This is a genomic window from Geminocystis sp. M7585_C2015_104, assembly GCA_015295805.1.
Taxonomy (GTDB): Bacteria; Cyanobacteriota; Cyanobacteriia; order Cyanobacteriales; family Cyanobacteriaceae; genus DVEF01.
Map to the genome: position 1 here is coordinate 1 of DVEF01000092.1, position 49,324 is coordinate 49,324.

The following is a 49,324-nucleotide window of genomic DNA, read 5'->3' on the forward strand; positions in this document are numbered from 1 at the left end:
CTGAGCCTACGTCTGTAATTACACATGGGCTGGACAGCAGGGCAATTATTTTTTCCAAGGTGGGGAGGATGGCCTGTATGGGGGTACAAATGACGATTAGGTCACATCCGTCATCTAAAATAGTCAGCTCAGTGCCAGCACGAGTCACAGCCCCTCGTTCCAGCGCCGTATTACAGGTGGAGGGTTTTCGGGAAACCCCTATCACCTCATGACCCCTTGCAACTAGGTCTAATCCCAAAGAGCCGCCAATCAGGCCTAATCCCACAATTCCAATCTTCATAAACCCTCTTATCCATGCCACAAAGAATTATTGTAGAGGTAAGGTAAAATGATAAGGGAGAAAGATACAGAAAACAGAAAAGACACCCGTGGTGGAAGCAGAGAGGAAACAAGAGACAGAAATTAAGTTTGACACCATTGAAGAGGCCCTAGCAGAGATAAAAGCAGGGCGTCCAGTAGTAGTGGTAGATGACGAAAATAGAGAAAATGAGGGGGATGTTATCTGTGCTGCCCAATTTGCCACCCCGGAGATGATCAACTTCATGGCGGTGGAGGCACGGGGCTTGATTTGTTTAGCTATGACAGGGGAAAGATTGGACGAGTTGCAATTACCCCTAATGGTATCCAAGAATACAGACAGCAACCAAACCGCCTTCACCATTAGTATTGACGGAGCCCCCCACACAGGTGTAACTACGGGTATTTCGGCAGAAGACAGGGCTAGGACAATACAAATAGCAATCAACCCGAAAACCAAACCAGAAGACTTGTCACGTCCAGGGCATATTTTCCCCCTTAGGGCCAAAGACGGAGGGGTACTAAAAAGGGCAGGGCATACAGAAGCCGCCGTGGATTTGGCTCGTCTAGCGGGGTTGTACCCTGCCGGGGTGATTTGTGAGATTCAAAACCCCGATGGTAGTATGGCAAGACTACCCCAGTTGTATGAATATGCTAAAAAACACAACCTCAAACTCATCAGCATCGCTGACCTAATCAGTTATCGTCTAAAACATGATCGTTTCGTCCACAGGGAAGCCTCCTGCTACTTTCCCAGTCTTTTTGGCAATTTTAGAATATATGCCTATAGGAATGTACTAGATAACACTGAACACCTAGCTATTGTCAAGGGAGAGATAGAAAAATTCCCCCACCAGCCCGTGTTGGTGCGAATGCATTCCGAGTGTTTGACAGGGGATGCCCTGGGCTCATTGCGTTGTGATTGTAGAATGCAATTACAAGCCGCCCTCAAAATGATTGAAAATGCCGGTTTGGGGGTAGTAGTGTATTTACGACAGGAAGGCAGGGGCATAGGCCTGATCAACAAACTAAAAGCCTATGCTTTGCAGGATCAGGGATTTGATACCGTGGAAGCCAATGAGAAACTAGGATTTCCTGCAGATTTAAGAGACTACGGGGTGGGGGCACAAATTCTAAACGACTTAGGCATTAAACAAATCCGCCTTATCACCAACAACCCCCGCAAGATTGCCGGTTTGAAGGGTTATGGCTTGGAAATAGTTGAGCGTGTCCCTCTTTTGGTAGAGACCAACGACTACAACTGTAACTATATGGCAACCAAGGCAGAAAAACTGGGGCACCTCTTGTTACAAACCTACCTCTGTACTGTGGCAGTAAACTGGAAAACTCCCATTGTGTCGGACCAGCAAAGGTATGAGAAACTGGAGAATATTAGGAGACTGGCCAGACAGCACAGCTTTTTAATACAAGAGGAAGTACGACCTGTGGCTCTAGCCCTGTTCAGCAAACCCGCCATGATTTTCCATCTAGGCTTTGACAAGGGCAATCTAGTCACCCCTCAGTGGTATAAAAACAATCATCATCCCTACTTGAGAGCCATTTTGGAAATTTTGGACGAAATCAGCAACTGGGAAAACTTAGACTGTTTACAATTTTTAATGGCAGATGGACAAGACCCCATGTTAGGATTACAGGTAAAACTGGCCAGAGAGACCCTCCCACCAGATGTCACCTTTCTAAACCTGAAAAAAACATTAGACAGTCAGAAAATATACGTCTACAAATGTCAGGAAGACACCATAAAATAAAAGAGTAGAAGCTCTTATCCAGAACTGCCATGTTTAGGGATGACCAGGAGAAAGAAGAAGTAATCGAGCCCTTGACCGACAATCAAGAGAGGATTTTAGCCGAACAAATACCGGCAAAAGACTCCCAAGAAATAATAAAAGTAGCAGAAAAACTCAGCAGTATAATTTCCCCCTACTTCATAGTAATTGTGGGTCTGTACCTGTTTGATGATAACTTTTTTCTGGGGGCAATTTTAATCCTAATTGGAATATTCTCCCTGTTGAATATTTCCTGGCAAGACATTTATAATTGGCTGGAGAAGGTCAGGGAGTTTTTAAAGAATGAATGAAAAGGGAAGATGAGGGCAAAAAAGCCCACATTAGAACAACACCTTAGGTGAGAGAGTTACTAAAACCCATCTCTTCCTGGTGGAGGGAGTAAACTCTGGTGCGAATTTCCTCTAAAACCCTGTTGTCCACAGCTTCCTTAGCAAGGCGGATGGCATTAAAAATAGAGGGAGACTGTGAGCTTCCGTGACTTATAACACAAACTCCATTGACGCCAAAAAGCAACGCCCCCCCGTGTTCCGCATGGTCAATTCTCTGTTTTAATCTTTTTAGGTTGGGTTTTAAGATACTGGTGCCTATTTTCCCCCTCCAGCCGTAAGGCAATTCTTCTTTGACAATCTGTAAAATGATTTCCCCTACAGCCTCTATCAATTTCAGCACAACGTTGCCCACAAACCCATCACAAACAATAACATCAAACTTGCCCGAGAGAAGATCTCTTCCCTCGGCATTGCCAACAAAGGGGATTTTGCGATTCCGACTTAGCAGTTTGTATGTTTCCTTAGCTAACTCATTTCCCTTGGTAGACTCCTCCCCAATATTCATTAAACCAACTTTTGGCTCTTCCACCCCCAATACATACTTACTATAAACAGTGCCCATGAGAGCAAATTGTTCCAGGTATTTAGGCTTACAGTCCACATTGGCACCCACATCCAGAATAATGACTGACTTACCAGGGCACATGGTGGGGAAAACCGCACCAATAGCCGGACGCTCAATACCCTTAATACGCCCCAAGGAGAGTAAGGCAGAAGCCATTGCCGCGCCAGAATGCCCTGCAGATACCACCGCCTCTGCCCTTTTTTCCTTTACCAGATTCATGGCCACATTGATAGATGCCTTTGGTTTACGACGCACTCCAGCTATGGCCTCTTCTTCCATGGTTACTACACCTTCTGAGGGCACTATCTGAATGTTTTTCAAATTCACATTATGACGTGCCAACTCCGCCCTAACTGCCTCCACATCCCCTACCAGCAATATTTCCACATCCAACTCAGCCGCGGCCCGGATGGCACCTGCTACAATCTCCCCAGGGGCATTATCCCCCCCCATAGCATCCACTGCAACTCTTGCGCGTTTCTCTACCATTGTTTTCTGTTTGGCACGAAAGTCTCTTAGATTATACCACAGTTGTCCTTCCGTAAAAGTTCTCCCCTGCCGTATGACAAGCTACTGAGGGTAGCCATAACCCCCATAAGAGTAACTTAGACGACCACCGTTAACAGTTTCCCCCGAGACACCACCCTTTTCTAAACTACCCCCATATTCTTTTGTTTTGGGGTTTCTTTAGCGTTTTGTTCTAAGTGAATGCATTTTTTTACCACCGGCGCCCAAATTTCTATTTTCATTTCCCCCCTCTCGCTCCTTTTAATCCCTAACACCATTGTATAGTATAGTATCACCGATGGAGAATATTTAGAAACAACAATAGTAATCAGGGAGTGAATTCTCTGCTTAAAAAAACTTAGGAATTAACAGGATGTATCTGTGAGATCATAAGTTTGTTGTAGGTTTACAGATGAAAAGAAAATAATAATAAAATGGCTACAGATAATAAACCCACAGTAATAATAACTGGGGCGTCTTCAGGTGTTGGATTACAGGCGGCAAAAGCCTTGGCAAAAAGAGGCTGGTTTGTGGTGATGGCTTGTCGCAACTTGGAAAAGGCAAAACAAGCGGCAGAAAGAGTGGGAATACCACCTACAGACTATCAAATTCTACACATAGACCTAGCGGATTTTGACAGTGTGCGGAAATTTGTGCAAGACTTTCGGGCAACCGGCAGAAAATTAGATGCACTAGTATGCAATGCTGCAGTTTATTATCCCCTATTAAAAGAGCCAATTCGCAACAAAGATGGCTATGAAGTCACCGTTGCCACCAATCACCTTGGACATTTCCTCCTGTGTAACCTCCTGTTAGAAGACTTACAAAAATCCGGGAATCCCCAACCCCGTTTAGTGATTTTGGGCACGGTTACCGCCAACCGCAAAGAATTTGGTGGCAAAATTCCTATCCCCGCGCCACCGGATTTGGGTAACCTAGACGGCTTTAAACAAGGATTCAAACCCCCTATTAGTATGATTGATGGCAAGAAATTTAAATCCGGGAAAGCCTACAAAGACAGCAAACTCTGTAACCTCCTCACTATGTTAGAGTTACATCGCCGTTATCATGACTCCACTGGCATTGTCTTTTCTGCCTTATACCCCGGTTGTGTAGCAGAAACCGCCCTATTCCGCAACCACCACCCCCTCTTCCAAAAACTCTTCCCCATCTTTCAAAAATACATCACTGGTGGCTATGTTTCCGAGGAGTTGGCCGGAGAGAGGGTAGCTATGATAGTAGCAGATCCAGAATACGACGAATCCGGGGTGTATTGGAGTTGGGGAAATCGGCAAAAACCGGGGCGCAAGGCTTTCAAACAGGACATTTCCGAAGAGGCTAAAGATACAGAAAAAGCCAAACTCTTGTGGGATTTGAGTAAACAACTAGTGGGACTTGCTTAAGAGTACAATAGTATAGCTTGTTAGAAAAGCCCACTCAATAACCACGGCGATAGAAAGGTTTTCTAACCACTGTCGCCGGATTTAATTTGCCCCTAATCTCCACCATCACCTTTTGTCCTACCTTACTATAACAAGAGTCTATGTAGGCCAGGGCTATCCCCCGTTGAAGAGTTGGGGAAAAAGTGCCACTGGTAACAAACCCCACAGCATTGTTGTCTACCACGAGAGAATAACCATGCCGAGGAATATGTCTGCCATCCATGGTTAATCCCACCAACTTGCGTTTCACCCCTTCTTGTTTCTGACGTAACAGTGCCTCTTTGCCGATAAAATCATGATTAAAATCAACTAGCCAGCCCAATCCTGCCTCCAAGGGGGTGGTATTCTCATTAATATCTTGCCCATAAAGACACATACCCGCCTCCAGACGAAGGGTATCCCTGGCGCCCAACCCACAAGGGGTAACCCCTTTTACTATACAATATTGCCACAGTTGCCTCCCTGTCTCCCCACTCGTCATGATTTCAAAACCATCCTCCCCTGTATACCCGGTGCGGGCGATAAATACATTCTCTCCACATAGGCTGCTATAGGTGTGAGAGAAGCCCTCCAAGGCTCCTAAATCAGCCTCTACCAGCTTAGAAAGTACATTTATGGCATTTCTCCCCTGCAGGGCGATTAGAACTAAATCTAGAGTCTTATCCTCCAGTGTTACACCCTGTGGAGCCAAGTGTGTTTGAAGCCAGGCGAAATCCTTCTCTCTAGTGGCAGCATTGACAATCAGAATGCCAGATTCCCTGCCATTTTCTTCCCCCAGGTAGTAAAAAATAACATCATCTACAATGCCTCCCTGGGGATTTAACAAAACTGTGTATTTAGCCTTGCCAGCTTTTAGATTAGTCAGGTTGGTGGGAGTAAGACGGCCAAATTTTTCCCGCAGCCTTTCGCCTTTAAAAAAAAACTTACCCATGTGGGAAATATCAAACATCCCCACCTCTTCTCTGACGGCAAGATGCTCATTTTTCACCCCAGTAAACTGTAGAGGCATCTCCCAGCCGGCAAAGGAGGTGAATTTCACCCCTTCTATTTTTGCCAGCAGGGGATAAAGGGGGGTGCGTGAAGGCTTGGAGTATGAGACTGTCACTTATCCCTGTTTGTTCACTAATACAACCCTTGCCTCTTATTATCTCATATCAGATTGTCCCACGCGGGGTAGTCTTCTCACCAGTGTTGCCATCTCAATGGCATTCATGGCATACTGCCATCCGGCATTGCTTTTTATCCCCGCCCTTTCCAAGGCTTGTTGCATGGTGTCGGTGGTGAGAATGCCAAAAATCACTGGTATGCCCGTCTCCAAAGCCACTGACGCTATCCCCTTGGCAGCTTCGTTACACACATAGTCAAAGTGGGGGGTGTCTCCCCTGATAACTGCTCCTAGACAGATAATAGCATCATAAAGCCCACTCAACGCCAACCTCCGCGCTACCATGGGGATTTCAAAACTCCCCGGCACCCACACATAGTCTACCTGATTTCCCTCGGGATTGGTGTCGATGCCGTGTCTTTTTAGACAGTCTTGACAACCACTCAACAGTCTACTAGTGATTAGATCATTAAAACGCCCTATTACTATTGCCAGACGTAGACTTGACGTCTCCTGAAAATTTCCCTCAAAAACCGCCATCTTTTCCTACATTTTGTTTTGGTTTGGTGAGCAAATATACTCATGCCCACCGCCGTTATTAATCTTAATATTTTGTTATCCTTAACATTTTTTAACAAAAAGACAAGGAGAATTAAACCACAAAGGAGTTAAGAATTGCAACAAGAATTACCAGGAGGACCCAAATGCCAGAACCAATGAACAATAAGGGTTTGGACTGATCCCAGTTTTGGGGGGTGGCAAAGGCCACTGGCACATATACAACCATCAGGCAGGAGAAAAGCACCAACAGAGTTAACACCAACTGGAATAAGATAGTCATTTTCTTAGTCTCCCAAAATATTATTTTTCCCACTAACTTTGTTTTAACAAGTTTAGGTCAAATTGGCACTTTGTTAAAGGGGATTTTCCCCAAAAGAGCTATTGGTTATAATATAATCATCGGCGTAACAAAGGCAATAACAAATCATGAACGACAACCCCCACCCCCAAGCCTCCTTTTCCCTAGAAGACTTTGCCAAAGCCCTCGAAGAGAGACAGTATGATTACCATTTCAAAGTAGGAGAGGTAGTCAGGGGCAAGGTGTTGGAATATGACGCCAATGGGGCTTTTGTGGATATAGGAGGCAAGTGCCCAGCATTTTTGCCCTTAAAGGAGGCCACATTAGGGAGCATAACCGATATAAAGGAGATATTACCACTGGGGCAGGAGTTTGACTTTGTTATCATTGGCGAGGGGAAAGAAGAGGGGCAATTAAAAATCTCCCGTCGTAGGCTTGTTATAAATCAAGCCTGGGACGAGCTAAAACAAATACAGGAAAAAGGCACCACCGTCAAGATGCTAGTGACAGGAGTTAACAGGGGGGGAGTGGTGGGATTGGTAAACGGCATTCAAGGATTTATCCCTAAGTCTCACCTATTGCAGAAGGAAAATCTAGAAACTCTCATAGGACAAACCCTAGAAGCTAACATATTGCAGATAGAACCAGAAGAGAATAAACTAACACTGAGTCAGAAAAATTTAGCCCTATCCTCCGCTATTGCCCTTTTACACGAGAGAGAAGTAATCAGTGGTAAAGTGACTAGCATTTCCCCCTACGGCGTGTTTGTCGACTTGGGAAACGGAGTGACGGGCCTACTCCATATTACCCAAATTAGTGGCGCTAAGATCACCTCCTTAGAAACCCTCTTCCAGCCAGGGGAAGAAATTAGGGTGGTGGTAATGGAGGTAGACACCTACAAAAACCGCGTTTCCCTTTCTACCAAGATACTAGAATCCTACCCCGGCGAATTCTTGGAAAACAAGGAAGCAGTGATGGCTAACGCCGAAGAAAGACTGGCAAGAAAAAAAGCAAAAAAAGATAACTGACTTTTGACAACAGTCTTCCCTACGAGCCATTGACATTAGTCTATCCAGAGAGTATGATGGATAAGCAAAGGTCAATGGAGAGGGGAGGTAAAGTTGATTCAGGCAACACTACATCAGTTAAAGGTATTTGAAACCACGGCAAGACTAGGAAGTTTTACTAAGGCAGCAGAGGAATTAGAGATAACTCAACCCACTGTCTCCAGTCAAGTAAAACAATTGACAAAGGCAGTGGGATTGCCTTTATTTGAACAAATTGGCAAGCAATTATATCTGACAGATGCTGGGAAGGAATTATTGCGCACTTGTCAGGAAGTATTCTCCCAGCTGGAAAACTTTGAAATGAAAATAGCCGACATGAAAGGCTTAAAGGAGGGAAGGCTACGCCTTTCTGTCATCACCACCGCAACTTATTTCATGCCCAGAATCCTAGGTGCTTTTTGTCAATTGTATCCCAACATTGATATTTCCCTCCAAGTGACCAATCATGAACAAATGCAACAGAGGATGATGAATAATCAAGACGATTTATACATCCTCAGCCAACCCCCTGAAGACATGGATTTGAAAAGCCAACCCTTTATCGAAAACCCCCTAGTAGTAGTGGCAAGAAAAGATCATCCTTTGGCTAACCGTCGACAAATACCCCTGGAAGAATTACAAGCCTATCCTTTTATTATGAGGGAATCCGGCTCTGGCACCCGCAAGGCAGTACAAAATTTATTCAAACAACACAATATTCAGGTTTCTGTGCGTCTGGAATTAGGCAGCAATGAAGCCATCAAACAAGCCATTCTAGGAGGCTTGGGTATTTCAGTACTATCAAAGCACACCCTCACCGGTGCCTCTCACGAAGATTTAACTATCCTGGATGTCCAACATTTCCCCATTATTAGACACTGGTATATCACCTATCTCAGCGGTAAACAACTGTCCGTAATAGCCCAAACTTTCCTCGATTTCCTCCTAGATAAAGCCCAATTAGTCCAGGTATAACTTTCAGCCAATTAAACATTCTGATTAAACCAATAAAAAAAACAATATCAACCGAACAACAAAAACCCCCTTGACAGGGGAGACGCTTAATCTTATAATAGCTGGCGACGAGGTTATTTTGTAACAATAAAAATGCTGGAATTTTTAAAGAATACAGTTTGGTTCGTCCCCTGTTACACCTTAATAGGTGGGATTTTAGCCATACTGTGGTCCCCCGGAATAATAAGGAGAACAGGCACAAGGCCAGCAGGGTATATTAACATATTAATGACATTTCTGGCCTTCTTACACAGCACAATAGCCCTATACCAAATTTGGGGAGAGCCAGCAAAAGAATACCGTTTTACCTGGTTAAATATAGCCAATTTAAACATATCTTTTGACGTGCAAATCTCCTCAATTAGTGTAGGGGCCCTGGCACTAATTACCGGCCTAAATTTCCTCTGTCAACTCTATGCCGTGGGCTACCTAGAAATGGATTGGGCCTGGGCAAGATTCTACGCCGTCTTGGGTTTTTTTGAGGCCGGAATGTGTGGTCTAGTACTGTGTAATTCCCTGTTTTTCAGCTATGTATACTTAGAGGTTCTAACCCTTGGCACCTATCTGGCAATAGGATTCTGGTTCGCCCAGCCGTTGGTAGTTTCAGGGGCTAGGGACGCTTTTTGGACAAAACGGGTGGGGGACCTTATGCTATTAATGGGGGTAATTGCCATATACCCCTTTGCCAAAACCTGGAATTACAACTATCTGGGATACTGGGCTCAAAACTCCCCTATAGACCCCACCTTTGCCACTATACTGTGTTTGGGCCTTATTGCAGGACCCATGGCTAAATGCGCCCAGATTCCCCTCCACCTCTGGTTAGACGAAGCCATGGAAGGACCTATACCTGCTACAATACTGCGTAACTCAATTGTAGTGGGGACAGGGGCCTACGTTTTGATACAGTTGCAGCCAGTGCTAGAAATATCACCTGTGGTATCACAAATAGTAGTACTGGTGGGTGCGACAACTGCTGTGTTAACCTCTCTGATATCCGTAGCCCAGATAGACGTAAAAAGGGTGCTTTCCTACCTGGTTAGCACCTATATGGGTTTAGTATTCATGGCAGTAGGCACTAATCACGAAAGGACAGCCCTACTATTGATTGCCGCCTACGCCCCCGCCATGGCTTTGTTGTGTATGAGCATTGGGGTGATTGTATGGACCAATATTACACAAGACTTGACCCTCATGGGGGGATTATGGAAACGTCGCCCCTTGCCAGCTATGGCCTTTCTAGTGGGCAGTTGGGGGATGGTAGCCTTCCCGCCGTTAGGTGGTTTTTGGGTATTGCCCCGTCTTGCCAATGAATTTCTCTCTTCCCAACCCTGGTTGTTGTGGGTGTTGCTGTTTGTCAATGCCGTTACCGCCTTTAGTCTCATGCGCGCCTTCTATCTCATATTTCTAGGCGATGTCAAACCGATGACAGTCCGCTCGCCAGAAGTATTGTGGGCCATGGTATTGCCCATGATGATTATGATGGGGATTACCCTGCATTTACCCTTTATTTTTAACCAGTTTCAATTGATTTATTTAGATTGGAAAATGGGGACAATTTTGAGTACTTCGGCAGCCTTAGGCGCCCTTTCAGCCCTGATAATTTATAGCAAGAAGCCAGCCAATGAAACCGTGGCCTTAGTTCCCCAAGATATAGGGGATTTATTCGCCTATGACTTATACACTCAAGATCTATATAAAAACACTGTGGCTGCCCTGGTAAACGCTATGGCTGCCCTTAGCAATTGGTTTGATAAATACATCGTAGACGGGGTAGTAAACTTGGTGGGATTGGGGACAGTATTTGGCGGCCAAGCATTGCGTTACACAACCTCTGGTCAATCCCAGTTGTATGTCTTCTCCATCATGTTAGGATTGATTCTCCTCAGTATAATATTAGAGTTAATACAAGCATAAATCGTAAAAGATATAGGTGAAATTTATGATGATTAATCTGCTGTTAGCTATCCCAATAATAGGGGCAATAATTGTAGGAATTATACCTAACGAAAAAGGTAGTAACAATGCCAGAAATGTGGCCCTGGCAACTGGTATTTTAACTCTTATAATCAGTGGAATAATTGCCGCCGATTTCAACCCTAAACAGCCGGGTTTACAGCAACAGTTATCAGTGGAATGGTTGCCCTTTTTGGGATTAAATTACACCGTTGGTATAGACGGTTTATCCCTGCCTTTAATCCTCCTCAACTGCCTACTGGTAACACTATCTTTTTTAAATGGGGAGTTGGAGGGGAAAAGGTTATCTAAACCAAAACTCTACTTTATACTCGTATTACTCTTAACCGCTTGTGTCAATGGCGCCCTGATTGCCCAAAATCTTCTCCTCTTCTTTATACTCTACGAAGTTAAACTGGTACCTACCTACTTGTTGATTTCTACCTGGGGTAGGGATAAAAGTGGTTATGCGGGAATAAAATATCTCCTGTATACCGCCTTCTCGGGGATTTTCGTGTTGACTGCCTTTTTGGCGTTATATTTCCTCAATGGTAGCAGCAGTTTCGATATAGACAAAATTAACACTGCTATCCTCCCGGAAAGCAAACAAATAATCCTACTGGCTAGTATTGTCATTGGTTTTGCCATCAAAATTCCTATATTTCCCCTACACACATGGCTACCTCCAGCTTATACGGAATCTGCCACCCCGGTGTCAATGTTGTTAGGGGGTATTGTATCTAAACTGGGTACATACGGTTTAATCCGTTTTGGTTTACAGTTATTCCCCCAAATTTGGCAAGAAATCTCCCCCTACCTGGCAATAATAGCAGTGGTAAGTGCTATTTACGGCTCTCTAGTAGCAGTATCCCAAACAGACATCAAGAAAATGGTGGCATATGCCTCCCTGGCACACATAAACTTTGTAGTTTTAGCTACAGCAGCCGCCACCCAGTTGGCCATTACTGGGGCCATTGTGCAGATGATAGCCCATGGTTTAATTGTGGCCCTATTGTTCCATCTTGTAGGGATCATAGAAGAAAAAACCGGTAGCCGGGAGATGTCAGATTTACAAGGCTTGATGAATCCCTATCGAGGCTTCCCCTTCGTGGGAGGTTTGATGATAACGGCAGTGATGGCTAGTGCGGGTATTCCTGGTATGATAGGTTTTGTGGGCGAATTTATCTGTTTTCAGGGCAGTTTCACAGTGTTTCCTATATATACCCTCCTTTGCCTGATTGCCACCGGTTTGACTGCCGTTTACTTTGTCATCCTTATTAACCGGGTTTTCTTTGGCAGGTTAGACAACTATAAGGGTTATTATCCCTCTGTTAAGGGGTTTGAAAGAATCCCCGCAATAATTCTAGCAGTGATGATCATCTTTTTCGGCATACAACCTTCTTTACTCACCAATTTCAGCCTCGTCACCAGTCAAATGATAGCTCAAAAGGCACAGTATAATTCAAGAGTACTATAAAGATTTGTAATGGGTGTAGGAAAAGAAACTATGAGAGAAACCACAGTGAAACAAAAACTGCCACCAAGCAAACACGAGTTTGCGGAGGTGATTCACCGTTTGGAAGCCGGTGGCAGCATGTTGCCGGATACACCGGAAAATCTAATGCAAATCATAGGCATATACAAAGCCTATGCCATCCCCATGGATTTTTATTGGCGGGATTTGTTATACATTGCCGAAAGGGTTTTCCTCAATCCCTTACCATTTTTTAAATATTTTCTACCAAAAGAGTATCTGGAAAGACCCAACAGTTATGCGGGGGAGAATGCAGAATTAAGAATATGGCGTGGGGAGGCAACTGCACACCCAGAATTGTTGGCCTTTATCGAAAAAGGGGAATTGGGAAGGCTACCAAGATTGCTTCATCACCTGTTACATGATCGAATTAACATGGAATTTGCCGAAGCCTGTATGCGCGCCATGTTGTGGCATGGCAGAGACATGGGATATGGACAATTTGACGCCTATTTAGACTCGGAGGAATATAAGGCTAACGCCGATGTTGCCATCAAAGCCTACTTTAAGAATAACCCCCTAATGCTAGGACTATATAAACTCTTCCCGGAAATGTTTTTAGAACAGGTGCGACAGTTGTCCTACTATGCTAATCTAGGACTATTCTGGGAGGTAATGTGTCCTGTATTCTTAGAAATGTCGGATATATATGACGAGGGGGGATTTAAAACTGTCACTGATGCCATGAATTTCCTGGTTAATGGCATCTTTGCTGTCGCCAATCGTCCTATATACCACCATGTTTATATTGATGGCAAGTGTTATGAAATTATCCCCAAATCAAAAGGCTTTACCTGGCTACATGATGCCGCCCTACCCTATGTAGAAGCAGTATTTTATCGCACTGCCCCCTTCCGTGGAACAAAATCTTACAATGCCCAAGCCCGTCAGATTCCCCGTGAACAAAAAGACTTTCATTATGGTATCCTATACGCCGATGTATTTCCAGTAGGCAGTGCCGGTATTCCCCCCACCTTCCTTATGTATGACATGCTGCATTTCCTTCCCCCCTACCTAGTGGAATATTATCGCCAACACTGTCGTGGGGAGGATGACATGCTTATCCAACTGGGAATCAGCTTTCAACGTTCCATGTATAATGTTACCTCGGCAGTAATCCAAGCCCTGAGACAAGCATTGCATCATCCCCTCGATGACGACAATCCCCAACACCTGCTGGAAAACCGACAATTCTTTGAAAAGCAATTAGACAGATTTAAACGCCAAGAAGCCAGACTTAGAGACATTCAAAATCCCAATTACCGATAGGTGAAAGGAATACTAGCCGCCAATGCCCCAGTTGTTTATAATGCCTCCCGTCATTGGTGGCTTTCTTTTTTATTTGAGGGTTGACAGTAATGGTGCCATTGTTGGTTATCTTGGGTTTGTTACTATTGTGTGGCATTGCCTTTTTCCTGGGTTTAGGCAATATCGGCTTGCTGGATAAAACCGAGGCGATGTTTGTAGAAGCCGCGAGACAGATGTTGGTGAGGGGGGATTGGATTACCCCTTATTGGAATGATGCCACCCGTTTTGATAAGCCGCCTCTTAGTTATTGGTTAATGGCAATATCCATGCAGATAGGGGGTGTCAATGAAGTAGCCGCCAGAATCCCCTCGGCCTTGTTGGCAACAGCAACAGTGTTTCTAGTATTCTACACCCTCCAGAAAGTGACTTTCTCATGGGCAGTGGGGGGGATTGCTGCCGCCATGATGACTCTTAATCCCGCCTGGATTGCCTGGGGGCGTGTCGGCGTTTCTGACATGTACTTATCTGCTACCATTACTATAGCCTTGCTTTCCTTTTTTCTAGCCTACAGTCAAAACCAGTGGCCATGGTATCTCAGTTTTTATATTTTCATCGGTTTGGCAGTACTAAGCAAGGGCCCTGTAGGTTTACTACTCCCCTTTTTGATTATTGCCTGTTTCTTGTTATACCTAGGAGGGGAAACGGCGAGAAAGACTCTTGACAAGATGCGTCTGGGATGGGGATTGCTGGTGATTGCAGCGGTTACACTCCCCTGGTATATCGCTATTACCCTAAGACATGGATGGGAGTATATTAATACCTTTTTCGGCTATCACAATTTTCAAAGATTTACTTCGGTAGTTAGTAACCACCCAGGGCCATGGTATTATTTTGTCCCAGTGTTGATAGTGGGCGTTATACCCTGGTCTGGCTATCTGCCCTTAGCTATTTTCCATCTTAAACCCTGGAAAAGACACTATTGGCTAAGACAACCTCTCCTATCCCACCTGGGGGTGTATGCTTTCTTCTGGCTGGCAATCATATTTACTTTCTTCTCTGTTTCTGCCACCAAACTCCCTAGTTACATCCTCCCTGCCATGCCAGCTGCTATAATTCTGGTTGCTTTGTTGTGGGGGGAGATTATAAACGACTATGTCCCCACCCGCCAATTTGTTGCCAGTAGTGTTTTATATCTACTCCTACTCCTCATAGTAGCCATTGCCAATGGTTTAACCCCCTCCCTTCTAGGTGGCAACCCCCTTACTCCCGGCATAACAGAGGCATTGGAATCCTCCGGCTTAGCAACAGTTGGTGTCTGTATCTGGGGTATGGGGGTAATTGGCGGTGTCATCCTACTACTAAAACCCCAATGGCGAAAATGGCTATGGATTGTAGGGGTTTCCTGTTTTGCCTGTTTTATTTTGTTTTTCGCCTTACCAGCCGCCTCTATTATTGACACCCATCTACAACTGCCCCTTAGAAGATTAGCACAGGAAATTATAACCCTGGGGCAACCCGAAGAGAAATTGATAATGATTGGGTTTATACGCCCCAGTTTAGTATTCTACACCCAAAAACCGGTTCTTTTCTTCGACGCTCCAGAGGATGCCATCCAATACATTCGTCAGACTTCCCTGCCCCAGTATCTAGTGGTTGCCGACAGTGACAACATGACAAAATTTCTCTCCCTCCTCCCCGAAGACTCCAGTCAACCCCTTGCTAGAGAGGGAGTCTACCAGCTTATTAGAGGTTTTTCTCTTAATAAAACTTAAAGTAAAAAGTGGTGTCAGAAGGACAAACAAGTAGTAATCTTTTACTTAAAAGTGTTTTTGCAATATTGGGAAAGGTATTCTATGGCAATTCAACGTGGTTCAAAAGTAAGAGTAAAAAGAAAAGAATCCTACTGGTATAATGAAATCGGCACCGTGGCCAGTATTGACAAAAGCGGCATCCGCTATCCAGTAATTGTCCGCTTCGACAAAGTGAACTATACTGGTTACAGTGGCTCTCCCAGTGGTGTGAACACTAACAATTTTGCTGAGGATGAGTTAGAAGAGGTTGCACCACCCTCCAAGAATGACAAATAACAGCCTCCATGCCAGAATTGCCTGAAGTAGAAACAGTCTGTCGAGGTCTAAACCAAAAGACCTCGGGACTTGCCATAATGGGGATAGAAGTGTTACTTCCCCGGATTCTGGCACATCCCAAACCCCCCCAGTTGTTTCAACAACAGATAATGGGGCAAAAAATTCTCCATTGGCAAAGGCGGGGAAAGTATCTCCTAGCAAGTCTGGAAAGAGGTTGTCTAGGCATTCACCTGAGGATGACGGGTAAACTCCTGTGGTTGTCCCAAACTACCCCTCTTAGCCATCATACTAGGGTGCGTCTTTTTTTCCCTGAGAACAATGAGTTGCGATTTGTAGACACTCGTACTTTTGGCAGATGGTGGTATTGCCCTGAAAATACCTCTCTGGAAAGCATTATCCCCGGTTTGGGAAAACTTGGAGTCGAACCATTATCCCCGGATTTTTCTTCCCAATACCTACAAGAAAGATTCTCTAAGACTAATCGCCCCATCAAAACTCTTTTGTTAGCACAGGAAATAATAGCAGGGATAGGCAACATATATGCTGACGAGGCTTTATTTCTTAGCGGAATACACCCCCTCACCCCTGCCTCTCAATTGTCTCCCCCAAGGCTGAAAAAACTACATGCCGCTATAATCCAGGTGTTGGAGAAGGCTATTATGGAAGGGGGCACCACCTTCAGTGATTTCCTGAATATCCATGGGGTTAATGGCAACTATGGAGGAAAGGCATGGGTATATCGCCGTCAAAACCAACCCTGTCGTATTTGTGGCAACCCCATCAAAAAGATGAAAGTAGGCGGAAGGGCAACTTATTTTTGTCCTCAATGTCAGAAATAATATAAGAAGACAGGAAGACAAGGAATAATAAAGAAAGTCAGCCTTGCAGTAAAATCCCTTTGCCTTCCTCTTCCTGCCATTAGGCCTTACGAGAGTAGTACTCAATTACTAGCAGTTCATTGACATTGAGTGCAACCCACTCTCTTTCAATTAAACCATTGACTTTACCTACTAGTTTTTCCTTGTCGAATTCTAGGTGGCTAGGGATATTAGCCAACCCTGGGTTTAATAGATTGGTTTTCACCAGGTTAATAGATTTTTCTCTCGGTCTCACACTAATCACATCCCCCGGCTTACACTGATAACTGGGGATATTCACCACCTTCCCGTTTACCATTATGTGCCCATGGTTTACCAACTGACGTGCTGCCGGTATTGTTGGAGCCATCCCTAGCCTAAATACCGTGTTGTCCAAACGCATTTCAAGTAGTCGGAGTAAGGCTAAACCCGTCGATCCCGTAACACGACGAGCTTGTCTTACATAACGAATTAACTGTCTTTCGCTGACTCCGTAGTTATAACGCAGTTTTTGTTTCTCTTCCAGACGGATAGCATATTCTGAGCGTTTGCGACGGGTTTGTCCATGTTGGCCTGGTGGATACTGACGACGGGGTGTTTTTCTTGTCAAGCCCGGTAAATCCCCCAGGCGACGCACTATCCTCAAACGAGGGCCGGTATATCGTGCCATACTTGTATTTCTCTCCTTATCTCACTTCTTGCTTTTGACTTTTAGACCCAAACAAACCATTTTACAGCAAACCCCCCCCTCTCCTCAATCCCTCCTTCTCCCCCACTTTTGGTCAATGAAATTGGCGCTCAATATCAGCCTTTAAGAAACAAAAAACCATTCATACCATTATAACAAATACAAGCTTAAATAACAAGGATAAATGAAACAAATTGGAGAGTCTGAAAACTTTGAGAAAAGAAATGAATTACTTAAGAGATATTTAAGAGCAAATCGAGGAAAAAAGGAGTTAAAAACAACAGTTTGCCAATGACATTTCCCTTAAAGGCGGGGGAGAGGAAGCCTGAAAGAGACTTCGTTTTTCTATGATTTCCATAGTTTCGTTAATGCCTATTAGATTGATCTTTTCGACCTTCTCATCTACAATATGCACCACAGAAAATTTGTGGACTCCCTCTTGGATACGGGGGGTGGCAGCGGCGTTGAGATAAACAGTGCCCTCCTGGTCTATATTAACAATAGTGCGTAGTCTTTCCTTGGTATGTCGGAGGGTATGATGCATATGCCCGAAGGCTACCAGAGGCACTACCTTCCCCATTTCCCTAGTGAGTATAATAGCCCGTTGGAAGTCCGGGTCGCCAAAATCCCCCCCCAGTGGCTGCCAGTCTCTGCCACAACTATCTTCTGGTTTGTCTCCCAATCCAAAAGGGCCGTTATGCCCTATGAAGATGACATTATTATATCTAGCCCTAGAAACCGACTCTAATATTTTCGCCACCGACTCGTTAAAATTATTTACCCCATAGCGTTGGCGGTAAAATTCTTCACACTTCCATTCCCCCCCACCCCAACTAAAAGGACGACTCCCCACCACTGTTAGATTAAACTGGGGGAAGTCTAGGTAACTGTAACCCACATGACACTCCCCCAACAAGTCTAACTGTATTTGTACCCTGTCTTCCACATTACGATTATAGGGGCACTTCCTTCTACCCCATTCCGTTGCCGTATACCAGGCGTCATGATTACCACAAATAGCCGCCTTTGGCAGAGGCAATTCGGCTATTTTTCTCACCACCTCTACATCTTCATTGCCAAAATCCCCCACAAATAACACCAAATCTACCCCCAAAAATTCCAACGCCTCCGCATCATAGTCATTCCAGAGTTGATGCACATCCCCTACTACTGCTATTTTTATCCTCTTCTCCTTCATAACTGTTACACCCCTGCCTCCTGTTATTCTACCATCTCTCCCAAATCCCCGGGATATGTTAAGATAACAAAGCTGTTAGAACCAAATTATATTCAGTTGTAAATCCCACCAGCATTATGGAAGATTATCTGCCTATAATATATCTTTCCCTCTTGCTTATATTCCTCTCTACCGTGGCAATTATCCTCTTCAGACAGATAATTAAAGCCAGAAGGATTGAGTCTCGTGTTTTCCAACTTGAAAATAAACTTAAAAAAGAGGATGGAGCTGCCAAAGAATACTACGAATTGGCTAGTTTATACCTGGACAAAAAACTATTCTTCCAGGCAATACAACTATTGCAAAAAGCGATAAAAAAAGCCGAAAACGAAAAAGTTGAACCGGAAAACATGGCCTTGATATACAATGCCCTGGGTTTTGCCTATTTCGCCCAAGAGCAATACGACATGGCCATTCGCAACTACAAAGAGGCCCTAAAACTTTTCCCGGCTTATACCATTGCCATAAACAACTTAGCTAACGCCTATGAGAAGAAACAAATGACTAAATTGGCTCTAGAAACCTATAAAAAATGTTTGGAATACGACCCGAAAAATCCAGTGGCTTTGAAAAAAATTGAATCCCTAGAAAAAAGACTAGTTGCCAGCTAATATGCAAATAAAAGATATAGGAGAACAAGGGTTGCTAAAAAGACTTTTTGCCTATTGTGACAGAGACAAAAATGGAGATGATGGGGCTATACTTTCAGTAAGTAAGGGAAAACAACTAGTAGTTTCCACGGATTTGTTGGTAGAGGGAGTTCATTTTTCCAGTAAAACCCTGACACCAGAAGCAATTGGGCACCGCGCGGCAACGGCAAACCTCTCAGATATAGCTGCCATGGGAGGAAAACCTCTCCACGCCACGGTAGGATTGTCTCTGAGAAAGGAGACAGAAGTAGCTTGGGTAGAAAAACTATACGAAGGGATGAGCAGCCTATTTGCCAGGTACTCCTGTACAATTGTAGGAGGTGATGTCACCAGGTCTCAAACCAATACCATCGCCATAACTATCCTGGGAGAAGTTAACCCCAAACAGATAATCTATCGCAACCGGGCTAGGGTGGGAGACGTAATAGTAGTAACCGGTAACCACGGCCTGTCAAGGGGGGGATTGGCACTGCTAACCGGGAACTATGATAACATACCGGAGGCAACTAGGGAAAAACTCATAGCCGCCCATGCCACCCCCAATCCCCGTCTAGATGTGATTGAATACATCAACAGCCAATTTCCCCATCATCGCATTGCTGGCATGGATACCAGCGATGGATTAGCAGACGCCATAACCCAAATTTGCCGCAACAGTGGTGTGGGTGCTAGAATAGACCGAAGAAAAATTAATATAGACGATACTCTCCTCCAGTTGACTGACATTGACACTGCCTTTGAATGGGTACTCTACGGCGGCGAGGATTTCGAGTTAGTATTGTGTCTAGAGCCAGAAAAGGCCAGCCTACTTCAACTCCGATTCGGAAAAGACTGTCAGATTATCGGTGAAATTACTCCCCAGCAGGAGATTGTAGTTTATGACTCCCTCGGTATTTATCCCCAAGAAAACCTGGAACCAGAGAAAACTTTTCAACATTTTGGGGTATACTAGTTATTAGTTATAGCCCGATATGTGTGCCATTTGTCTTCGACTCTTACTCCCCCAGTTGCAGCACTAGTCTTAATCCCGTCATGATTAAAATTCTTGTAGTCGACGATAATCACACCCCAAGAGAAGTAATTAGCGAGGCCCTCAAACAGTACAATATACAGGTGGTAGAGGCTTCCAATGGTGTAGAAGCAACCCAGCTAATCGAAAAAGAGAAATTTAATCTTATAATCACCGATGTAGTAATGCCAGAAATGAACGGCTATGAACTATGTCGGTGGATCAAAAGTAATCCAAAAACTGAGAATATACCCGTGATAATATGTTCTACGAAAGGGGAGGAGTTTGACATCCACTGGGCAACAAAACAAGGCGCCGACGCATATATAGTCAAGCCCTTCAAAACTATGGATCTGTTGAAGACAATCAAGTACCTACTAAAACAAACTAACCAGGTGTAGTATCATAACTACAAAAAATAAAGCATGAGTGGCGACTCAATCACTGTGATTGGCGGCGGGTTGGCAGGCACAGAAGCCGCCTGGCAAATCGCAAAAGCCGGTATACCCGTGACTCTCTACGAGATGCGCCCTGTAGTACAGACCCCCGCTCATCATAGTGGCGAATTGGCTGAATTGGTGTGTAGCAACTCCTTTGGGGCAGAATCTATAGATCGTGCTTCCGGACTGCTACATGAAGAACTACGAAGATTAGGGTCGTTGGTAATACAAGTAGCGGACAGGAATAGAGTGCCGGCGGGAGGGGCTTTGGCAGTAGACAGGGTAAGGTTTAGCAGGGAGTTGACTGACACCATTGCAAGCCATCCCCTAATTACCCTAAAACGAGAGGAAGTGAAGACTATACCAGGTAAAGGAATTGTAGTACTGGCAACAGGCCCCCTCACGGCAGAAACCCTGGCCAGGGAGTTACAAAATCTCACCGGCATGGAGTATTTAAACTTTTTTGATGCCGCCAGCCCTATTATTTTAGGAGAATCCATCAATAGGGACATCGCCTTTTTAGCCTCCAGGTATGGAAAAGGAGAGGCAGCCTACTTGAATTGTCCCATGGATAGGGAACAATATCTCCTGTTTTGGCGGGAATTATGCAATGCCCAACAGACAGAATTAAAAGACTTTGAGCGAGAGAATGCCACCTTTTTCGAGGCTTGTTTGCCCATTGAAGAATTGGCCAGAAGAGGCGAAAATACTATGCGTTTTGGCCCACTTAAACCCGTGGGCATAGTTGACCCACGTTTTCCGGACAGGAAGTATTATGCGGTAGTACAGCTGAGGCCAGAAGATAAAGAGGGGCAATTGTGGAATATGGTGGGATTTCAAACCAATCTACGTTGGGGGGAACAAAAGCGGGTATTCCGGTTAATCCCAGGCTTAGAAAACGCGGAATTTGTACGTTTTGGGGTGATGCACAAAAATATCTTCCTCAATGCCCCCAAATTGCTTCTTCCTACCTTACAATTTAAGAACAGGCCTACTCTATTCGCCTGTGGGCAACTGGTAGGCACTGAGGGTTATACTGCGGCAGTGGCTGGAGGCTGGTTGGCAGGCACAAATGCCGCCAGGATGGTGCGCAGTCTACCCCTTCTTGTATTTCCCAGGACTACCATGCTAGGAGCCCTTATTGAATATATCACCAGCGCCGACAGTAGACATTTTCAGCCAATGCCCCCCAATTTTGGGATTCTACCACCTCTTGACGTTAAAGTGCGCTCCAAACCCCAACGTTATCGTGCCTATGCCTCCCGCGCCTTGAGTCATCTGGATGATTTTATTTCCACCCACAAACTCCCCCTTCAATCCTCCCGTGAGAGTGTCGCCATGAATCTCTAGGCAGGTGGCAACATGCAATATTGCCTCGTTTCCGGGAATTTATCTCAGGCCCCTAAATGTCCTATAATCTATAGGGTTGTTGTTTCCACCTGTTACTTGATAAGCTGAGACACCCTGTAGTAAGTAAAATGGATATTCATGCCTTCCTAGACAAATTCTTGGGTGATTGGTTTTCCCAACGCACCATCTATCATATTCCAGAAAACAAGGTAGACAACAGTAAGGCAAATATTAGTCTTACTCCCGTTTCCATAGAAGACAGTCGTGTCTCTTCCCTTTCTCAGTCTCATAATCTGAATCTGGATTTGTTTCTAACTGGTATCCTCTCCCAATGGGACAATTCCCCTGACTGGGGTAAGCCTAAACAAAAAGGCGAAACCCTAATATTATTTTTCCGTGACAAAAATGAACTCAATCAGGGTACAGTGGTGAGGGTTATTAACCCACAACAGATTGTCAGGGGCACTTACACTTTAGCAGAAGATGAGTCTTTAACTTTAAGAGTCAACAATAATGGTCAATCTTTGGAGGAAAGAGTTACCTTTGCCAGTGACAATCTTCGCCTAAGGAATACTATCCTGAAACAGGGGAATGCGGTTAGACAAACTTGTTTTTATTCCGAAATCAGAAGGGTAGTCAAAAATTAATCATTGCCTCCTCAAATGTTGAAGGTAATACCCAAGATACTGGTCATAATTGTGCTGATTTTGGGACTGGAAAATCTTTTAGACTGTCCTCCTTTTGCCCTGGCAGACAGTGGGTCAATTCTACCATATCTAGAAAGGGCAAAGGAGAATATAACTGAGTTTACCCTTGAAAATGAAATCAAATTTATAGTACTAAAAAATTCCCGAGCCCCTGTTATTTCTTTCGTTACCTATGTGGATGTGGGGGCGGTAAATGAGCCAGAAGGTCAAACAGGAATTGCCCATTTCCTCGAACACTTGGCTTTTAAAGGCACAAGGGAGATAGGCACTTTGGATTATGAGAAGGAAGAGAGATTGTTAAAAGAATTAGACAGCTTATTTGAAAAGATAAAACAGGCAAAAACAGAGAATGACCAGGAAAAAGTTAAAAAATTGGAAGCCAAATTCGAACAAATAAATAAACAGGCACATGAACTGGTAAAACAAAACGAATTCGGACAGATAGTAGAATTAGAAGGGGGGGTGGGGCTAAATGCGACTACTTCAGCAGACGCCACTGTTTATTACTACAGTTTCCCCGCCAACAAACTAGAGTTATGGATGTATCTGGAATCAGAGCGTTTTCTGCATCCAGTATTCCGGGAATTTTATGAGGAAAAACAGGTAATTTTAGAAGAGAGAAGACTAAGGGTTGATAATTCCCCCATAGGCAAACTAATAGAGGCATTTTTAGATGTTGCCTTTACTTCCCACCCCTATAAACGTCCTGTAATTGGCTACCAAGAAGACATTAGTAACCTGACAAGACAAAATGTCCAAGACTTCTTTGAAAAATACTATGGAGGCAAGAATATAACAATAGCCATAGTGGGAGATGTAGAGGCAGAAGAGGTAAAAAGACTGGCAAGGAAATATTTTGGACGTTTCCCCCCCGGTAACAAATCAACCCCACCCATTGTAAATGAGCCACCACAAACTAGCACTAGGGAGATAACTATCCACTATCCCTCCCAACCACTGTATCTAGAGGGTTACCATATCCCCGACATCAACAACCCCGATTATGTAATATGCGAACTCATGGGCTCAATTCTAGCAGATGGACGCACCTCTCGGTTGTACCAATCCATGGTAGAAAAACAAAAGATTGCCCTTTCTGTCTCCGCCTTTGCAGGCTTTCCCGGAGAAAAATACCCCAATCTAATGGTGTTTTACGCCACCCCTACCCCCAATACTCCCCTTGCCACCCTGGAGACATCCCTACATGAGGAAATTAAAAAGCTAACTGAGCAATTGGTGTCAGTGGAAGAATTGACAAAAGTCAAAACCCAAGCCAAAGCAAGTCTATTACGCACACTTGATTCCAACATGGGGATGGCTAGACTGCTAGCTAAATACGAAGCCATCACTGGCGACTGGCGTAACCTGTTTCTCGACCTAGATAAAATCTCTGCCGTTACCCCCCAGGACATTCAAAGGGTTGCCCGCCTCATCTTCACCCCCGAAAACCGAATCGTCGCCCGTCTCCTTCCCCCAAATCCTAACCCTTAAACCCTTTACCCCACCCACATCCTACCCCCTACATCTTACCCCTAGGCCATTTTTGGTCAGATACCCCCACTCTCCCTTCTAAAGTTTGAGATAGTACAGTTTTTTGCCCCTTTTGTCAAGTCTTTTTCCAAAATTTTTTGCCCTATTTTCTAACAAAAAATATTTTTTGGAGGTTGAGGGAGTATATAGACAAAAAACTATCGAAAGATATGTTATGATTGATTAGGTTGTATAGGAGCCAGAAGAGGGAAGAATGAGGATTTTAGAGGCGTTGATACTGCTGACGGTAATTGTGGGTTTCCTGGGGATGGTGTTAAAACGGAACCTGTTGATGAAAATAATGAGTATGGATGTGATGAGTACGGGGGTAGTGGCGTATTATGTCCTCATAGCCGCTAGAAAAGGAATACTAACACCAATTCTGACAGGAAACCAACAGGGCCTGGCATATGCAGACCCAGTACCCCAGGCCGTGATTTTAACTGCTATTGTCATAGGCTTTTCTATCCAGGCTCTGATGTTGGTGGGGGCGATGAAATTAGCAGTGGACAACCCCACCCTAGATGTAGAAGAAATAGAGGGACAGTTTCGGAAATGATTAAAAGTGTGAGTCTAATCCATTTGGCTTTGCCTTTCGTAGGGGGTTTTCTTGTCTACCTCCTGCCAAGATGGCATCGTATCATCTGTTTGGGAGTATTGTCTGTTTCTCTGTTGTTTCCCCTGTATTTGATTGTGAACGGTGGTAGTGTATTTTTAAACCTCAAAAACAATTTTGGCGTAACCCTCTACTTGGATTCCACTACCGGTTACTTTTTGCTGACCAACAGTCTAGTAACACTGGCGACTCTGATTTACTGTTGGCAGGAGGGGAGGAATGTTTTTTTTTATAGCCAGCTAATGATTCTGTTTGCCAGTGTGAATGGTGCCTTTCTCAGTTATGACTTCATCACCTTTTATGTGGCAATAGAAGTTTTAAGTATTGCTGCCTTTCTCCTTATTAGCTACAACCGCAACAGTCAAAGCATTTGGATTGGCTTGCGGTATCTTTTTGTTAGCAATGTCTCCATGTTGTTTTACCTCATCGGGGCGGTGTTAGTATATAAGGCAAACCATGGTTTCAGTTTTCAGGGATTGGTTAATTCCCCCCCAGAAGCCATTGCCTTAATCCTGTTGGGATTGACAGTAAAGGGTGGCGTGTTTATCTCAGGCTTGTGGTTACCCCTAACTCACGCCTCTGTAGAAACACCTCTATCTGCATTACTCTCCGGGGTTGTTGTCAAGGCTGGATTATTCCCACTCATTCGTCTCGCTACCCTCAGTGAAGACTTGGAGATAATCGTTAGGATTATGGCTTTGGCAGCCGTATATCTAGGGGGAATTCAAATAATATGGGCAAAAGATATAAAACGACTCCTTGCCCTCAGCACCCTTTCCCAGTTAGGTTATATTATAGCAGCACCCCCTGTAGCGGGATTTTATGCCCTAAGTCATGGTTTAGCCAAGGCTACCCTGTTTTTAACTACAGGCAAACTCCCCAGTCGTAGTCTGGAAGATTTGTGGCAAACAGGTATTAAGACAAGTCTGTGGTGGGTAATGACTGTGTCTAGTCTCTCCCTCATGGGAATTCCTCCCCTTGCCGGTTTTGTTGCTAAGACAGTCACCCTTCAACAATTGTTACCCTGGCAAACTATCCCCCTTACCGTTGCCACCCTTTTTACCTCTATTGCCTTCACCAAGATACTCATCATCCCCAAAAACGGGGAAACAACAGAAATTCACCAAAACCACTGGCTAGCCTTCTCTCTTCTTACGGGGATTATAATCACCACCGGCTTTATCATTCCATCTGCCTATACCCCTGACAAGCTAGCCAAAAGCCTCATCCTGGCAGCCACTGGCTTTCTCATTTCCATCCCCCTGTTGAGAGGGAAAGAAATACAATTGCCCCCTTTTTGGGAAAATCTTGAAAACCTTCTGGGAATGATGAGTATCACCCTCATTGGACTTTTCTGGATGGCCCTCTTTTAGTTCCCATCTTACCAACTAAAAAGACCCGGAACTGACGCCTACCATGAGCATCTCGTATTGCTGCTACCTTCCGGTCCTGACAAGGTTTGAGAGTCATGGCAGCGTTAGTCCGAGTCACTCACCATTATAACCCATTTTCTCTTTTTTGACATGGTTGCCCCCCGCAACATTTGACGTTATGTAAAAATTAATGGTAGGATGGAAGACAGGAAGACAGAATGTAAAAGTAATGGGGGAAAAGTATGAGAAAATTGGGTGTATTGTTAATCTCCCTAGTTGTTTTCTTGTTTGGCAGTATGGGAGTGGTAGCTACCCCAGCCTTAGGAGACACTGTAGTGGTGAAAATGGGGACTGACAGTGGGATGTTGGCATTTGAACCTGCAGAGGTTAAAATAAAGGCGGGGGATACTGTGAAATGGGTGAATAATAAACTAGCACCTCACAACGTGGTTTTTGATTCCAGTGTGAAAAATGCTGATAAGTTGAGTCATAAGGCCTTAGCATTTGCCCCCGGTGAGTCCTTTGAGATAAAATTTACTGAACCTGGAGTATATCCCTACTATTGTGAGCCTCATAGAGGCGCTGGTATGATAGGGAAAGTCATTGTGGAATAGATAGAAAGAGAAAGTCTTTTACTGGGGTAGGGAATTTATTTCAAAGTATCTATGAAACTTGTCTGTGACTTCCAACCAATAGGATTTACCCTCCCGTTGACGGCTTTTTCGCACAAACCCTAATTCCACCAACTCTTTGACGTGTTGATAGGCGATACTGCCACGAAGGGATATTAACTCACTCTGAAGAATAGGGCCTTTTAAAGCAATTGCTGCTAAGGTTTTTAGTGTGGCTTTACTCAACTCCGCAGGCATTAGGTTTTCCAACAGGGATTGGTAAACGGGTTGGAGTTGCAGACAGTAGCCTCCCCCCTTTTCCACAATTTCCAAGGCGGTTTCCCGATAGGCATAGTCTGTGAGTAGTTGGATTAATGCCTCTTCCACCTCTTCGGGGGAATAACCGGTAAGGGAGGCAATTTCTCTAACAGTGGTGGGTTTGGCTTTCAGATATAAAATTGCCTCTATCTGTTTGCTTAAAGTCGTCTTCTCTAATTCCCCTTCTTGTTGTCGTTGTCTTCTCCCCCCCCTCCCTCTATTGCCTTCACCCCCTGCCACCGTCATGGATTTACTCCTAGCCACGCCACTACCTCAATTCGGCCACTACTACATTATCCAATAAAATTCTTTCAGTAAGTAGGTCTTCTACCGTTATCCGCAAACGCTTATTCTCATCCACCCTAAATAATACCCTAATCCTGTCTTGTCCTGGATTGCCCGGTGGCTCCAACCTAGCAATAGTTTTCCCCCCATCCCTGTCATTCAACGGTTGTACCACCCTTGTCCCTCGCTCTATACTACGAGTAACCAACCTTTCGCCATCAAAGTAAACCTCTGTGGCTGTTTCCTCTCCGGCTAACTCCCCTATTACCAACTCTATACTAGGCTGATTTGGCGTCGAGGCCCCCAGAATCAACTCCCTTGCCTCTGGCATCGGGATGGGTTGTCCTTTGGGTATAATTACGTGCCAGTCATGGGCATTTTTCCTCTTATTCCAGTATCTTATGCCGTAACTGTGATACAGAAAGTCCCTTACCTCTAATTGCTGTTCTAATTTTAATGCTCCCCTGGCAATGGCATCAAGGGGATGTTCACATTTTATTTTTTCTTTTGGGAAATATTTTTGTAACCATTCTCTTAGGGCTGGAATTTGTACACTGCCTCCCACTAACAAGACAGTATCAATGGCCTCCTTGTCAATGCCATTAGCCTTGGCTTGTTGCAATACGTTTTCCATCAGGGCGGATAAACGCTCAAAAAACCTATTATTTTGCAAAATCTCGACAAAAGTCGAGCGACTTAGCCGTAAATCATAAGTTTCCAGAGTCTCATCGTTGAAATAAACTTCTTGTGCCTCAGTTTCACTGGAGAGTTTAATCTTCAATCTTTCTGCCAGACGCGTTGTCAGAGAAGACTTAACGATTCCCTGTTGTTGATGGAAATAATCCACAATCCAATTGTCTATATCACAACCCCCCAAATTGGTGCCAGCTTTTGCTATTACCCTAGCTAATTTTGTTTTTTGACTTGAGTTTTTTCCCAACAATTTATCCCCCCATTTTATTATAAAACCCTGAGTTTTTTTGCTGAAGCTCCGAGCTAATTCTACCAGAGAAAAATCTAGTGTTCCTCCCCCAAAATCCATTACCAAGATTCTACTGTCTCCCTCCTCTTCTCTGCCATACCCCAGTGCCGCCGCCGTGGGCTCATCTATGATTTTAACCCTTTCTACTCGCCATTTTCTACAAATTTCCGTCAGCCACTGACGATATTTTTCAAAACTATCTACCGGCACTGTTAAAATAAGGGAGTCTACGTCTTTTAATTCTCCGATTATTTTATTTAAAAACCACTCTCCAACCTTTTCAAAGGTCACCTTTACTCCATCCAAAACCGGCAGAAAACCCTGGAGTTCGCTGCCTATTCCCCTTTTAAAATTGTAGAAAAATCTCTCATTCCCTCTATAGTCTAATCCTCTGTCTCTAACTCTCTGCCCAACAATAACATCATCTTCTTGGGCATTGTTTACATATACCAGACTGGGGATAACTGGGGGGATATTTGGATTATTCTGAGCCAAGTTAACCAGTTTTACAATCTCCGTTTCTTTTGTTTCCGGATTAATGCGCGCTACCACAGTGTTACTGGTACCAAAATCGATTGCAATTGTCATAGGCCTCCACCAAACAATCGAAGGTATATTGTACCATTTCCTTCCCCAATATATCTTCGTTTATTCGTTTACAAAAAATCTCTAAAAGGCTATGATAGTTACCACCATTGGCTTCAACAAGTATGAGTGTTTTTGGGCGACGACAAATCCTGTTGTCTTTTTGTCTCACCACGGCTTTGTTGGTGGCTATAGTAGAGTATAACATTTTTAAAACTCATGATGGTTATACCCATTTTGTCTGGGGGTACTATCACAGCAAACAAATACTAGAAGGACAATTATACCCCAAGTGGTTTGAAGAAGCTTTTGGAGGATTAGGGGCATCTAGTTTTACTTTTTACCCTCCTCTTTTTCGTTTTTTATCCCTTCCCTTCGCCTTGCTAAATCTTTCACCCTCCCAACAGATAAAAGGAGCAATTATTGTTGTGGTAATAATCAATTCCTTGGGAGTTTTTCTTCTCTCCTACTCCCTGTTTAAAACTAGGGGCTATTCCCGGAATGTTGCCGTTATTTTTGGCACTCTTAACCCCTATTTTCTGGTGGACATTTTCGTCAGAGGCGCCTACGCTGAAGCCACTTCTATTGCCATTTTACCCTGGCTGATGTTGTCTATTTTGAAATCCCTACAACTCCCAGAAAGAATATCCCTTGGCAATGCCATTTTTCTTAGCCTGATTTTCCTGTCTCATATTCCCGGTAGTCTGATTTTATTGTCATCTCTCTTTGTGGGGGTATCCTATCTGTTTGTCGCCAGGAAAATCTCTCTAAAAACGGCTATCAATTGTTTTCTACTCCCCCTAACACTAGCCTTAGGAATAACCAGTTTCTTTCTGCTTCCTGTCGTGATGGATAATAAATTATTCCAAAAACCATTTCGCTACGACTATGAGAATCACTTCCTTGACTTCAGCCACGAGCTTTCCTATCTCCTAGTAGGGGAAAATTTTCTAATTGCCATTCTAGGAATTTCTCTGTATCTTTCAAGCTTTCAATATGGGGAATTAAAAGATAATCCGAGAAAAAAATTTTTATCTTTTGCAGCGGCAATTTGTCTATTCTCCCTAGGCATGGTTACCCCAATTGCCAAGCCAATTTATGAAGGAATAAAAGTCTTTCAAGAGGTTCAGTTTCCCTGGCGATTTTTTGTTACAACTCAGGCCATAATACCCTACTTATTCGCCGAGAGTGTGGGAAGAATTATTGATGAAAATAAATGCAAAAAATATACCATACTTTCCAAAATTATTCCCTTAGTAGCTATCACTCCATTGATTATGTTTTGCTGTCGTTTGTGGAAGGAAATTTCTCAACCATATCACAATCGTTTTGACAAGAGTTTTGTAGCAGAAATAAACCAGATAACCGTAACAGGAAAACCCACCACCTACCAGGAGAAGAATTATCTAACCTATGGGGAAAAATATAAGGTGTTGCCGATAGGAGGAAGATTATTTTTGTTTGACAACAATTTTAAATTGATCCAATTGGAGGTGCCTGACTATTTACCAAAGGGGATAGATGCGTTAAAATGGCCGAGGGTGTCATATCCTGCACCTCATCCCACTTTTAGGGCCCCCAGACTATATCCGCCAGTGGAGATAATGTATAAGGGGAAATATCATGTGGAAGCCTGGAAACCGGGTAAAAGAGTCTTGCGACTGTCTCTGCCACAAGCCACAGCGATAATAATAAAGACTTTTTTCTATCCCGGCTGGCATGGTGAGTATACTCCCCTTTCTCCCCAACAAAATAACCATGGATTTATAATGACAAATGTCTACCACCCCCTCACCCTAACCCCTTGGTGGGATGGGAGAATAGCATTTCAACTACCCCCCGGAGAATACCAAGTTATTATCTCCTATAAGGGCACTTTGGCCGAGAGAATTGGTGGTATTGTCACCTGGATTACTATGTCTGTTATTGTCTTTTGGCAGTGGCGACGACAATACAAAAAGAAGGCAATAAGAATAAGAAGTTGAGTGGTTTTTCCTCTCCCACTACCACCCCCCATATCCCATACCCTAACCCCTATCAGGAATGACAGTGGAAACAGTTTCCTGACTGCCATAAAACAGTATTACTGCTTCGTTATCACTCCAACCCGTGACAAAATGAGGTTGTAGGCCAAATAAGACAATCAAAGAAGCTAAAATAATGGCAGGTAGCTCGTCTGCCCAAGAAACTGGCGGTAAATTGGCTAATTCTGGCGTTAAACGCCCAAAAAAGACTTTATTTATCATAAGGAGAAAATAAACGGCAGTTAAACCAGTGCCAACCATACAAAGTATAGTGGGAATGGGAAAAATAGGAAAACTCCCCCTGAAAACCAAAAACTCCGAAATAAAACCAATCATACCAGGAATACCGGCACTAGCCATCACTCCCAAAATCATCAGACTGCCTGTTATAGGTAATCCCTTCTGGGGATTGAGTAATCCTCTCAAATAATCTACATCCCTACTACCCGTGGTTTCATACACCAACCCCACCAGGGTAAACAACAAAGCCGAAATCAAACCATGACTCACCATCTGCAAAATAGAAGCCTGAAGACTAAGTCTAGTAGCGGCTGAGGCGGCTAACAATACATATGCCATATGGGCAATAGAAGAATACGCTACCACCTTTTTCATATCCTTTTGGGAAATGGCACACATGGCACCATACAATGCACTATTAGCGGCAATATAGGCTAAGTATGGTGAAATAGCCACCCAACCCTGTAAAAACAATCCCACCCCAAAACGCAACAAGGCATAAGTGCCTAGTTTTAACAATACCCCAGCCAATAATACCGAAATAGGTGTGCTAGCCTCCACATGGGCGTCTGGTAACCAAGTGTGGAAGGGGAAAATAGGGATTTTGATAAACAAACCAATCAAGAGGGGTATTAGCAGGAGAATTTGTGTTTTTACGGGTAACAGATGAGATTTTAACCCCTCAAAAGCAAAAGTGGACTCCCCACTAAACCATACTAGTCCCAAAAAACTAATTAGTATTAAAATCCCCGACAAGGCAGTGTAGAGAAGAAATTTTGTTGCCGCATATCCCCTCCTTGCACCCCCCCACACCGCTATCAAAAAATACAATGGCACTATTTCTATCTCATAAAAAAGGAAGAATAGTAACAGATTTTGTGCCAAAAATGCCCCATTCACACTCCCCATTAACAGCAGTATTAGGGCATAATAAAAACGAGGACGCTCAGTTTCCTTCTTAGATATATATATAGCAATTGATGTCAAGAAACAATTGAGGAGCACTAGAGGCAGGGATAAACCATCAATTCCCAAGTCGTAACTTAAACCTAACCACTCCAACCAGACAAAACTCTCCCTCAGTTGAATTGCTGGTAGGCTAGCATCAAATTTCGCCGCTACAGCGACACTGTAAATAAAAGTAATTAAGGAGACGAAAAGGGCGAAAAAGCAGTAAAAATATCCCCCTCTTTTCCCTGGTACAATGGATATAATTATTGCGGCAAAAACGGGGAACCAAATCAAGAAACTTAACATATATTTTAACGTTAAAACTTCCTGAAAAAGTTAAAAAGTAAAAGGTAAAAATTAAAAGGCTTCTAAAATAATGACCAATAATTAATAATATTCTGCCACTGGCCACCTAAAACCCACCACATGAGTAGAGAAACACCAATTAGGATGGTAAGAAGATAAAATTGAGACTGGCCAGAAGTATTATATCTGAGAGTATTACTGCCAAAAATGGTGAAGAGAGTAACTAAATTGACTACACCGTCCACTATGTATCTGTCACACCAACTGATAAACCTGGAAATATTGCCGACCAGGGAAACCACTGTAATCTGATAAATCCTGTCTAGATAAAAATCATAGGCCAACAAGTCTTGCAACAAACGCAACCCCTTCTGTACAGGACGAGAAAAACCACGGTATAAGGGAATAAAACAGCCTACTACCGCCCCCACCAAGCCGGAAAGAATAATCAGGGGAATAGCATAAAAAACGACAGGACTGTGATTGTCTAGAATTGGGGGATTAGGACTAAGCCAAAGATTATACTGTAGTGGCACAAGAGGAGCAATTAGTGTAATAATAGTCAAAGATACCATGGGGAGTGCCATGGGCCAGGGCACCTCTGGCGCACGACGGGTTTTGGGTTGACAATCCCCTAAAAATACTGCCCGGAAGACGCGAGTCAAATTTAAAGCATTTAGGAAATTAACCAATATCAGAATGGATAACAACCACCAGGATACCTCTAGTTTTCCGTCAAACCAACGAGAATATGTAATTAAAATGCCCAACGGCAATAACCCTACAACACCACCACTGCCAGTCATGTAAGCCAGAGTTGTAGCCGGCATTTTTGACCACAATCCCCCCATCTCTGTAATATTCTGGCTATTAGTGGTATAAACAACTGCACCCGCACTCAAAAACAACAACGCCTTGGCCACCCCATGACTGAATAGTATCAAAAAGGCAATGTCTGTATGCCCCAATCCAACCGCAATGAACACCAAACCCAAATAGGCACTGGTAGAATGAGATAGTGCTCTTTTTATGTCTATCTGTGCTAGGGCAATCAGAGAAGCCCCAATGGCAGTAATTGTTCCTATAATTATCAACGTGTCTGATGCTATGGTGGATATTGTGAATACCGGTTGTAGTTTTATCAGTATATAAGCTCCAGCACATACTACAATAGAGTTACGCATAACACTGGCAGGATTAGGCGCCTCCATAGCCTCATCCAACCAGAGATTGAGGGGGAATTGGGCACATTTGCCGGTAGGACCCGCAATGAGAGCTAAACCAACTAAAGCAGCGGTAAAATCGGATAGGGGGTGGGATTGTGCCCATTCTCGCAACTGAGAGAAATTCAAGCCAGCGCCATAGCTGGATAGTGCCACAATACCCATCAACAATAGAATGTCTCCCACCCTTTTAGTTAAGAAGGCATCCCTGGCAGCTGTTACCACCAATGGTTGTGCATACCAAAATCCCACTAGCAAATAGGTAGATAAGGTTAGCATTTCCAACAGGCCATAGCTTAGCAGCAGAGAGTCACTTATGGCAATTCCCCCTAAAGCCGCCTCAAAAAAGCCCATTAGCCCGTAAAATCTAGCCAATGACCAATCCTTTTCCATGTATCCCAAGGCAAACAATTGGGATACAAGGCTAATAGTAGTTACTAATTCTATTGCGCCACTGCTAATGGGTGATATTTCAATGGTGAAGGATAAGTGTAAATCTGCTATGGTAAACCAGGGGAAGTCTAATGTTTCAGAGGGTGTTTGATTTATATTCAGAAAAATAATGCTACCATGTACAAAGGACAAAAATGTCATTAAAAGATTTATGTAGGCTGCTGGACGTTGTCCTGTCTCGCGAATTAAACCTAGTGCCCAGGGTAGAGTTAAAACTGCCCCCGTTAGGCCATATAGGGGTATCCACCAGATGTGTTTTGTCAAAAAATCAATCATTGTTTGCCTTCATATTGCCACTACTTCTGATTGATTTTACAGTAATTTCTTCCCAAAAAAAGGGCCACCAGTTTCACAAAAACACCCCCCACAGTTTTACTTTTCCTAGTTATTATACATAAGAGCTAATAAGTTTCTCCTACGGGTAGTATTAAATTTAATCCATTAGGAATCCATAATCATAAAGCATTTGCGCAAAGCATAAGCTGAATTGTAAGGCTAACCCAGGGGATAGTCCTCATCGAATAGAATTCTACCTAAACGAATCATAGTGGCACCAGCTTTTATGGCTAACTCATAGTCATCAGACATCCCCATAGAGAGTTGATCAAATCTATCATCAAAATAGCCCTTCTGTCTAATTTCCTCTTTCAACTCCCGCAGACGACAAAAGGCGGCAAACATCTCCTCTGAAGACAACCCCAACGGCAAAATCGTCATTAAGCCACGAAAATGTAGATGAGAAAGGGATTGTAAAAAGTCTAAATCCTGCCATAACTGCCGGGGATGCCACCCATATTTATTCTCATCCGGTAGCAGTTTCACCTGTAAACACACCTGAGGATAATCGGCTATCTTCCCTGTCTCTTTTGCCTGTTTACTACACTCATCCAGCTTTTGTGCCAATTTAAGACTATCCACCGAATGAATCCAGGGGAAACATTCTACTACCTTCTTTGCCTTATTTGTTTGTAGGTGTCCGATAAAATGCCAACATATGTCATTATAGTCCCTAAGTTGTTCCTGTTTAGGGGTAGCATCTTGTAGTCGATTCTCCCCAAAATCCTTTATTCCTTCCTGGTAAGCCAATTTTATCGTCTCCACTCCCACAGTCTTTGTAACCGCAATTAATCTCACTGTGGCTGGTATTCCTCGTCTAATCCTCTGCCATCTCACCCTTAAACCATTCTCTCTATCTTCTCTCATTTCTCTCATGTTTTCTCCTTTCTCACTTTTCCCTTACATCATCATATCTTCCCTTCCCCCTTAGAAGGGGGGCAGCTTAGTAACGTTATGTTATACTTTAAGCCAAAAACCCCTACTACCCCCTGCAGCGATTATGGTAATAGAAACACAACTGTCACCAACAGCACCACTGGAGAAGGCTAGGTTCATGCTAGGGAGAGACGCCCGTGCTACCATTGAGGGTAGTAACATAACAGGTAGAATAATAGCCCTTGCCACATTCGCTGACAAGCCCCTCCATGCTTGCATTCTACCACAAGATGCGAAAGAGGGCATCTGGGTCGCCCAGTTTGAGATTATTGAATCCTTCCCTCAAGTTGTTGAATCCCCCCCTTCTTCCCTCCCTCTTCCATCTACCTGTTAGTAGTCTGTTGATGAGTTTTTTTCCTCCATTGGTAAGAATACAGAGGAATACAAGGGGAATATTAAGATCTCCCTCAAGGAGACACTCTATTCTCTTCTCAAAAACCAAGGCAATTTTCCTGACTATGTTGCCTAATCAACCCTGGAAAGCCTCACAAAAAACTTTGTTGAAGAAATTGCAGACACGGTATCCTCCCCTCCTAACAATTAGCCGGAAAGATTAGCGGAAAATTTAGCCCCCCAAGACACTTCATCCTACAAAAATATCTTTGCTGCAACAGTAAATTTTAGACTTGCTTTTGTCAAAAATAAGTCCAAAAATAACGGCTCCCCTTGGAGAGGGAACCCAAATACCTTCAGAAGGAGATTTTTGTTATCTGGAATATAATTACAACTAATAAAATTTGCTTTTGATGCCACATGTATTGACAACAGGGCCCCTCAATTTATTGTCTTTAGGGGGTTACTTCATTGTAGAAGGTTAATGCTAGAGTTATCCATTCCTATCCGGGTATTTGGTAGCCATTTTAAACAGATAACCCCACTGGAAAAATTTGCTGCTTTACTTTCCTAATATACTATTCCATAAAAACGCAGGTTTATCATCAAAAAACAGGGGGCAAATACCACAGAAAATTTGCACCAAAAAAAGGGGGCAAGTAAGTGTTCGCCCCCCAATATTCTGTCTATTTACTGTGGCTTATTGTTGTTCGCCAGCCAGTCTTTCCTCCAATTTGGCAATGTCTAGAAGGGTTTTCAGTACAGAATCAGGGTTTAAACTAATAGAGTCAATGCCCAATTCTACCAGGAAACGTGCAAATTCGGGATAGTCACTAGGGGCTTGTCCACAAATGCCTATCTTACGGTTGTTGCGTTTGGCTTTTTCTATCACCATCCGCACCATTTCCTTGACGGCCTCGTTGCGCTCATCGAAAATATGTGCTACTAGTGCAGAATCCCTGTCCAGTCCCAATGTTAACTGAGTCAGGTCGTTTGAGCCAATGGAGAAACCATCAAAAACTTCGCTAAACTCATCCGCCAGAATCACGTTACTGGGTATCTCACACATTACATATACTTGTAAACCATTTTCGCCCCGCTTGAGGCCATGTTTCTCCATTTCCTCTAATACCCGACGCCCTTCATAAGGTGTGCGACAGAAGGGAATCATAGGGATTACATTGGTTAACCCCATCTCGTCACGCACCCGTTTCAAGGCTTTGCACTCTAAACCAAAGGCTTCACGATACTTCTCATCGTAGTAACGAGAAGCACCACGCCAACCAATCATCGGGTTTTCCTCTTTTGGCTCAAATTCCGCACCCCCCAACAGGTTAGCATACTCATTGGACTTAAAGTCGGACATTCTTACAATTACCGGATTGGGATAGAAAGCCGCCGCAATTGTACCAATCCCCTGTGCCAACTGGTCTACAAAGAAGTCTGCCTTGTTATCATAACCAATAGTTAACTTGGCTATTTCCTCTTTGGCGGCTTCATCTTTCAACTGGTCAAATTTCATTAAGGCTAAGGGGTGCGCTTTGATGTGGTTGGCAATGATAAACTCTAAACGGGCCAACCCCACACCGTCACAGGGAATAGACGCCAGTTTGAAAGCCTCCTCCGGATTGCCCACATTCATCATAATCTTAGTACGAGTCCTGGGCAAGCTATCTAGGGGTGTCTCCTCAATCTCAAAGGGCAACAACCCCTCATATACCTTCCCTTCTTCTCCTTCCGCACAGCATACCGTTATGTCTTGTCCTGTCTTAATTACACCCGTGGCATTACCACAACCCACAATAGCAGGAATGCCCAACTCCCTGGCAATAATGGCAGCGTGACAGGTGCGTCCACCCTGATTGGTGACAATAGCACTAGCCTTCTTCATTATAGGCTCCCAATCTGGGTCTGTCTTGTTGGTTACCAATACCTCCCCTGCCTTGAACTCCCCAATTCTGTGGACGTCCAGTATTACACGAGCCTTACCCTGCCCGATCATCTCGCCCACGGCACGACCCGTTACCAGAACATTACCCTTTTCTTTGAGTTTGTAGGTTTTTAGGACATTGGTAGATTTCTGGGATTGTACAGTTTCCGGACGAGCTTGGACAATAAACAATTCCCCAGTAAGGCCGTCTTTGGCCCATTCTATATCCATGGGGGTGTATTGTCCTCTTTTCTCACTGTAGTGTTCTTCTATAATACAAGCCCATTTTGCCAGGGTTAGTACTTCATCGTCGGTGAGGGCATATTTTTGTCTTTCCGAGAGGGGCACAGGGACGTTTTTCACCTGTTTTTGTCCCCCTATATCATATACCATTTTAATTTCCTTGCTCCCCAGCCGCTTATGTAAAATGGGTCTGTATCCCTGTTTCAGTGTGGGCTTGAACACGAAATACTCATCCGGGTTTACCGCGCCCTGTACTATGTTTTCCCCCAACCCGTAGGAGGCAGTGATGAAAACTGCATTCTTAAAGCCAGTTTCTGTGTCAATACTAAACATCACGCCGGAGGAGGCCAAGTCGGAGCGTACCATTTTTTGTACCCCCACAGACAAGGCTACTTGGAAGTGGTCAAACCCCTTCACGGTGCGGTAGGATATTGCCCTGTCGGTGAAAATAGAGGCGAAGCACTTATGACAGGCTTCTAATACGTTTTTCACCCCGTGTACGTTTAAATAGGTTTCCTGTTGCCCGGCGAAACTGGCATCTGGCAAGTCTTCTGCTGTGGCACTGGATCTTACCGCTACGTCTGTGTCATAGCTGTATTGTCTACATTTTTCTGGATCATCCATTCTCTCACACAGTTTTGGGTCTGCCCCGTAGCGTTCGCAGAGTTTAAAATAGGCTTGGGATATTGCCAATTCCAACTCTTTAGGGAAGGGAGTGTTTAGGATTAATGCCCTTGCCTGTTTACCTCTTTCCTGGAGGTTTTGCAAGTCTTCCACATCCAAGTCTTCAAAAATCTTACGCAGTTTTTCTTCCAACCCCGCCTTTTCAATAAAGTAGCGGTAGGCGTAGGCGGTTGTAGCAAATCCTGTGGGCACATTTACCCCTTTTTTGCTCAACTGTTGAATCATCTCTCCTAGGGAGGCGTTTTTTCCACCCACTAGGGGGATGTCTTCTATTCCCACCTCTTCAAACCACAACACGAACCTTTCGCTTTTTTGAGGCTCTTTTACTTGTTCTGGTACTACACTTACCATAATGTTCCTCTCCTTTTCTTGTTTTGCCATTTTCTTGCCCTTCTATTCATATTCTAGTTCCACTCCTCTTTTTCAATTATTAATTTTTAATTAACTTTTGTTGTTTTTTTCTTATTAATTCTTGACATCCCCGTTATTATAACACTCCCACTTCGATTTTACCATAACTTTTATCTTTTCCTTTACATCCAGCTACAAATGTTTAATTTTGTTTATCTGTTTCCCTTGTAAATCAGCAGGCTCAGCCGCCGCAGAACGGATAATTGGTATACAATCCTTTCTTTTAAAAATGTTAAAATATTAGCCCTATTTTATTGTTTTTTTCTATTGGCAGTTTTTTCTTTCTTCTTCAACAATTCTTATCCTTCTCCCTTCTCGCCCCGGTTTAAACTAGCCATTTTGTTCTTAACTTATAATTGGGGATAATAAAATCCAGTGTTAAAATTTCAAAACGTCATGGAGAACAAATTTGTCCTGATTACTGGCGCCACTGGGGGTTTAGGGGTAGCAGTAACAGAAGCAGTACTAAAAAGAAACCCTCGGCAGGTGACAATAACCTATCGTCAAGAAGAATCCCTTTCTTTTCTCCTACAACGTTTAACTCCCTCAGAAATATCCAAGTTAAAACCGGTTGCCTGTGATGTTACTGATGAAACCCAGGTTAGGACAATGGTAGCCCAAATGTCTCAGGTGGACGTGTTAATTCACCTAGTGGGGGGTTTTGATATGGGTTATGTGGAAGACTTCAGCTTTCACCAATGGCAATACATGTTTACTCTAAACCTCCATTCCACCTTCCTCCTTGCCAAATACTGTCTTCCCAAGATGAAACAAACCGGCTATGGTCGTATTGTTGCCGTAGCCTCGCGTGCTGCAGTTCAACCCACTGCCCAACTGTCAGCCTACGGCGCTGCCAAAGCAGGAGTTTGTAATCTCATTGCCACCATTGCCGAGGAGACAAAAGCAAAGCATTTAGATATCACTGCCAATACCGTTTTACCCAGCATCATAGATACTCCCAAAAACAGAGAAACAATGGAGTTTAATGATAATTGGGTTTCTCCTCAGTCTTTGAGTGAAGTCATTTGTTTCCTTGCCAGTGAAGCCGCCAGAGACATCCGCGGTGCCACTATCCCAGTCTACGGCAAAGCCTAAAAAGCTATTTCCCCCCGTCTGTACCGGTTTATTGCCATATGCCCCTTGACAAAATAGCGGGGGCGGGCTATGATGGGGGGGCGGTAGGCAAAGGGACTACCAAGACGGCGGGGGTGGTAATTTTTTATATGATAATAATTAGCAAATAGTGTGGGGGGAAAGAGGGGAGAAGGTGAGAAGGAAGAAAGACAAAAAAAGGGGGAAAAGAGAAGGGGGGAGAGATTAAACAGTGGTTAACTCCTTTTCTTTTTGTTTGAGGAGTTCATCGATTTTGGCGATGTACTTGTCAGTAATTTTTTGAATTTCCTCCTGAAGGGCGCGGGATTCATCTTCAGAGATTTCGCCATTTTTCTCTTGTTTGCGGACTTTATCAATGGCATCACGGCGAATGTTACGGATGGCAACCCTCCCCTCTTCTGCATATTTAGCAGCAATTTTGACAAACTCCTTGCGACGTTCGGTGGTGAGAGGGGGGATATTCAAACGGATAACCTGGCCATCATTGTTGGGGGTTAAACCCAAGTCGGACATGGTGATGGCCTTTTCTATTTGGGGAAGACTATTCTTGTCAAAGGGCTGAATGAGGAGAGTAGTGGCATCAGGGGTAGTAATACTGGCCAGTGCCTTCAAAGGCGTTTCTGTGCCATAATAGTCCACCATAATCCTGTCCAAAAGGCTAGCATTAGCCCGACCAGTACGGATAGTGTTCAAGTCCTGTTGAGTCTTCTCAACACTTTTTTGCATTAAATGTTGAATTTCCTCAGTTATTTTCACAGAAACCTCCTACTATAGTTCCAACCTTTTCTCCTCTTACTGCTCGGATAATATTACCACGTTGGAAAAGATTAAATACCACGATGGGGATATTATTCTCCTTACACAAGGTAATGGCAGTCCAGTCCATTACCTTTAAATCCTTGGTCAGAACATCATTATAATGCAAAGTCTCATAACGGCGAGCATTGGGATTCTTCATGGGATCTGAATCGTACACCCCGTCTACTTTTGTCGCTTTAAATATTACCTGGGCGTCGATCTCAGCGGCTCTGAGGGCGGCAGTAGTATCGGTGGTGAAGAAAGGATTACCAGAACCAGCACCAAAAATAACAACCCTACCCAATTCCAAGTGTCTAATAGCCTTCCTTCTAATGTAGGGCTCAGCTACTTCTTGCATAGCGATGGCCGTTTGTACCCTAGTGGGAATATTTATCCTCTCCAAGGCATCTTGTAGAGTCATGGCATTCATCACGGTGGCAATCATCCCCACGTAATCCGCCGTAGCACGGTCCATTCCCGCTGCTGCCGCCTGTACTCCTCTAAAAATATTACCTCCTCCCACTACTATTGCCACCTGAACATTTTCCCTCACTACTTGGGCTATCTCCTCCGCCACCTGAGCCACTACCTTGGGATCTATACCATATCCCAAATCCCCCATGAGGGCCTCCCCGCTCAGTTTTAGTAGTATCCTCTGGTAAGCCATTGTCTTACTGCATTTTCCTTAAATTTTCTTCAGTTAAGATACCAGTTTTTGACCCTCCCAGCATCAGTGCCGGCTTAGGACTGGTACAGCTCTATACAATGTAAAAAAAACACCTCATGCAGGAAGATAGCAGAGGGAGGTATACAAAAGGTAGCCCCAAAAAAGCTTACAATCCCTGCAACCCCTATATATTGGCTCTGAAATTATCAAGTATTACCTCTATAATTTTCATTGGCTATCCTTATATATTCCAATGCCTTGCATACACTCTGTGAAATAGCATCCTCCCCCTTTTAGTGGAGGCCCCTGAGGGTGTGTTCCCCAAATCCCCCTTTGTTAATTTTTGTATCAGAAATCTACCTCAAGGGGGGCGCTATGCTATGATTGGGGTGGGCGGTGGTCGTGGGCCAGTGCTCAGACACTTGGGCTGGTTAATTTTTACATGATAAAAATTAACAACAAGAAGGGCACAGCCGGGAAAAGGAGAGCCGTGCCAAAAGTTAGAGGGGACTAGACGTCGTAATAAAGAGCAAACTCGTAGGGATGGGGACGAAGTCGCATGGGATTGACCTCGTTATCGAGCTTGTACTCGATCCAGTTTTGGATAAACTCTTCGGTGAAAACGCCACCAGCAGTTAAGAATTCATGATCCTTTTCCAAAGCTTCCAAAGCCTGTTCCAGAGATCCAGGAGTAGAAGGGATTTTACTCAACTCTTCGGGGGAAAGATCATAAATATCCACGTCCAGAGGCTCGCCAGGATCAATTTCATTCTTGATGCCATCAATGCCAGCACAAAGCATGGCAGCAAAGGCTAGGTAGGGGTTACAACTGGCATCCGGACAACGGAACTCAATGCGCTTGGCCTTAGGATTAGGACCAGAGATAGGAATACGAACGGAAGCAGAGCGATTACCCTGAGAATAGGCCAGGTTGACGGGAGCCTCAAACCCGGGCACCAGACGTTTATAGGAGTTGGTGGTGGGGTTACTAAAGGCGAGGATGGCGGGGGCGTGTTTCAAAATACCACCAATGTAGTGGAGGGCCAGTTTGCTCAGATTGGCATACCCGTCACCCCAGAATAGAGGCTGACCATCTTTCCAGAGGGACTGGTGAGTGTGCATCCCCGAGCCATTGTCGTTAAACAAAGGCTTGGGCATGAAAGTGGCAGTCTTCCCATACTTTCTGGCCACATTCTTGACCACATACTTGTAGGTCATCAGATAATCAGCAGCCTTCACCAGAGTGGCGAAGCGGAAGCCCAACTCGCACTGACCTCCAGTGGCTACCTCGTGGTGATGTTTTTCCACAGGCACACCGCACTCTGACATGGTTAAGAGCATCTCTGTGCGAATATCCTGAAGGGTGTCGCTGGGGGAAACCGGGAAGTAGCCCTGTTTGTAATTGGGTTTATACCCCAGGTTTCCACCTTCCTCTTCTCTACCAGAATTCCAACGCCCCTCAATACTGTCTACGTAATAATACCCCTTGTTCTCCGTCTGGTCAAAACGGACATCGTCAAACACAAAAAATTCTGCCTCTGGGCCAAAATAGGCAGTGTCTGCGATACCCGTGCTTTTCAGGTACTCCACTGCCTTCTTGGCGATGCTACGAGGATCTCTAGAATACCACTCCCCAGTTCGTGGCTCCTTGATACTACAAATCATGCTGAGGGTGGGCTCTTTACAGAAGGGGTCAATCCAGGCAGTGGTCGGATCTGGCACCATGCACATGTCCGATTCGTTGATAGCCTTCCAGCCACGGATGCTGGAGCCATCAAAGGGCACCCCGTCCTCAAAGGAAGACTCGTCCAGCTGACTGCTATAAAAGGAACAGTGTTGCCAAGTGCCTGGCAAGTCAACGAACTTCAGGTCAATAATTTTAATTTCTCTTTCCTGAATTAGTTTCAGTACGTCTTGTGGAGTCTGCGGAGTTGATGGCATTAATTCTCTTCTCCTTTTCTACCTACACTGTCTACCGTCTTTTTGTTCAAAGAAACAATCCTATACAACCTCCCTTCTCGTTTTTGTAGCCATTTATACATGTTCTCCCCTTTTCTCTAGGATCTATGAGAATACATTTATAAAACATTTTCCAATTTGACCCCCTTAACCCCCTTGGTGAAAACAGTGCCAGTCTTTTGTTCCTTAAAACGAGCCTGTACCTTGTCATACACGGCATCGGGTAGGTGTACATATCCTGCCTTATTAATTAGGGGCTTATGTTCCTTCTGCAGGTAGAACTCGACAAAGGCCTTCACTTCGGGACGATTTAGGGACTCTTTTTTAACATATATAAACAGTGGGCGAGATAGAGGTTGATAGGTACCCTCCTCTACAGTCGTAACACTAGGTTCAATACATCCCTGGCCATTTTTGGGATCACCATCATCTATGGCCACCGGTTTGACCTTGTCTATATTCTCCTCTAGATAGGCCAGTCCGAAGTAACCCAATCCCCCCTTGTCATTGGCCACACCCTGTACCAATACATTATCATCCTCACTGGCAGTATAATCCCCTCGACCCTGTCCCGATTTGCCCACAACGGCCTCGGTGAAGAAGTCAAAAGTGCCAGAGTCAGTCCCTGGCCCATACAAGTTCAAAGGTTCGTCGGGAAACTTAGCATTTACCTGTTTCCACTTAGTTATTTTCCCTTGGGCTTCAGGAGCCCAAATCTTCTTCAACTCCTCTACAGTAAGACAGCTAGCCCAATCATTTTGAGGATTCACCACCACAGAAATGGCGTCATAGGCTATGGGCAATTCCACAAATTCTATCCCCGCCTCTTGACACTTCTGCATCTCCTCCGGCTTGATGGGACGAGAGGCATTAGAAATGTCCGTCTCTCCCGCACAGAACTTCTTAAACCCACCGCCTGTCCCGGATACGCCGATGGAAATTTGTACTTGGCCTTGTTCTTTTTGAAACTCCTCTGCCATCGCCTCGGTGATGGGGAAAACAGTGCTAGAACCATCAATGACTATGTTGCCACTCAATGAGCCTCCTCCCCCTCCCTGTTGTCCTGTACCCCCACCACAGGCAGTCAAATTCACCAGGGCTAGCACTGCCGCCATGGTTGTGGCAGTTTTTAACCTTTTCATAGTTTCTTCTCCCTGTCAATTTCGCCACGATTTAATTATTTTCCCCAGCTAGAATATACCTTTGTTTAGTTATTTTTTATTTAAGAAAAGTTTAAGATTAGATTAAATTTTAGAACCAGAAAAAAGTTGACATATCATATGTGTTAGCGATGACTAATTATATTATATTGGGAGTAGAAAACAACCATGGCTAGGGAAGTGGACAGCCAGGTACACATAGGGAAAATTGGAGAGTTACCCCTGGACAACTACAGGGTGGACATCAACACCATTACCGAGATGGTGGAAGAAACCCTGTTGGAGAATCCTAAACTGTCCGGGGTGTTTGTGACTAAAAAAAACGAGGTAGTGGCCACCATTTCTCGTCGGGTTTTCTTTGAAAAAATGAGTAGGGAATATGCCCGGGATATTTACAGCAAAAGACCAATAAAAGTCCTAGTGAGAACACTGGACTATAAACCATTAACTATACCAGCTGACACGGAAATTAACGAAGCAGTGAAACTGGCACTAAGACGCGCCCCCGAGTATGTTTATGAACCAGTTGTGGTCACAAAAGAAGATGAGTATATGGGCATGTTGGAATTGAGTGTTTTAATCCTGGCAGAGGCAAATATTTTTTCAGAAATTAACCAAATGCTTGTCAAACAGGGGGATGCACTAAAAAACTACGCGGAGAGACTAGAAAAGGAAAAAAAAGTAGTCAGCGAGTACGCCAAGGAGTTGGAAAACCAGAGGGAACAGCTGAAAAAAACTAACAAACTGCTAGAAAAACAGGCAAAACAATTAGAAGAACAACAAAAGGACCTGGAGCTCAGAAATGAGGAAATATCCAGGCTAAACAAGCGCTTTTCAGAAGTAGGAGTTTTGCTGTCAGAGGAGGGGAAAAAAACCCTTGATTCTCTGGAAGAAAGTGTGGAAAAGGTAGTGGCTTTAAATCAACAAATATCCCTAGCATCTTCCGGATTCAAGTACAAGTTCAGAATGATAAACCAGGCGACAGAATTGGTCTCACAGATAAGTAAAAGGGTTGAATTCTTGTCTCAGAAAGTGGGCAGAATGGTATCTGGTATATCATCAGAGGAAAAGAAGAGACTGCCCTTCGATATGGTAACACAGGAGATAGAAAAATTAAGTGTGCAAATCAACCAGGCAAGTAGTACTATCAATAATGTGGCTGAAGAGCTAAGAAGAGAAATTAACAACCTATCAGGCACCGCCGAAGAAAACCAGAAAATAGTAAAAAACCTGGCACGTAACTTCCAAAGCATACAGACTTCTTTAGCAAAACTAACAGCTTTGATAGAGGGGAGAGAAGAGAAAAATGATTAGTAGAACTTTGTCCCTAAGAGCAAAGGGGCTCAAAAAACCTTGGTTGGAGATAATATTCACAATTGTTGGGGTTGTGCCGATTTTAATTGTGGTGGGAATTTTCCTGGTTTTCCTACTTCAAACCTACGAGTTTTTCCAAAAAGTATCCCCCACAGAATTTTTTACCAGCAGACAATGGACCCCCAACTATGTCAATGCCAGATTCGGCGTGATTGTGCTACTGTCGGGGACAGTACTAACTACCATTATTGCCTTATTGTTTGCAACCCCAGTGGGCATCCTAGCAGCAGTTTACTTGTCAGAATATGCCCCCTCCCATCTGCGTCGTCCCCTCAAGGTGGCCTTGGAATCCCTGGGGGGTATACCGGCGGTAGTTTACGGTTACTTTGCCCTCCTGGTGTTGACTCCCTTTGTCAAAAACACATTTATCCCCTTCATCTCCAGTTTTAACGCCCTCAGTGCAGGAATCTGTATCGGTATATTTGTAACACCGGTGATCGCCTCCTTGACAGAAGACGCCCTCGATTCCCTCCCCCAACAGTTGCGCAATTCCGGCTATGCCCTGGCCTTGACCAAACCAGAAGTGATTTTCCGCATCCTTCTCCCCTCTATATTCCCCCGCATAATAGCCGCAGTCTCCCTGGCAGCTTCCCTGGCCATTGGAGAAACCATGATCGCGGCAATAGCCGCCGGACAAAGGCCAAATCTAACCTTTAATCCCCTCGTGCCCGTTGAAACCATGACCAGTTTTATTGTTAGGATTAGTCTGGGCACGGTAGAATATGATTCCCTATTGTTCAAGACAATTTTCACTCTAGGGTTTATTCTTTTTCTAGCAACCCTGATTCTCAACAGTATAAGCTACTGGCTGCAGAATTGGGATTTGAGCAACATCAGCAGAAAACGCCATAAAAGCGAGAGTAAAAGGGCAACCACTGAGGAAAAATATAGGATAACCCTAGAGAAAAAAGATACTATTGTCGACAGGGAACAATTCCAGAAAAGTAACCTGAAAAGCAGGAAGGTATGGGAGAAAATACTAGGAGTAGTGGGTTTTATTTGTGCTAGTTTGGGAGTAGTTTTTATAACAATATTGTTTCTATCCCTAGTAAGTGATGGGATTAGTCACCTGAACTGGAAATTCCTTACTAGTTTCCCCTCCCGTGACCCGAAAGAGTCGGGAATTCTGTCACCTCTGGTGGGCAGTACATGGCTATTTATACTCACTTTGCTGATGGTGACACCACTGGGGGTAGGTAGTGCCATCTACTTGGAAGAGTACCAGAAGAAGGATTGGTTTGCCCGCTTTCTGGACATTTGTATTGCCAATCTAGCCGCAATACCCACTATCCTCTACGGCTTATTGGGATTGGAATTGTTTGTACATTTGGGTAGGCCCATCACAGGAGGCAATAGTATCCTAAGTGGCGCCTTGGTATTAACCATGATTGCCCTGCCCACAGTGATAGTAACCAGCAGGAATGCCCTAAAAAGTGTAGATCCAGTCTTGCGACAAAGTGGCTACGCGCTGGGTATGACAAAAGAGCAGGTGATAATTAGAATCCTATTACCCAACGCCCTTCCTGGCATCATAACAGGAGTTTTGATTGCCCAAGGGAGGGCCTTGGCAGAAACGGCAGCCCTAATTGGTGTGGGCGCCAGGGCCATAGTTCGTTTCTTGCCCCCCTTGTCGTTAGATGGATTACGAAGTAACTACTCAAGCCTGCCAGTACAAATTTTCTACTGGTTACAGAGTCCAAAAGCAGAAGTTCAATCTTTAGCCGCAGCCGCCATTATAGTTTTGGTTATCATTCTCCTGGCCATAAATGTTTTATCTGTGTTGGTACGGGAGTTTTTAAAACCAAAAACTAGTACATAGAGGGAGGTGTCTATGGAAGACAATGTAATCATCAGACTGGAAAATGTGTCTGTTACCTACTACAAACAAGTACTTCTGGCCGGGGTATTCATAGACTTTAAGGCGCATCAAATCACGGGTATTATAGGACGTTCCGGCTGTGGCAAGACCACCCTACTACGTTGTTTGAATCGCCTAAATGACCTGATAGAGGGAATGAGGGTAAAGGGAAAAATATTATTCAGGGGGGAAGACATATATCGGCCAGGTGTGGACCTAGTGGAATTGCGTAGTCGGATAGGAATGGTGTTTCAGCGTCCGGCGCCATTCCCCATCTCCATCCGCGACAACATCGCCTTCCCCCTAAGGGCAAACGGCTATCCTCGCAAACAAATCCCGGAAATGGTAGAATTGGCCCTCACCAAGGTGGGTCTGTGGGATGAGGTAAAATACCGTCTTAACCAAAATGCCCTAACCCTTTCCGGCGGACAACAGCAGCGTTTGTGTATCGCTAGAGCCATCGCCATCCAACCAGAGGTATTACTATTGGATGAACCCTGTTCGGCATTAGACCCAGTCTCCACCCTAGAAATTGAGAAACTGCTTCTAAAACTAAAAGAAGACTATACCATCATCATGACCAGTCACGACCTAAGACAGGTTGCCCGTATCTGTGACGAAGTGGTGTATATGGACGTAGAAGAGAATGCCAGGGGCGGTAAGACTGGTTATGTAGTTGAGCATAATACAGTAGAAAAAATATTCCTGAACCCCGACAGTAGGAAGACTTACGAGTACACCACTGCCGGATTAACGGGTATAACCAAAAGATAAGGAGGCGGGCCTATCCCCCCCGGGGTTGGCAATCACAAATCCATACGGCGGGTCCTATTAAAAGTCGCCGTAGGACTGGATGGCATTGAGTAATCGTTGTATTACCTGTTCCAGGGGAAGAGCCCCAAGCTCCCCCTGGGCCCGGGTACGTATACTGAGGGTGTTATTGTCCTGTTCCTTTGCCCCTACCACCGCCATAACGGGGATTTTTTCCTTTTCAGCGGTGCGGATCATCTTAGCCAGTCTGTCGCCACTGGCGTCCACCTCGGCGCGGATTCCCAGACTAAGCATCTTCTGGCAAACCTGTTGAGCATAGGGACGAAACTCATCAGAGACGGGCAGGAGGCGGACTTGGACAGGGGCTAGCCAGATGGGGAAATCCCCCGCATATTCCTCAATGAGTATACCAATAAGACGCTCTAAAGAGCCAAAGGGGGCACGGTGTATCATTACAGGGCGTTGACGACTGCCGTCTGGGGCGGTGTATTCCAAGTCGAAACGTTCTGGTAGGTTGTA

General features: G+C 44.3%; 44 protein-coding genes and 1 other RNA gene. 26 read left to right on the forward strand and 19 right to left on the reverse strand.

Annotation, left to right across the window (positions count from 1 at the left end; all coding sequences use genetic code 11):
• A partial coding sequence (locus IGQ44_10905) for a prephenate dehydrogenase/arogenate dehydrogenase family protein (GenBank protein HIK38482.1) occupies positions 1 to 280 on the reverse strand: 280 nt, incomplete at its 3' end.
• Positions 281 to 371: 91 nt separating this feature from the next.
• Between IGQ44_10905 and ribA the strand changes: the two genes are divergently transcribed.
• A complete protein-coding gene (ribA, locus tag IGQ44_10910; GenBank protein ID HIK38483.1) occupies positions 372 to 2,066 on the forward strand; it encodes a bifunctional 3,4-dihydroxy-2-butanone-4-phosphate synthase RibB/GTP cyclohydrolase II RibA in 1,695 nt (564 codons plus the stop codon).
• A 107-nt stretch (positions 2,067 to 2,173) separates the two neighbouring features.
• Positions 2,174 to 2,395 (forward strand): hypothetical protein, encoded by a 222-nt coding sequence (locus tag IGQ44_10915; GenBank protein ID HIK38484.1) that lies wholly within the window; start codon positions 2,174 to 2,176, stop codon positions 2,393 to 2,395.
• Between the two features lie 43 nt (positions 2,396 to 2,438).
• On the opposite strand, the gene plsX is transcribed toward IGQ44_10915, so the two are convergent.
• Positions 2,439 to 3,488, reverse strand: a complete 1,050-nt coding sequence (gene plsX, locus IGQ44_10920) for a phosphate acyltransferase PlsX (protein HIK38485.1) — start codon at positions 3,486 to 3,488, stop codon at positions 2,439 to 2,441.
• Positions 3,489 to 3,940: 452 nt separating this feature from the next.
• On the opposite strand from plsX, the gene IGQ44_10925 reads away from it, so the two are divergent.
• Positions 3,941 to 4,909, forward strand: a complete 969-nt coding sequence (locus tag IGQ44_10925; GenBank protein HIK38486.1) for a protochlorophyllide reductase — start codon at positions 3,941 to 3,943, stop codon at positions 4,907 to 4,909.
• 34 nt (positions 4,910 to 4,943) lie between these two features.
• On the opposite strand, the gene gcvT is transcribed toward IGQ44_10925, so the two are convergent.
• From gcvT to psbZ, 3 genes are all read right to left on the reverse strand, one after another.
• Positions 4,944 to 6,053 carry a glycine cleavage system aminomethyltransferase GcvT gene (gene gcvT / locus IGQ44_10930; protein ID HIK38487.1) on the reverse strand — a complete coding sequence of 370 codons (1,110 nt, stop codon included), beginning with the start codon at positions 6,051 to 6,053 and terminating at the stop codon, positions 4,944 to 4,946.
• 39 nt (positions 6,054 to 6,092) lie between these two features.
• Positions 6,093 to 6,593, reverse strand: coding sequence for a 6,7-dimethyl-8-ribityllumazine synthase (locus IGQ44_10935; protein ID HIK38488.1), 501 nt, complete (start codon positions 6,591 to 6,593; stop codon positions 6,093 to 6,095).
• Between the two features lie 112 nt (positions 6,594 to 6,705).
• Positions 6,706 to 6,894: a photosystem II reaction center protein PsbZ gene (gene psbZ, locus IGQ44_10940; GenBank protein HIK38489.1), complete on the reverse strand. Its 189-nt coding sequence runs from the start codon at positions 6,892 to 6,894 to the stop codon at positions 6,706 to 6,708.
• A gap of 146 nt (positions 6,895 to 7,040) precedes the next feature.
• Here psbZ and IGQ44_10945 point away from each other — a divergent pair, with 146 nt between their 5' ends.
• The 8 genes from IGQ44_10945 (at position 7,041) to IGQ44_10980 (ending at position 16,636) form a co-directional block, all read left to right on the forward strand.
• A complete protein-coding gene (locus IGQ44_10945; protein ID HIK38490.1) occupies positions 7,041 to 7,940 on the forward strand; it encodes a S1 RNA-binding domain-containing protein in 900 nt (299 codons plus the stop codon).
• Positions 7,941 to 8,033: 93 nt separating this feature from the next.
• On the forward strand, positions 8,034 to 8,933 hold the full coding sequence (locus tag IGQ44_10950) for a LysR family transcriptional regulator (protein ID HIK38491.1): 900 nt from the start codon (positions 8,034 to 8,036) through the stop codon (positions 8,931 to 8,933).
• Positions 8,934 to 9,065: 132 nt separating this feature from the next.
• Positions 9,066 to 10,889 (forward strand): NAD(P)H-quinone oxidoreductase subunit F, encoded by a 1,824-nt coding sequence (locus IGQ44_10955; GenBank protein HIK38492.1) that lies wholly within the window; start codon positions 9,066 to 9,068, stop codon positions 10,887 to 10,889.
• 28 nt (positions 10,890 to 10,917) lie between these two features.
• A complete protein-coding gene (locus IGQ44_10960; GenBank protein ID HIK38493.1) occupies positions 10,918 to 12,405 on the forward strand; it encodes an NADH-quinone oxidoreductase subunit M in 1,488 nt (495 codons plus the stop codon).
• 30 nt (positions 12,406 to 12,435) lie between these two features.
• Positions 12,436 to 13,731 carry a CO2 hydration protein gene (locus tag IGQ44_10965; protein ID HIK38494.1) on the forward strand — a complete coding sequence of 432 codons (1,296 nt, stop codon included), beginning with the start codon at positions 12,436 to 12,438 and terminating at the stop codon, positions 13,729 to 13,731.
• 89 nt (positions 13,732 to 13,820) lie between these two features.
• Positions 13,821 to 15,482: a glycosyltransferase family 39 protein gene (locus IGQ44_10970; protein HIK38495.1), complete on the forward strand. Its 1,662-nt coding sequence runs from the start codon at positions 13,821 to 13,823 to the stop codon at positions 15,480 to 15,482.
• Between the two features lie 81 nt (positions 15,483 to 15,563).
• A complete protein-coding gene (locus tag IGQ44_10975; GenBank protein ID HIK38496.1) occupies positions 15,564 to 15,797 on the forward strand; it encodes a photosystem I reaction center subunit IV in 234 nt (77 codons plus the stop codon).
• An 8-nt stretch (positions 15,798 to 15,805) separates the two neighbouring features.
• On the forward strand, positions 15,806 to 16,636 hold the full coding sequence (locus IGQ44_10980; protein HIK38497.1) for a DNA-formamidopyrimidine glycosylase: 831 nt from the start codon (positions 15,806 to 15,808) through the stop codon (positions 16,634 to 16,636).
• Between the two features lie 79 nt (positions 16,637 to 16,715).
• Here IGQ44_10980 and rpsD read toward each other — a convergent pair whose 3' ends face one another.
• Positions 16,716 to 17,324 (reverse strand): 30S ribosomal protein S4, encoded by a 609-nt coding sequence (rpsD, locus tag IGQ44_10985; protein ID HIK38498.1) that lies wholly within the window; start codon positions 17,322 to 17,324, stop codon positions 16,716 to 16,718.
• A 289-nt stretch (positions 17,325 to 17,613) separates the two neighbouring features.
• Positions 17,614 to 18,540, reverse strand: coding sequence for a TIGR04168 family protein (locus tag IGQ44_10990; protein ID HIK38499.1), 927 nt, complete (start codon positions 18,538 to 18,540; stop codon positions 17,614 to 17,616).
• 116 nt (positions 18,541 to 18,656) lie between these two features.
• Here IGQ44_10990 and IGQ44_10995 point away from each other — a divergent pair, with 116 nt between their 5' ends.
• The 8 genes from IGQ44_10995 (at position 18,657) to IGQ44_11030 (ending at position 26,254) form a co-directional block, all read left to right on the forward strand.
• Complete coding sequence (locus tag IGQ44_10995; GenBank protein ID HIK38500.1) at positions 18,657 to 19,190, forward strand: tetratricopeptide repeat protein; 534 nt, start codon at positions 18,657 to 18,659, stop codon at positions 19,188 to 19,190.
• 1 nt (position 19,191) lies between these two features.
• The gene (locus IGQ44_11000) at positions 19,192 to 20,181 is read left to right on the forward strand and encodes a thiamine-phosphate kinase (GenBank protein ID HIK38501.1); all 990 of its coding nucleotides are present in this window, start codon (positions 19,192 to 19,194) and stop codon (positions 20,179 to 20,181) included.
• An 80-nt stretch (positions 20,182 to 20,261) separates the two neighbouring features.
• Positions 20,262 to 20,639, forward strand: coding sequence for a response regulator (locus IGQ44_11005; GenBank protein ID HIK38502.1), 378 nt, complete (start codon positions 20,262 to 20,264; stop codon positions 20,637 to 20,639).
• 24 nt (positions 20,640 to 20,663) lie between these two features.
• Positions 20,664 to 22,028 (forward strand): FADH(2)-oxidizing methylenetetrahydrofolate--tRNA-(uracil(54)-C(5))-methyltransferase TrmFO, encoded by a 1,365-nt coding sequence (gene trmFO, locus IGQ44_11010; protein HIK38503.1) that lies wholly within the window; start codon positions 20,664 to 20,666, stop codon positions 22,026 to 22,028.
• 128 nt (positions 22,029 to 22,156) lie between these two features.
• Positions 22,157 to 22,675, forward strand: a complete 519-nt coding sequence (locus IGQ44_11015; GenBank protein HIK38504.1) for a phycobiliprotein lyase — start codon at positions 22,157 to 22,159, stop codon at positions 22,673 to 22,675.
• A gap of 15 nt (positions 22,676 to 22,690) precedes the next feature.
• Positions 22,691 to 24,226: an insulinase family protein gene (locus tag IGQ44_11020; protein HIK38505.1), complete on the forward strand. Its 1,536-nt coding sequence runs from the start codon at positions 22,691 to 22,693 to the stop codon at positions 24,224 to 24,226.
• Between the two features lie 259 nt (positions 24,227 to 24,485).
• Entirely contained in the window at positions 24,486 to 24,824 is a 339-nt protein-coding gene (locus IGQ44_11025; GenBank protein HIK38506.1) for a cation:proton antiporter subunit C, read from the forward strand.
• A complete protein-coding gene (locus IGQ44_11030) occupies positions 24,824 to 26,254 on the forward strand; it encodes a cation:proton antiporter (protein HIK38507.1) in 1,431 nt (476 codons plus the stop codon). Before IGQ44_11025 ends, IGQ44_11030 begins: the two co-directional genes overlap by 1 nt.
• Positions 26,255 to 26,273: 19 nt before the next feature.
• Here the strand turns inward: IGQ44_11030 and ffs are convergent.
• Positions 26,274 to 26,370, reverse strand: an RNA gene (gene ffs, locus IGQ44_11035) — signal recognition particle sRNA small type.
• Between the two features lie 126 nt (positions 26,371 to 26,496).
• Here ffs and IGQ44_11040 point away from each other — a divergent pair.
• Positions 26,497 to 26,868, forward strand: a complete 372-nt coding sequence (locus tag IGQ44_11040; GenBank protein ID HIK38508.1) for a plastocyanin — start codon at positions 26,497 to 26,499, stop codon at positions 26,866 to 26,868.
• 18 nt (positions 26,869 to 26,886) lie between these two features.
• Here the strand turns inward: IGQ44_11040 and scpB are convergent, their stop codons facing one another.
• Together scpB and IGQ44_11050 are read right to left on the reverse strand one after the other, a co-directional pair.
• Positions 26,887 to 27,429, reverse strand: a complete 543-nt coding sequence (gene scpB / locus IGQ44_11045) for an SMC-Scp complex subunit ScpB (protein ID HIK38509.1) — start codon at positions 27,427 to 27,429, stop codon at positions 26,887 to 26,889.
• 22 nt (positions 27,430 to 27,451) lie between these two features.
• Positions 27,452 to 29,038: an Hsp70 family protein gene (locus IGQ44_11050; protein HIK38510.1), complete on the reverse strand. Its 1,587-nt coding sequence runs from the start codon at positions 29,036 to 29,038 to the stop codon at positions 27,452 to 27,454.
• Between the two features lie 122 nt (positions 29,039 to 29,160).
• Here IGQ44_11050 and IGQ44_11055 point away from each other — a divergent pair, with 122 nt between their 5' ends.
• On the forward strand, positions 29,161 to 31,020 hold the full coding sequence (locus IGQ44_11055; protein ID HIK38511.1) for a hypothetical protein: 1,860 nt from the start codon (positions 29,161 to 29,163) through the stop codon (positions 31,018 to 31,020).
• A 42-nt stretch (positions 31,021 to 31,062) separates the two neighbouring features.
• Here IGQ44_11055 and IGQ44_11060 read toward each other — a convergent pair whose 3' ends face one another.
• From IGQ44_11060 to IGQ44_11070, 3 genes are all read right to left on the reverse strand, one after another.
• The gene (locus tag IGQ44_11060; GenBank protein ID HIK38512.1) at positions 31,063 to 32,556 is read right to left on the reverse strand and encodes an NADH-quinone oxidoreductase subunit M; all 1,494 of its coding nucleotides are present in this window, start codon (positions 32,554 to 32,556) and stop codon (positions 31,063 to 31,065) included.
• A gap of 62 nt (positions 32,557 to 32,618) precedes the next feature.
• Positions 32,619 to 34,508, reverse strand: a complete 1,890-nt coding sequence (locus IGQ44_11065) for an NAD(P)H-quinone oxidoreductase subunit F (GenBank protein HIK38513.1) — start codon at positions 34,506 to 34,508, stop codon at positions 32,619 to 32,621.
• A 219-nt stretch (positions 34,509 to 34,727) separates the two neighbouring features.
• Positions 34,728 to 35,435 carry a YggS family pyridoxal phosphate-dependent enzyme gene (locus IGQ44_11070; GenBank protein ID HIK38514.1) on the reverse strand — a complete coding sequence of 236 codons (708 nt, stop codon included), beginning with the start codon at positions 35,433 to 35,435 and terminating at the stop codon, positions 34,728 to 34,730.
• A gap of 133 nt (positions 35,436 to 35,568) precedes the next feature.
• Between IGQ44_11070 and IGQ44_11075 the strand changes: the two genes are divergently transcribed.
• A complete protein-coding gene (locus IGQ44_11075) occupies positions 35,569 to 35,838 on the forward strand; it encodes a hypothetical protein (GenBank protein HIK38515.1) in 270 nt (89 codons plus the stop codon).
• A gap of 699 nt (positions 35,839 to 36,537) precedes the next feature.
• On the opposite strand, the gene ppsA is transcribed toward IGQ44_11075, so the two are convergent.
• Complete coding sequence (gene ppsA / locus IGQ44_11080; protein HIK38516.1) at positions 36,538 to 39,045, reverse strand: phosphoenolpyruvate synthase; 2,508 nt, start codon at positions 39,043 to 39,045, stop codon at positions 36,538 to 36,540.
• 456 nt (positions 39,046 to 39,501) lie between these two features.
• Between ppsA and fabG the strand changes: the two genes are divergently transcribed.
• On the forward strand, positions 39,502 to 40,200 hold the full coding sequence (gene fabG, locus IGQ44_11085) for a 3-oxoacyl-ACP reductase FabG (GenBank protein HIK38517.1): 699 nt from the start codon (positions 39,502 to 39,504) through the stop codon (positions 40,198 to 40,200).
• Between the two features lie 222 nt (positions 40,201 to 40,422).
• Here the strand turns inward: fabG and frr are convergent, their stop codons facing one another.
• The 4 genes from frr to IGQ44_11105 form a co-directional block, all read right to left on the reverse strand.
• Complete coding sequence (frr, locus tag IGQ44_11090; protein ID HIK38518.1) at positions 40,423 to 40,974, reverse strand: ribosome recycling factor; 552 nt, start codon at positions 40,972 to 40,974, stop codon at positions 40,423 to 40,425.
• Positions 40,961 to 41,683, reverse strand: a complete 723-nt coding sequence (locus IGQ44_11095; GenBank protein HIK38519.1) for a UMP kinase — start codon at positions 41,681 to 41,683, stop codon at positions 40,961 to 40,963. The genes frr and IGQ44_11095 overlap by 14 nt, the downstream gene beginning before the upstream one ends.
• Before the next feature lie 510 nt (positions 41,684 to 42,193).
• A complete protein-coding gene (gene glnA, locus IGQ44_11100) occupies positions 42,194 to 43,624 on the reverse strand; it encodes a type I glutamate--ammonia ligase (protein HIK38520.1) in 1,431 nt (476 codons plus the stop codon).
• Between the two features lie 137 nt (positions 43,625 to 43,761).
• Positions 43,762 to 44,784, reverse strand: a complete 1,023-nt coding sequence (locus IGQ44_11105) for a PstS family phosphate ABC transporter substrate-binding protein (protein ID HIK38521.1) — start codon at positions 44,782 to 44,784, stop codon at positions 43,762 to 43,764.
• 186 nt (positions 44,785 to 44,970) lie between these two features.
• On the opposite strand from IGQ44_11105, the gene IGQ44_11110 reads away from it, so the two are divergent.
• Genes IGQ44_11110 through IGQ44_11120 form a run of 3 tightly spaced genes read left to right on the forward strand, consistent with a single transcriptional unit; the run spans position 44,971 to position 48,808 of the window.
• Entirely contained in the window at positions 44,971 to 46,116 is a 1,146-nt protein-coding gene (locus IGQ44_11110) for a hypothetical protein (GenBank protein ID HIK38522.1), read from the forward strand.
• The gene (gene pstC / locus IGQ44_11115) at positions 46,109 to 47,995 is read left to right on the forward strand and encodes a phosphate ABC transporter permease subunit PstC (GenBank protein HIK38523.1); all 1,887 of its coding nucleotides are present in this window, start codon (positions 46,109 to 46,111) and stop codon (positions 47,993 to 47,995) included. Before IGQ44_11110 ends, pstC begins: the two co-directional genes overlap by 8 nt.
• A gap of 12 nt (positions 47,996 to 48,007) precedes the next feature.
• Positions 48,008 to 48,808 carry a phosphate ABC transporter ATP-binding protein gene (locus IGQ44_11120; protein ID HIK38524.1) on the forward strand — a complete coding sequence of 267 codons (801 nt, stop codon included), beginning with the start codon at positions 48,008 to 48,010 and terminating at the stop codon, positions 48,806 to 48,808.
• A 57-nt stretch (positions 48,809 to 48,865) separates the two neighbouring features.
• Here IGQ44_11120 and IGQ44_11125 read toward each other — a convergent pair.
• On the reverse strand, positions 48,866 to 49,324 hold a 459-nt coding region (locus IGQ44_11125; protein ID HIK38525.1), incomplete at its 5' end, for a threonine--tRNA ligase.

Bases quoted from the DNA above. Each gene is read 5' to 3' on its own strand.
- IGQ44_11055 (HIK38511.1), top strand. From the start codon at position 29,161: ATGAGTGTTTTTGGGCGACGACAAATCCTGTTGTCTTTTTGTCTCACC.
- plsX (HIK38485.1), bottom strand. From the start codon at position 3,488: ATGGTAGAGAAACGCGCAAGAGTTGCAGTGGATGCTATGGGGGGGGAT.
- IGQ44_11000 (HIK38501.1), top strand. From the start codon at position 19,192: ATGCAAATAAAAGATATAGGAGAACAAGGGTTGCTAAAAAGACTTTTT.
- IGQ44_10925 (HIK38486.1), top strand. From the start codon at position 3,941: ATGGCTACAGATAATAAACCCACAGTAATAATAACTGGGGCGTCTTCA.
- IGQ44_11075 (HIK38515.1), top strand. From the start codon at position 35,569: ATGGTAATAGAAACACAACTGTCACCAACAGCACCACTGGAGAAGGCT.
- IGQ44_11020 (HIK38505.1), top strand. From the start codon at position 22,691: ATGTTGAAGGTAATACCCAAGATACTGGTCATAATTGTGCTGATTTTG.
- ppsA (HIK38516.1), bottom strand. From the start codon at position 39,045: ATGGTAAGTGTAGTACCAGAACAAGTAAAAGAGCCTCAAAAAAGCGAA.
- IGQ44_11040 (HIK38508.1), top strand. From the start codon at position 26,497: ATGAGAAAATTGGGTGTATTGTTAATCTCCCTAGTTGTTTTCTTGTTT.
- IGQ44_10970 (HIK38495.1), top strand. From the start codon at position 13,821: ATGGTGCCATTGTTGGTTATCTTGGGTTTGTTACTATTGTGTGGCATT.
- trmFO (HIK38503.1), top strand. From the start codon at position 20,664: ATGAGTGGCGACTCAATCACTGTGATTGGCGGCGGGTTGGCAGGCACA.
- IGQ44_11060 (HIK38512.1), bottom strand. From the start codon at position 32,556: ATGTTAAGTTTCTTGATTTGGTTCCCCGTTTTTGCCGCAATAATTATA.
- IGQ44_10980 (HIK38497.1), top strand. From the start codon at position 15,806: ATGCCAGAATTGCCTGAAGTAGAAACAGTCTGTCGAGGTCTAAACCAA.
- IGQ44_10945 (HIK38490.1), top strand. From the start codon at position 7,041: ATGAACGACAACCCCCACCCCCAAGCCTCCTTTTCCCTAGAAGACTTT.
- fabG (HIK38517.1), top strand. From the start codon at position 39,502: ATGGAGAACAAATTTGTCCTGATTACTGGCGCCACTGGGGGTTTAGGG.
- psbZ (HIK38489.1), bottom strand. From the start codon at position 6,894: ATGACTATCTTATTCCAGTTGGTGTTAACTCTGTTGGTGCTTTTCTCC.
- IGQ44_10960 (HIK38493.1), top strand. From the start codon at position 10,918: ATGATTAATCTGCTGTTAGCTATCCCAATAATAGGGGCAATAATTGTA.
- IGQ44_10935 (HIK38488.1), bottom strand. From the start codon at position 6,593: ATGGCGGTTTTTGAGGGAAATTTTCAGGAGACGTCAAGTCTACGTCTG.
- IGQ44_11070 (HIK38514.1), bottom strand. From the start codon at position 35,435: ATGAGAGAAGATAGAGAGAATGGTTTAAGGGTGAGATGGCAGAGGATT.
- IGQ44_11120 (HIK38524.1), top strand. From the start codon at position 48,008: ATGGAAGACAATGTAATCATCAGACTGGAAAATGTGTCTGTTACCTAC.
- scpB (HIK38509.1), bottom strand. From the start codon at position 27,429: ATGACGGTGGCAGGGGGTGAAGGCAATAGAGGGAGGGGGGGGAGAAGA.
- IGQ44_11065 (HIK38513.1), bottom strand. From the start codon at position 34,508: ATGATTGATTTTTTGACAAAACACATCTGGTGGATACCCCTATATGGC.
- pstC (HIK38523.1), top strand. From the start codon at position 46,109: ATGATTAGTAGAACTTTGTCCCTAAGAGCAAAGGGGCTCAAAAAACCT.
- IGQ44_11015 (HIK38504.1), top strand. From the start codon at position 22,157: ATGGATATTCATGCCTTCCTAGACAAATTCTTGGGTGATTGGTTTTCC.
- IGQ44_11005 (HIK38502.1), top strand. From the start codon at position 20,262: ATGATTAAAATTCTTGTAGTCGACGATAATCACACCCCAAGAGAAGTA.
- IGQ44_11095 (HIK38519.1), bottom strand. From the start codon at position 41,683: ATGGCTTACCAGAGGATACTACTAAAACTGAGCGGGGAGGCCCTCATG.
- IGQ44_10995 (HIK38500.1), top strand. From the start codon at position 18,657: ATGGAAGATTATCTGCCTATAATATATCTTTCCCTCTTGCTTATATTC.
- IGQ44_11105 (HIK38521.1), bottom strand. From the start codon at position 44,784: ATGAAAAGGTTAAAAACTGCCACAACCATGGCGGCAGTGCTAGCCCTG.
- IGQ44_10975 (HIK38496.1), top strand. From the start codon at position 15,564: ATGGCAATTCAACGTGGTTCAAAAGTAAGAGTAAAAAGAAAAGAATCC.
- IGQ44_11050 (HIK38510.1), bottom strand. From the start codon at position 29,038: ATGACAATTGCAATCGATTTTGGTACCAGTAACACTGTGGTAGCGCGC.
- IGQ44_10965 (HIK38494.1), top strand. From the start codon at position 12,436: ATGAGAGAAACCACAGTGAAACAAAAACTGCCACCAAGCAAACACGAG.
- IGQ44_10955 (HIK38492.1), top strand. From the start codon at position 9,066: ATGCTGGAATTTTTAAAGAATACAGTTTGGTTCGTCCCCTGTTACACC.
- glnA (HIK38520.1), bottom strand. From the start codon at position 43,624: ATGCCATCAACTCCGCAGACTCCACAAGACGTACTGAAACTAATTCAG.
- IGQ44_11110 (HIK38522.1), top strand. From the start codon at position 44,971: ATGGCTAGGGAAGTGGACAGCCAGGTACACATAGGGAAAATTGGAGAG.
- rpsD (HIK38498.1), bottom strand. From the start codon at position 17,324: ATGGCACGATATACCGGCCCTCGTTTGAGGATAGTGCGTCGCCTGGGG.
- IGQ44_10990 (HIK38499.1), bottom strand. From the start codon at position 18,540: ATGAAGGAGAAGAGGATAAAAATAGCAGTAGTAGGGGATGTGCATCAA.